Here is a 44,819-nt window from a genome sequence, read left to right as displayed (position 1 = left end):
GTACTCGGCTACGAACCGAGCGGTCGGAGGTTCGAATCCTCCCGGATGCACCATCTTCTCCGAGATAACAGCTACGCTGTTGCTTCAAGGTCTGTGAGTTTTTCGCAAGCACCAGGGAGAATAACGTTGCTTCAGCAACGGCCCGTTAGGGCAAGGCGCAGCCGAGTAATCCTCCCGGATGCACCATCTTCTCCGTAGTTCCCTCTCTTTTTTTTCATCGTAAAATCTTCTTCACGCTTTTCCCATTGGCAACCCATTCTTTCCTCTATAATTTATCCTTGTATACGCCTTTATCCTGGTGACATGACTGCAAGGAGAGAAATCCATGAAATGGTTCAAGGCAACGTCAGCGTTTTGCGCTGCGCTTTTGGTGGCTATCTCGTTGTCCGGCTGTGCTGGCTCGTCAACGAAAGAAAGCACCGGTGGCTATATTGACGATACGGTGATCACCACAAAGGTTAAAACGGCGCTGTTCAGCGATAAAAACATCAAATCGAGTGAGATCAACGTGCAGACCTTTAAAGGTCGCGTACAGCTAAGCGGCTTTGTGTCATCCTCTGCGGATGCCAAACGTGCGGTCGAAGTTACCCGACGGGTTCAGGGCGTACGGGTAGTTGAAAACGATATGCAAATTAAATAATCCGCAGCGAGCGGTAGCGATAAGGCGCCGGAGGGCGCCTTTGTCGTTCCTGCGGCTAACAGCGACAACCATCCCTATTTACGATAAAGTAACGTCACATTATCCGACGGGTGAGAAGACGATGTACGAACGCTATGCTGGATTGATTTTTGATATGGACGGCACCATTCTGGATACAGAGCCCACGCATCGTAAGGCCTGGCGTGAGGTTTTGGGTCGTTATGGAATGCGTTTTGACGAACAGGCGATGGTCGCGCTTAACGGTTCGCCGACATGGCGGATTGCGCAGGCGATTATTGACAGTCATCAGGCCGATCTGGATCCCCATCTTCTCGCTCGCGAAAAAACCGATGCGGTGAAATCCATGCTGCTCGATTCTGTGACGCCGCTGCCGCTTATTGAAGTCGTGAAAGCGTGGCACGGCCGTCGGCCTATGGCCGTTGGTACCGGCAGCGAAAGCGCGGTGGCCGAGGCGCTGCTCGCGCACCTCGGGCTGCGTCACTATTTCGATGCCGTTGTCGCCGCCGATCACGTTAAGCTGCATAAGCCCGCACCGGACACGTTCTTACTGTGCGCGGAGCAGATGGGCGTGGCGCCGGAACGCTGCATCGTGTTTGAAGACGCCGATTTTGGCCTTCAGGCTGCTGCCGCTGCGGGGATGGACGCCGTCGACGTACGCCTGCTGTGAATGAACTTCTGGCGCTGGGATCGCTGCTGGCAAGCAGCTTCCTCAGCGCGACGCTGCTGCCGGGGAACTCTGAAGCCGTGTTGGTCGGGCTGCTGCTTGCGGGCGCGAGTAAGCCATGGCTTCTGGTAGTAATAGCAACAATGGGTAATAGCCTTGGCGGGGCTACTAACGTTATTCTTGGTCGTTTTTTTCCATTACGCAAAACATCGCGTTGGCAGGAAAAAGCAGTGGGATGGCTGCGCCGCTACGGCGCGGCTACGTTGCTGCTGAGCTGGATGCCCGTTATCGGTGATTTGCTGTGCCTGCTCGCAGGCTGGATGCGCATATCCTGGGGACCGGTACTCTTTTTTTTATGCCTGGGTAAGGCGCTGCGCTATATCGCAGTGGCGGCGCTGACGCTGCAAGGCATGACGTGGTGGCACTAATTGGATGGCTTGTGGAGCAGTCCTCATCTCCACGATGACAATTATGCTTAATAACATGAATTCGACAGGCGGGAGGTCAATTTGATCCCGGACGTATCACAGGCGCTGACCTGGCTGGAAAAACACCCTCAGGCTCTTGAAGGGATCCAGCGCGGTCTTGAGCGCGAAACCCTACGCGTTAATGCAGACGGTTCTCTGGCAACAACCGGTCATCCGGAGGCGCTGGGCGCCACGCTGACCCACAAATGGATCACTACCGACTTCGCTGAAGCGCTGCTGGAGTTTATTACTCCGGTCGACGGCGATATCAATCACATGCTGACGTTCCTGCGCGACGTGCATCGTCATACTGCACGCCAGCTGGGCGACGAGCGCATGTGGCCGCTGAGCATGCCGTGCTACATCGCACCGGGTCAGGATATTGAGCTGGCACAGTACGGTACGTCTAACATCGGCCGTCTGAAAACGCTGTACCGTGAAGGGCTGAAAAACCGCTACGGCGCGCTGATGCAGACCATCTCCGGGGTACACTACAATTTCTCGCTACCGATGGCATTCTGGCAGGCGAAATGCGGCGTACACGATAAAGAGGCCATTTCCGCCGGCTATTTCCGTCTGATTCGTAACTACTACCGTTTTGGCTGGGTGATTCCGTACCTGTTCGGGGCGTCTCCGGCAATCTGTTCCTCTTTCCTGCAGGGCAAGCCGACGACGCTGCCGTTTGAGAAAACCGACTGCGGCATGTACTACCTGCCGTATGCAACCTCGCTGCGTCTGAGCGATCTTGGCTATACCAATAAATCGCAAAGCAATCTCGGAATTACGTTTAACGAATTGCACGAGTATGTGGCAGGATTGAAGCGCGCGATTAAAACACCGTCTGAAGAATATGCGCGTATTGGTCTGGAGAAAGACGGCAAGCATCTGCAAATCAACAGCAACATTTTGCAGATTGAAAACGAACTGTATGCACCGATTCGCCCAAAACGCGTGACCCGCGATGGCGAAACCCCATCCGATGCGCTGCTGCGCGGCGGTATCGAATATATCGAAGTACGCTCGCTGGACATCAACCCGTTCTCACCGATTGGCGTGGACGAGCAGCAGATTCGCTTCCTCGACCTGTTTATGGTCTGGTGCGTGCTGGCCGATGCGCCGGAGATGAGCAGCGATGAGCTGCTGTGCACTCGCACTAACTGGAATCGCGTGATTCTGGAAGGGCGTAAGCCGGGGCTGACGCTGGGGATTGGCTGTGAAACGGCGCAGTTCCCGCTGACCAAAGTCGGTAAAGATTTGTTCCACGATCTGAAACGCGTAGCCCAGACTATGGACGGTATGAATGGCGGGACGGCGTATCAGAAAGTATGCGATGAACTGGTGGCCTGCTTTGATAATCCGGATTTAACCTTCTCGGCGCGCATTCTGCGTTCTATGCTTGATCAGGGCATTGGGGGGACCGGTAAGGCTCTGGCGGAACAGTACCGCACGATGCTGCGTGAAGAGCCGCTGGAGATTCTCAGCGAAGAGGATTTTGCCAACGAGCGGGATGCTTCAAGAGCGCGTCAGCGTCAGATTGAAGCTGCGGATAACGAATCGTTTGAAGCGCTGCTGGCAAGACACGCCTGATACAAAAGAAAAAGGCCACATCACTGTGGCCAAAATATACATCTCTGAATCAGGGATGATGATAACAAATGCGCGTCTTTCATATACTAAGACTGGCATGGGAACAAAGAGTTCAGTTTATTTTAAAAAAAATCACATTAACCTGAAGCAGAACGCGGCGTATTACAGAAAATTGATTTTATTCAAATGGTTACGTTGGTAATCGGATAGAAAAAATTGCACGCCCGGGAGCATGAAGGTGATATCGGAGGTTACGAAATGCCGTTGTTAGATAGCTTCACAGTCGATCATACCCGTATGGAAGCCCCAGCCGTTCGCGTTGCGAAGAAAATGAACACGCCGCACGGCGATGCGATCACCGTTTTTGATCTGCGTTTTTGTGTGCCGAACAAAGAAGTGATGCCGGAAAGAGGGATCCATACCCTGGAGCACCTGTTTGCGGGCTTTATGCGCGATCATCTGAACGGTAACGGCGTTGAGATTATCGACATTTCTCCTATGGGCTGCCGTACCGGTTTCTACATGAGCCTGATCGGTACGCCGGACGAGCAGCGCGTTGCGGATGCCTGGAAAGCGGCGATGGCTGACGTGCTGAAGGTGAAGGATCAAAACCAGATCCCAGAGCTGAACGTGTATCAGTGCGGTACCTACGAAATGCACTCCCTGAGCGAAGCGCAGGACATTGCTCGTCATATTATCGAACGCGACGTTCGTATCAACAGCAATGATGAACTGGCGCTGCCGAAAGAAAAACTGCAGGAACTGCACATCTAGTTTCTGTTGGTATCGATAATATCGAGCCCCTGCGCGAGCGCAGGGGCTTTTTTATGCGCGAAAGCATATTCATAAATAAAATAATAAAAATAGAAGATATTTATTTTATGTATTTATCTGAGGCGGAAGGCGCGCGCAGAAAATAAAATCTCTCTTTAATAGTGGGATTAAGATAAATATCGATCACATAAAATGAAAAACATAATCAGTTAGCCGAAAAACATAATAGATCCTGTTCCTGAATGCGTAAAAAATAGCGCCTGTTGAAACCGGTTGCATTCGCTAAAAATACAGGAGTTTATATGTCTTCAGGGGATAGGATCTCTATTAAGGAAAAAATTGGCTATAGCCTGGGAGATGCCGCCAGTCATATCGTGTTTGACTCATCGGTTGCTATTCTGGCTTATTTCTACACCGATATTTATGGTCTGCCGCCGGCGGTGATGGGCACCATGTTCCTGCTGGTGCGCCTGCTGGATGCGATAACCGATCCCATCATGGGGGCGATTGCCGATGCCACCTCGACGCGCTGGGGGCGCTTCCGCCCGTGGCTGCTGGCTATCTGCATCCCGTTTGCGGTCAGCTGCGTACTGGTTTACTCCATCCCGTCATTCTCCGACACCGGGAAGGTGGTTTATGCAGTGGCGGCGTATATCTTTATGACGCTGATGTACACCGCCATTAATATCCCTTACTGCTCGTTGGGCGCAGCGATTACTGCCGATCCGCGTGAAAACCTGTCGCTGCAGTCGTGGCGCTTTGCGATAACGCCTATCGGCGGCGCGCTAGGGACTGCGCTGATTCTACCGCTGGCGGATTTCCTCTATCCGGGTGACCGCGCTACCGGTATTCAGGTGTCGATGGCGCTGTTCGGGGTGATAGGCTGCCTGATGTTCATCGTCTGTTTCTTTACAACCAAAGAGCGCGTGCAGCCGGTGAAAGAGGAGAACCTGAACATCGTGCGCGACGTGAAGATTCTGTTCAAAAACGATCAGTGGCTGATTCTGTCGGTCTACAACTTCATGATGCTGGTGGCCGTGGTGCTGCGCGGCGGCGCGGTGGTGTACTACATTAATACGGTGCTGAATAAAGGCTCGGATATCATCACGCTGTTTATGCTGGGCGGTATGTTCGCATCGATGGCTGGCTCCGTTCTTGCTAAACCCTTTGGCACCCGCTTCTGCAAGGTAAAACTATCTTTCTGGATCAACCTGCTGATTGCGGTATTCGGCGTACTATGCTTCTTTATGCCGCCGGAGTTATGGATTGTCGTGCTGTTAATTCATTTGATTATTATGCTGATTCAGGGCGGAAACGGCGCGCTGCAGTGGTCAATGATTACTGATGCAAATAATTATGGTGAATGGAAAACGCAGCGACGAATTACAGGTATGAATGTGGCAGCCAATATATTTGTGATTAAGCTGGGCGTCGCCGTTGGCGGAGCGGTATTAGGTTGGGTACTGGCTTATTTCCATTATGAATCTAACGTTGCCGTACAGTCGGCGTCGGCGGCGCAAGGTGTCATGCTGCTATTTACGCTGGTGCCGGCTCTCTTTTATGTCCTCACGGCATTTTCCATTAAATTCTATGGGCTCAATGAAAGCCGAATGAACCATATTGTGGACGACCTTAAACAAGGGGCATTCGCGAACTCATCGCATTAATCTTCCGTCGCCTGACGCGACAGGGCAAAAAAAAGCCAGCTCAACCGAGCTGGCTTTTTAACTAGTGAGCGCCTCCGCCCCCGCCCCCGGCGCCAAACGGCGGCCTGGCAAACCACACCAGGCCCAGGAGCACGAGGAAGATCCCCGCTGAAATCCAGAAGATTTCGTTGGCCGAAACAATCAGCCCCTGGTTGGTGATCTGCTGGGCTATCCAGCCGGAAGCCTGCTGCTGCGTCATCCCCATACCCTGTAGCTGATCGTACATCTGCTGGGCGTTAGGGTTAAACGGCGTTACCGACTCCGTTAGCTGCGCATGGTGCATGGCTTCGCGGTTGGTCCAAAGCGTTGTGGTAATTGACGTCCCGATGGAGCCCGCCAGCGTACGCGTGAAGTTCGACAGGCTCGAGGCGGCCGCCAGACGCTCGGGCGGTAGCCCGGAAAGCGTGATGGTGGTCAGCGGCATGAAGAAGCATGCCACGGCAAAGCCCTGAATAAACTGCGGCCACGCCGACGCACCGAAGTCCATTCCCGGTTCGAAGGTGTAGGCGCGCCAGTAGAAGCACACGGCGTACATAATAAAACTGAAGGTCACCAGACGGCGCATATCCAGCTTATGGGCAAAGCGGCCGATAATCGGCGACAGAATCACGGGGATCACCCCGACCGGCGCCGATGCCAGACCGGCCCAGGTCGCGGTATAGCCGTAGACCTCCTGCAATAGCTGCGGCAGTAAAACGATCGCGCCGAAGTAGAGCATATAGGCCAGGCTGATACACAAGCAGCCGATGGTGAAGTTTCGCGACTTAAACAACGACAAATCGACAATCGGGTTATCGTCGGTCAGCTCCCAGACAATCAGGAAGCTCAGCGATATCACCGCGACGATGGTCAGAACGATGATCTCGGTCGAGTTAAACCAGTCGAGTTCTTTACCCTGGTCAAGCATCACCTGCAGACTACCGATCCCGAGCACCAGCAGCGCCAGGCCCACGCCGTCGATACGGCGCTGTTCGGTTCGCGTTTCGCGCCCGCGTAGGGTCTGGAGGCTTAATAGCACGACCACCGCGCCGATGGGCACGTTGATAAAGAAGATCCAGCCCCAGTGATAGTTATCGCTGATGTAGCCGCCGAGAATTGGCCCGCAGATAGGCGCAACGATGACCGTCATCGACCACAGCGCCAGCGCAATAGAGCGCTTTGCTGGCGGATAGTTACTCAGCAGCAGACTCTGCGACAGTGGGATCAACGGCCCGGCAACAATCCCCTGAATAACGCGGAAGAAGATCAGCATGCTAAGGCTGTTGGACATCCCGCACGCCCATGACGCAATGACAAAGGCGACGGTTGACCACAGGAACAGCTTCACCTCACCGACGCGCTTTGCCAGCCAGCCGGTAATCGGAATGGAAATGGCGTTAGCGACCCCAAACGAGGTGATGACCCACGTCCCCTGGCTCAGCGATGAGCCAAGGTTCCCGGCAATGGTGGGGATGGCCACGTTAGCGATGGTGGAGTCCAGCACCTGCATGAAGGTAGCCAGCGACAGCGCAATGGTCATAATGACCAGTTGCGCGCCTTCCAGCGGTTTTTGCTGTTGCATTACGCGCACCCCAGCATTAGTTGGCGTTGGCCTGAACGATATCGTTAATCAGCTTGTTAACCGGATCGAGGCTGATTTCACGCGCGTTGCTCTCGTATGCCGGGCTGTTACGAATCTGGTTGGCCAGAATTTGTCCGTCGCGGTTGGACGTGTCTACTTTCACCAGCGTAGACAGGCCGATACGCAGCGGGTGTTTCGCCAGCTGGTCGGCATCCAGTTCGATACGTACCGGCAGACGCTGCACGACCTTGATCCAGTTACCGGTGGCGTTCTGCGCCGGCAGCAGGGAGAAGGCGCTACCGGTACCCATATCGAGGCCGACAACTTTCCCGGTGTACTTCACGTCATCGCCGTAGATGTCGCTGATCACGGTGACCGGCTGACCAATACGCATATGGGCCAGCTGGGTCTCTTTAAAGTTCGCGTCGACCCACAGGTTATTGGCCGGCACCACCGCCATCAGCGGCGTGGTTGGGCTAATCTGTGCGCCAGGCTGAACGGAGCGACGAGAGACGTAGCCGCTCATCGGGCTGACGATTTTGGTACGCTGCAGGGCAAGCCATGCATTACGGACTTCCGTCGCCGCCTGACGCACGGTCGGCTGCTCTTCCAGTTTCGTTCCCAGGATCATCGCCTGGTTAGCGTTGTACTGCTGGATAGCGACGTCGAGAGCCGCCTGCGCGCTGGTGACCGCATCTTTCGCGTGCTGCAGCTCTTCGCGGCCGATCAGATTGGCGTTACCCAGCGGGATACGACGGTTGAGGTCGGTTTGCGCCTGCGCCAGCGTCGTTTTACGGATATCGATATTGGCCTGCAGCTGTTTGTTGTTGATCATCAACTGGCGCATCTGACGCACGCTGGAAGCCAGCGCCGTCTGCGCTTTTTCAAACGCCTGCTGAGCATCGGTCTGATCGAGCGTGACCAGAACATCACCCTGCTGGATATAGTCGGTGTTGTCGGCCCAGACTTTCGTCACGCTGCCGGACACCTGCGACATGATTTGAACCTGGTTCCCTGCCACGTATGCGTCATCGGTTTCTTCGAAGTGACGCAGTACCAAAAACCAGTAGGCCCCGTAGGCCACGGCAATAATAACAAAGAGCAAGGTCAACAAGACGAGGGCGCGTTTGCGTTTGCCTTTCTTGTTGGCGGGTTGCTGCGGGGTTTGAGTCTCCGCATTTGCGCTCATGTGATTCTCCACATTCTTATTATTAATATCGGCGACGCCGACCTGTTTACCAGAAAGGCCAGCAGGGGTTATCTGCTGGCCTGTTTGTTTTCATTGTTATCGCGGTAGTATCAGCGCAGGGCGTCAAGTACTGAGCCGTCCTCTTCCATCTGATCCAGACGAGTAAGAAGTTTGCGGGTGATATGTTCGAGCTGATCTTTCTCGGCCGGGCTAAGCGACGACCAGAGCTGATGCAGGCAGTGATGCTGCGGTGGCAGAACTTCGTTCAGGAACTCACGACCTTTGTCGGTCAGCTGCAGATGTAGGCAGCGACGATCGTTGTCACTTTCACGACGTTCAATCCAGCCGCGCTTTTCCAGCTCATCGGCGATGCGGGTCGCGTTAGTACGCGATGACCCCAACGCACAGCTGAGCTCGGAAGGCTGAATACTGTGGTTTTCTTGAGACTCCAGCGTGATTAGCGCCATAAACAACGTCTCGTTAATCCCTTGAGCTTTCAGCATTTTATTGCGGTTATCCAGCAGCTTACCCTGCATGTGCATGCAAAGGCGTGTCAGAAGAATTTCCTGGAAAGGAAACTCTTCGCAGCGGCTGGCGCGAAATTTCAGCATTTGTTCAATGGGCGTAAACGAACTATCCATCTGGGCATTACCTCATTAGTTACAGTCGATATAGTAACGATGGTGACAAATAAAGTAAATGAATTAATGCCCGTAATTTATGTGATTTACCTATGACATAGAGATGCTGTATACGTAACGCTCATCGCATTTGTGTTATTCGGCTTCCTGACGGTGATAGCCCCACCACCAGACCAGCAGGTTAGCGAGAGAGATTGCTGCACCCGCCGCACATACGCCGGTCCAGCCTGCGTGCTGCCAGGCCGCAGCGGAAAGCAGCGACCCGGCCGCGCCGCCGATAAAGTAGCTGGTCATGTAGCCCGCGGTCAGACGGTTACGGGCATCGGGCTGCACGCGATAGATGACCGTCTGGTTAGTGATATGCACGCCTTGTACCATCAGGTCGAGCACCAGAATACCGACGATCAGCGCGATAGCGGAGGTGTGACCGTACCAGATAGCCACCCAGGAAAGCAGCAGTAGCAACAGGCCCCAGGTGGTGGTCAGGTGCGCTTTGCCCTTATCCGCCAGCCCGCCGACCGGACGTGCGCCCAGCGCGCCAGCCGCGCCCGCCAGCCCGAACAGCCCGATAGCCCCTTCCGAGTAGTTGAACGGCGCGCCGGAGAGCAGGAACGCCATCGAGGTCCAGAGAATGCTGAAGTTGGCAAAGGTCAGACAGCCGAGGATAGCACGGGTGCGCAGCAGCTTATCGCGGGCAAAAAGGCTGAAGATAGAGCCCAACAGCTGCGGGTAGTTGAGATGCGTCTCCTGCTTGAGTTTCGGCAGGCCGCGCCACAGGGCAAAGGCCAGCAGCACCATCAGCACGGCGGCAACCCAGTAGACGGTACGCCAGCCGCCCAGATTCGCCAGCAGGCCAGCAACGGTTCGCGCCAGCAAAATGCCGAGCAGCAGCCCGCTCATCACCGTGCCGACGACCTTACCGCGCTTTTCCGGCGAAGCAAGGGTTGCCGCCATAGGCACCAGCAGCTGGGCAACGACGGAGAATAGCCCGGTAAGTGCGGTGCCAAGGATCATCATGGCCGGAGTGCTGCTGCTTGCGGTAATGAGCATTCCACCCGCCGCAAGCAGCGTCATGGTCACGATAAGCGAACGACGTTCAAACATATCGCCCAGCGGCACCAGGAACAGCAGCCCGGCGGCATAGCCAAGCTGTGCGGCGGTAACGATGAACCCGGCCTGTCCCGCGCTAAGCGAAAAGTGGCGGGCAATGGTCTCCAGCAGCGGCTGCGCGTAGTAGTTGCTGGCAACGGCCAGGCCGGTGGCGACGGACATTAAGGCAATTAAGGCTGGGCTAAGCCCGTGGGCAGGTTTAGTCATAATGGCTGAAATGATTAAGAAAGAGAGAGTGATAATAACCAAAGGCGGGAAGGGCGGGGAAAATGTCGCGTAGCGGAATGTGCTTTTTGGCTACGGGGCCCTATCTTTCCGTAGGCCGGGTAAGCAAAGTGTCTGTAGGCCAGATAAGGCAAAGCCGCCATCCGGCAGTCGGAGGCGGCTCAGGTACATTCTCGGCATCGCCACACTCGGATGCTGCTTTATGCCGCCCCGAGTGGGCATGCCTGATGGCACGAGGCTGTTCAGGCCTACTTCTGCGCGGCCAGCGCCTCTTTTATCCAGCCGTCAAATACCTGCTGGTGAGCCTGAATCCAGCCATCAACCTGGCCCTGAACGTCGGCTTCTGAAGCCTTGCCGTCATGCATCATCGCGTTCTGTGCGTTAATGTCGGACAGCGGCAGCTTCATAATGGCAAACAGCTTCGCCGCCGCCGGGTTTTTCTCGGCCCAGGCCTTATTGGCGACGATATGCATAGTGCTTACCGGGAAGCCGTAGTTCGCGCCGTTAGCCAGCTTGGTGTCGATATTTTTCTGTACGCCCGGCAGGGAGGAGAACGGCACCTGCAGCCAGACCACGTCTTTCCCCGGTTTCAGCACGTCGCTCACCCAATACGGTGTCCAGGTATAGTAGATAATCGGCTTGCCTTCTTTAAAGCGGGTGATGGTATCGGCCATCATTGCCGCATAGTTGCCCTGATTATGCTCGACCGTTTTGGTCAGATCGTAGGCATCCAGCTGATGATTAATCACCGCCTCACAGCCCCAGCCTGGGTTACAGCCGGTCAGATCGGCCTTACCGTTGCCGTTGGTATCGAACAGTTTGGCGATTTTCGGATCTTTAAGCTGCTCAATATTGGTAATGTGGTACTGGTCGGCGGTTTTCTTATCGATCAGATACCCCTGCGCCGCGCTGCCAACCAGCGTCCCTTCGCGGTAAAATTTCTTGTCACCGCCAGCCGCTGCATACATATCGTCATGCAGCGGTATCCAGTTGACGGCGGTAAAGGTCGCGTCGCCGGCGGCGATAGAGGTGTAGCCGACGTTGTAATCGACTTCGTTGGGTTTACTGACGGTGTAACCGAGCTTTTCCAGCGCGCGGCTGACCAGCAGCGTCTGGAACGTTTCTTCGGACAGGGTGCTCTGTACCGGCTGTACGGTCATGCCTTTCCCCGGCAGGTCGGTGGCAAAGGCGCTGGTGGAAACCAGCGTGGCAAACGCTGTCGCAAAAACAAATGAGTGTCGCATCGTTGTTCCTTTAATAGTGATAGTCGTGGAGCGTTGGCCCGCAGCGCAGGCCAACACGATGGTTACTTAGTGAAAGGGCGGAGCAGCAGACCCAGCGGGCCGGTGCTGTACCAGCGGCGATTGCCACGGCTGCGGGAGTCGCGGCCAACGGCCTGGGTCAGGCGGTCGAGAATGATGGCGAGGATAACGATCCCCACGCCGCCAACCGTTGCCAGCCCCATATCCAGACGGCCAATACCGCGCAGGACCATCTGGCCGAGACCGCCGACGGCGATCATGGAGGCGATCACGACCATTGACAGGGCCAGCATCAGCGTCTGGTTGACGCCCGCCATAATGGTCGGCATTGCCAGCGGCAGCTGCACTTTAAACAGCATCTGACGTGGGCTAGCGCCGAAGGATCGCGATGCCTCGATAAGATCTGCAGGCACCTGGTTAATCCCAAGAATGGTCAGGCGCACAATGGGCGGCAGGGCGAAGATAATCGTCACGACGACGCCCGGGACGTTACCAATACCGAACATCATGACAATCGGCACCAGGTACACGAACGCGGGAGTCGTCTGCATGGCATCAAGCAGCGGACGAATAATCTTCGCCGCCCGCGGGCTTCGCGCCAGCCAGATACCGAGCGGCAGGCCGATTAACACACAGAACAGCAGCGCAGTGAGTACCAGTGCCAGCGTCACCATGGCCTGTGACCATGCGCCAATCGCACCGATGGCAATCAGCGAGATAAAGGTCGCTACGCCCATGCCGAGGCTGGAGATCTGCCAGGCGATGAGGGCGAAAATCACAATCGCCACCGGTGCGGGCATTCCCAGCAGCAGCTGCTGGAAGGCGCTCAGAATATAGTCGACGGGAACGCGAATCCCCTGGAACAGCGGGCGGAAGTGCGTGACCACCCAGTCAATGCCGTGAGTTACCCAGCTATCGAGTGGAATCAGCGTCTTATGGAACGGATCCATAATATTAAAATGCTCAGCCTGCGGAGCGGGCGCGCTGTGCAGCCAGTCTGCGCTACCGCCGGACGGCGTCGATGCCGGAGAGCCCCAGGCGTCGGCAGAATTTGCCGCGCTGTCTGCGGCCGGTGTGGTATCCCACGGGTTAGATTGATCAGCCATTGTTGTTTGCCCCCTCGCGATCTAATGCCTGTAGCAGCATGCGTTTTGAAATCACGCCGACGTACTGCTGTTCTTCTCCCACCACCGGAACGGCGCAGGGCGCGTGGCCCACATGAGAGAGCAATTCGCTGAGCGGCGTCTGCGCATCAACGGCCAGAGGCTCGTCAATCAGCGCCGCGTCGATTCCCAGGTTAGCTTTTAACGCCTCTTTCAGGGAGTCGATGGAGACAATACCGACAAACTTATTTCCGCGTTCAATGACGTAGCCAAATTCGCGGTCATCATCCTGCAATAATTTCAGCGCGGAGCGTGGGCCAAAGCCCGGCGTTTTACGGATTAAGCCATCGGGATTACGACGTGCAATATCTTTGGCGCTAAACACCTGGCTAATATCCACACCGCGGAAGAAGGTGCGGACATAATCATTGGCCGGATTATTCAGAATTTCATCCGGAGTACCCACCTGAACGACTTCGCCATTTTGCATAATGGCAATGCGATCGCCAATTCGCATTGCTTCATCGAGATCGTGGGAAATAAATACCACGGTACGCTGATGTTTCGCCTGTAATTTTACCAGCTCATCCTGCATCTCAGTACGAATTAAAGGATCGAGCGCCGAGAAGGCTTCATCCATTAATAGAATATCAGGGTTGATGGCCAGAGCACGCGCCAGACCGACGCGCTGTCGCATCCCGCCGGACAGTTCATCCGGATAAGCGTGCGCGTAGTTTTCGAGGCCCACCTGACGCAGGGCGTCCAGTGCTTTTTCCTGGCGCTCCTGTACCGGCACGCCCGCAAGGTCCATGCCGAATGCGGTGTTATCCAGCACGCTCATGTGCGGCATCAGCGCAAACGACTGGAATACCATGGCGATTTTTTTGCGGCGCACGTCGCGGAGCTCGGCGTCGGATATTTTGGCAATATCCACACCGTCAATCAGCACCTGACCGCGGGTGGGTTCAATCAGACGATTGAGAAGGCGTACCATGGTGGATTTGCCGGAGCCGGATAACCCCATGATGACAAATATCTCGCCTTCTTCAATGGCCAGACTGGCGTCTTTGACGCCAAGCGATAACCCTGTTTTTTCCAGAATTTGCTCTTTGCTGAAACCCTTCTCGATATATTTAAATGCTCGCTGTGGATGCTCGCCGAATATTTTATAAAGATTCTTAACTTCTAATTTAACTGCCATGCAATATGCGTTTTCCTGTTTTTAGTTTATGTCGATATGGTACCTGATGAGAATAATTACCTTTTTATACCCTAGCACATTCAGATGATGTGACAACCCTCAACCTGTTCTGATCAGAAATATCAGGCAGGGCGATCGTGCGCTCATTTCCCATGATATAAGGGCTGAGCCGCAAATTAGCGCCTGTTGATTTTTTTGTAAATTAAGCTGGAAAATTTGCAGGCGATCGGAAAAATGGCATGAATATTGTCGGAAAAATCACCGTGAATTAGCGTGAGTTATTTGTATGATCATGGCCGTTTGATAAGAAATATCCCGGCGAAAAATGTGGGCGTATATTGGCGAGGATTGAGACATTATTTACAACGTCAAATCGCCCGTGAATGATGAATAGTCACGGGCGATTCTGGCTTACATCCGCATACCGACAGCCAGACGGTTAAAGGCGTTCATCAGGCTGATAGCAAAGGTCATATCGCTAATTTGTTCCGCGCTAAAATGCGCCAGCAGCGGCTGGTAGACGTCATCTTCGGCGTGTGTTTCGGCGATGTGCGTCAGATCTTCCGCCCAGGCCAGCGCGGCGCGTTCTGCATCGCTGAAGCGATCGCTCACTCTCCAGCCAGCTAGCGCGTCCAGCCTGGTCTGTTCCACACCGGCTTTGCGCAGCGCGTTGCTGTGCATCTCCAGGCAAAACGCGCAGCCGTTAATTTGTGACACCCGCAGGTACAGCAGCTCAAGCAGCGGGCGTTCCAGCGTGCTCTTTTCCAGCGCGATGCTCGCCTGTACCAGCCCGGCATAGACCGCTGGGCTCAGTTCACTATAGGGTTGGCGTAGTGCAGTCATTGTCTTTCTCCTCGTTCAAGATGAGACAAAAATAGCACTATAATGGCCCTAAAAAGATAGCCATATTCTGGGTAAAAAATAAGACCATGAAAACGCGCCATGTACCGCGATACCAGCAAATTGCTCGTCAGCTGAAGGCGGCGATTGAACAAGGTGAACTGAGCGCGGGCAGGCGTCTGCCGTCCAGTCGCCTCTACGCTCAGGAGCTTGGTGTCTCCAGAGTGACGGTGGAGAACGCCTATGCGGAGCTGGTGGCGCAGGGGTGGCTTGAACGACGCGGGCAGGCAGGGACGTATGTCAGTCATCACTTAACGCTGGAAGCCACGCCAGCGGAGCCGCTTGGTTTTGGCGGCGAGCAGTTCCAGCCGCTGCCGTTCCAGCTTGGCTTGCCCGCGCTGGATCTCTTTCCGCGCGGGCTATGGGCTCGGGTAATGGGGCGCAGGCTGCGTACGCAAACCCGCTTTGACCTCGCGTTGGGCGATGTGTGTGGTGAACTGGCGCTGCGTCAGGCGATAGTCGAGTACCTGCGGCTGTCGCGGAGCATTGAGTGCGATGCCGGTCAGGTGTTTATCACTTCGGGCTATGCGGCGGCTATGAGCCTGGCGCTTAAAGCGCTGGATGGGCGCGGTGAGAGCATGTGGGTAGAAGATCCAGGCTTCCCGCTGATCCGCCCGACGCTGGCAGAGGAGGGCGTAAGCCTGCACCCGGTGCCGGTTGACGACGAGGGGATGAATATTGACTGGGCATTACAGCATGCCGGCGACGCGCGATTTGCGCTATTAACTCCGGCTCACCAGAGCCCGACCGGCGTGGCGCTGTCGCTGCCGCGTCGGCGACAGCTGCTCGACTGGGCGGCACACCAGCGGGCGTGGGTCATTGAAGACGATTATGACAGCGAGTTTCGCTATCACGGCAAGCCGCTGCCGCCGTTGAAGAGTCTGGATGCGCCACAGCGGGTGATTTATGTAGGGACGTTCAGCAAATCGTTGTTTCCAGCGCTGCGGACCGCCTGGCTGGTGGTTCCGCTGCCGCTGGTGGCGGCGTTTCGTCGTCAGGCTCAGCGTGCGGCCTGCCCGGTGCCGCTGCTCTGGCAGCACACGCTGGCAGACTTTCTACGCGAAGGTCACTTCTGGCGCCATCTGAAGAAAATGCGCATTCACTATGCCCAGCGTCGCCGCTGGCTGGAAACCGCGCTCGTGGCTCAGGGTTTTCAGGTTGTGGCGCAATCCGGCGGCATTCAACTGGTGGTCACGGTCGAGGGGGACGATCGCGCGATGGCGCGCAGGGCCCGTGAGGCTGGCCTGGCGGTACAGGCTATCAGCGACTGGCGGATAGCGACAGGTGGACGAGGCGGGCTGATAATGAGCTTTACGAATCTTATTTCGCAGGCGATGGCTGACGAGCAGGTGGCGGCGCTACGGCGGGCGCTAAAATAAAAACCCCGGAGCATCAGAGACACTCCGGGGGAGACGCGTTTTTATTATCAACATCATTGTGGTTATATTATCGGCGCGATCCCAATAATACGCCAATAAAAATACCTACCGCCGCGGCCGCGCTCACACTTTGCCACGGTTTATCGCGAATATAGCTGTCTGCCGTTTCGGCAACGTCGCATGCGCTTTGCTGTATGCGGCTACGGCCGTGAATACGTGCGCGGGTTTCGCTGAGTAACGCTTTAGCCTTACGACGAGCGGTATCTACCTCATCTTTATTTTCACTGGCCCAGCTCTTCAGAATATCTTCCAGACTGTCGGCTAATTGGCTGACATCGTTATGAATATCTTGTACTTCGTCGTCAGCTTCATTGCGATTAAACAACTTTGGCATCTCGGCCTCCTCGAATTTGTATTGAGCGTTAAGTGTAGGCCATACGCTATAAATTGCCGGGAATTAATGAGTTTCTGGAATTATCTGAAAGCGAGACGAATACTGATTCATGTAAGGTGGCGATGCAGTAAAAGATAACGAGGAAAAAATATGTATTTACGACCTGACGAGGTAGCGCGCGTGCTTGAAAAAGCGGGCTTTACCATGGATGCGGTAACCCCCAAAGCCTACGGCTATCGCCGCGGTGAGAATTACGTCTACGTTAACCGCGAAGCGCGGATGGGGCGCACTGCGTTGATTATTCATCCGGGGCTTAAAGACCGAAGCTATAAATTTGCCGAACCGGCGTCTGATATTAAAGCTTGCGATCACTATGAACAGTTCCCGCTGTATCTCGGCGGCGATGTGGAACAGCACTACGGCATTCCGCACGGTTTTAGTTCACGAATGGCGTTAGAACGCTTTTTAGATGGGTTATTTGGCGAGAACGTATGAATAAACGACTGGCATCGCCAGTCGTTTATTGCGCGTCTATCAGGCTTTTGCCTGGGTATATTGTTCCACACGGAACAGGCGACGGCAGAAATCGAGGAAGTAGCCGTAAGCCGCCCCCATCACCAGCGAGATCGCCGCGTTAGAGCTGACCGCCGCGGCAATCTGGTGCCAGTCAGCGCCAACGCTCAGCAGAATCATAACGTACACTGGCGACTGGAAGGTCACGTACGCCAGCGGGTCCGCCGCTCTTCTCACCCAACCTGCCGGGCTGATACGCGCCGCCTGGCGCATAATAAAGTCACGATACAGACCGTATGGCCAGGCAATAATAATGTTGACCGGAATAGCAACCAGACGTGATGAAAGTGACTGCTCGAAGGTCATTCCCGAGAGAAATATTTCAATCATCATGTTCACGACGGAACAGTAGACCACCATGGCGAAAGTGTCTGCTGCCGCATGACGCAGGCGTGACTGCGCAGAGAACATCGGTATGCTCCTCGAAAATGGACGTTATAACTGAGTGAAAACGTTTTTTTAGGCGTTTTGGATTGGTTTGTGCGACGCGTATAGGTTATCCATCTACAATAAAACAAACAACTAGTGAAATATTTTTATTTAATGCGTTTTTGTCAATAAAATACTCTGCCGTCGATTATTTTTTGAGCGCTACGCTATTTTTGTTTTTGAAGGTTATTTTAATGATTAAAATCATTGTGTTATGTGATGAGTTCGCCGGAGTGTGATGGGCGTAAATGCCGGCATGATTCACGCGTCGGCGTGCGATGCTGATTTTATTGTGATCGCTATCGCTATTGGTTTTTTTATCCAAATTTTGGGCTTTTTATTAGCATTAAATGTTGGATGTTAGATTTTTGAGATATGCGTGAAATTTGGGTAATCATGCAACTGAAGGGGGGAAGGAAGCGGCGAGCGATGCTCACCGCAGAAAGCACTCAGCAGACGCCAAAGTCTCCCTCTTCATGGTACGGGGCAACGTCGTCGTTTTTCAGGGTGTATTGTTTACCGTGCTCATCGCTTGCCTGTACGGCGACGATGCTATCTTCATGCGCTTCAATGACTTTGAGTTTTGGTCCGCCCATTTTGGACTGAACCAGATCGCCAGGTGCAAACATCCACGAACTCCTTTGTTATAGAGGGTGATATCTTGTCGCCGCGGCGGCAGCCGTCAACGACGGTTCCACGGCATCGCGACTAACAGCCGCGCCATGCCGCAAAAACCCGTCACCCCGGCAAAGGTTAAGCCCGCGCCAACGAATGCGCTGAGCAGGAAGAAGGCGCTGGAAACGCTATAGCCGAGGATAACGCCCAGTAAAATTAGCACGCCAGCCGCAATCTGTACCTGGCGCATTAGGGGTAGCGGCTGTGATTTATCTTCAACGGTGAGCAGACCGGCCTGACGCCAGCCATCAATCCCACCTTCAACAATGTTCACCTGTGCAGGCGCGGCCGCTGCGACAAGGCGGGCGAGATTGTTACGGGTACGGTTACCGGACTGGCAGTGAAAAATCACCACGTCCGCTGCGGACGCCTGCACGGTTGCACCTTGCTCAATGGCGCCGAGCGGAAGCAGGCGAGCGGCAGGTATATGTTCGCGGGCATATTCATCGGCGTCGCGAATATCAATCAGCAGGGCACCCTGTTCGGTCAGGGCGAAGGCTTCTTTCGGGGAAATCGTTTCTGTCGTCATGCAGGGGCTCCTCAGGGGCAGTAGAGCGTTTTTAAGGTGGCGACTATCTGCTGCACCGCCTCGTTTTTGATGAAATAGTGAAGACGCTGTGCCTCGCGCCGACAGTCAACCAGCCGCTCTTCCCGCATGCGCGCAAGGTGCTGTGAAGTCGCGGACGGGCTTAACCCGCAGGCTTTGGCTAAATCGCCTGCGCTGGTGCCCGGTGCGTCGCAGAGCATACAAAGGATCAGCAGCCGGCGAGGGTTGCTCATCGCTTTGAGTAGCGCGGCGGCCTCGCCGGCACGGGACTGAAGCAGTTCATTTGGGGTCATAGTTAGTTTAGATTTTACTTAATTTAGTAAATGCTAAACTAATCGGGAATACATTGCGAGAGATATTTGCGCAGTCGGCAAACTCATTAGTATGCTAATGGTTAAGTGGGTTGAAAATAAATAAACGGAATAATAATGGGAATATTCCTAGTTTTATTTGAGCACCGCATTTTTTGTCATAAAAGACAGGCGAGAATATGCATAACAACGTTAACTCGGTTAAATTATTTCATTAAGTGTTAAATTCAATAGCTCTGATTCGCTGGGAGTTTTGTGTGATGTAATTTCAAATACAACATGTGGTCACGCTTGTTGAAACTTTTGTATCTGAATTAAATACTGTCACGGGTATTTTACTTAATCACGGGTTGCATCATATCTAAATAAGAATATTATTAGCTACGTATTCCTAATACATTAATGATTAACCGATCTTGCTGAATAATAATTATTCGGCCTTTACTGGTTATTATTTGAGTCGAATGAATACGTTATACTCTACAGACGGAACAAAACCATATAAACAGGGAGGATATGACGGCGGGACGCTGGAGAATAATATTTATTCTCAGATATTCCTGCATAAATATTAAGTTAAGAAGAGACCAAGAATGAAATCACAACTCCGCATTATGGCATGTGTCGTAGCCGCACTCGTATCTGGCGCAGCTATCGCGTCCGTATCGACGAACCCAGGTTCCGATGCGGGTACACAGGGCACCGGCGGCCAGGTAAAATTCACCGGTTCAATCACCGATTCATCTTGTAACGTTGATAGCAGCACCGCTAACCAGACCGTCGACCTTGGTAAATGGGCAAAATCCTATTTCACCGGCGTAGGCACTGAAACCACCAAAACCGCGTTCCACATCAAGGTCAAAGACTGCCCGGATTCCGTAGAGCAGGTCTCCGTACTGTTTGACGGTAACAAAGATAAAATCAATTCTTCCCTGCTGGCCGTTGAATCTGGCGCAACCGGCGTGGGCATCAAACTGTATGAAGATGACCAGACTAAACAGGTTGTCCCAGGCGTCGTGTCGGCAAAACACGCGGTTGTTGAAGGCGATGATGCCGGCTCTGCCGATCTGACCTTCTACGCTGACTACGCCTCTACAGGCGCAACGGTAACGACCGGTACCGCGAATGGCGTGGCCGATTTTAATATGGTTTATAACTAATTAAGCCGTGAGCAGAAGGCAACTTCTGCTCAATTTTTGCTTTATCTAATAACGCTGGTCATTCCTATGAATCGATTTATCGCGAGCATAGCTCTTTCTGCATTTGTTTTATCGACGACGGCTCAGGCCGGTATTGTCATGGGAGGAACTCGCGTAATTTACCAAGAAGGAAAACGAGAAGCCTCTATTTCGGTAAGTAATGCCGATACGTCTACACCCTATTTAGTACAGTCGTGGGTGGAGAATTTTTCCGCCACAGATAAAAGTCAGCCGCCTTTTATTGTGACCCCGCCATTGTTTCGCCTTGACCCTGAACAAAAAAATATACTGCGTATTAACTACACTGGCGCAAATTTACCCAACGACCGTGAGTCCGTATTTTGGTTAAACGTTAAAAGTATCGCCCCCTCGAAACAGGGGGAGGACAATAAATTACAGGTCAATATTAAGTCAAAATTTAAGATCTTCTATCGGCCAAATCATCTTGCCGGTGATGTGACGGAAGCCTGGAAACAGCTAACGTTCCATTCCGTGGGTTCAGAACTGACCGCTCATAATCCTACCCCTTATTTTGTTTCATTTTTCTCCCTTTCGGTCGGCGGTCAGGAGCTGGAGTCTCCGGGCATGATTGCGCCGTTCAGCGACAAAACGTGGCCGATTAGCCGCTTAGGTACCGTGAAATGGCGGGCGATAAATGATTTTGGCGGTGTGACTGATTTTACTCAACGGTAATTATTACGGGCCCCAGCGTGAAGACGACAACCTCAGACTCCCGGAACGACGATACTACACTCGGTACCGCCGTGCTGCTGGCCTGCGTGCCGACGGCACTGTTCGTCTTGTGTTACAACCCTGCTGTCTGGGCTGACGATTACTTTGACCCGGCGGCCGTTGAATTGTCTGACCCGCAGCAAAAAACCGCCGATTTACATTACTTCGCCAGGTCGGGCGGCCAGCAGCCGGGGAGCTACCCCGTAACGGTGTGGGTGAACAACCAGCAGGTTGCACAGGAGACGGTGGAATTTATCGACGGCGGTGATGGTCTGCTGCCGGTGCTTACGCCAGAGAAGCTGGCGGATTATGGCGTCAACATCAGCGCCTTCCCCGCGTTCGAGCAGTTACATGATGGCGAAACGTTAACCCATATTGAACGCTTTATCCCCGATGCCAGCAGCCATTTTGATTTCGCCAGCCAGCGGCTGAATCTGAGCATTCCGCAGGCGGCGCTGAACCTTAAAAGCCGCGGGTACGTCGATCCGTCACGCTGGGACGACGGCATTCCGGCGGCGTTTGTTGACTATAACCTCAGCGGCGCCCAGTCCCATGAAGACGAACGCACAACGCAAACGGACTACCTCAATTTGCGCAGCGGCGTTAACCTCGGCGGCTGGCGGCTACGTAATATTGCCTCCATGCAGTATGACAAAACCCGCCGCTGGCGTTCACAGAGTACCTACCTGCAGCACGATGTGCGGGCGCTGAAGAGCCAGCTGCGCATTGGTGATACCTATACCAGCGGCGACGTGTTTGATAGCGTGCAGTTCCGCGGCGCGCAGCTGATGTCGGAAGAAGAGATGCTGCCGGACAGCCAGCGCGGATTCGCCCCGGTTATTCGCGGTATGGCCCACAGCAATGCCAAAGTAACCGTCTCCCAGCATGGTTATGTGATTTATGAAACCTTCGTCGCCCCCGGCGCGTTCGCGATTAACGATCTTTATCCGACCTCGCAGAGCGGCGATCTGGAGGTGACGGTTAAAGAAAGCGACGGCTCTGAGCGAAAGTTTACCCAGCCGTTTTCCGCCGTGCCGTTTATGCTGCGACAGGGACGGGTGAAGTACAGCGTCAGCGCCGGACGCTTTTATTCCACGCAGCCACAGACCCGTGAGCCGCAGTTTGTGCAGTCGACGCTGTTCTACGGGCTGCCTGCCGATATCACGTTCTACGGCGGCGCGCAGGTGGCGGACGATTATCAGGCCTGGTCCGCCGGGCTGGGACACGGTTTTGGCGAACTGGGATCGTTAGGCTTTGATTACACCCGCGCGACGACCCGCACGCCGTCAAATCGGCGCTACAGCGGCAACTCAGCGCGCCTGCAGTACCAGAAAGAGTTTGCCAGCAGCGGCACATCGCTCAGCCTGGCAAGCTATCGCTATTCCTCCAGCGGTTACTATGACTTCAGCGAGGCGAATGCGCTGGAAGGCCGCTACGGCGTCACGGATAATAAACGCACGCGCGAAGAGTTCTCGCTTTCACAAATGCTGGGCAGCCTTGGCAGCCTGTCCGCATCGGCCTGGACGCAGACTTATTGGCACGCTCGCGGCCATGATGAGACAGTGCACGTCGGTTTTTATAGCGCCTGGAAAGGCGTCTCCTGGGGCGTGGGCTACTACTACACCGCATCGTCAGAATATAAAAAAGCCGATCGCTCGTGGTCATTTAATCTGAACGTACCGCTGGGCAAAATGCTGCCGGGCAGCTCTGTCAGCTACAGCAGCACCACCGATAACGCAGGCCACGCCTCGCAGCAGGCTTCACTCTACGGCTCGGCGCTGGAGAAAAACAATCTCTTCTACAGCGTGCAGCAGGGGTACGGTAACAACGGCCAGGGCAGCAACAGCGGCGTGTCTCTGGACTATCGCGGCGGCTACGGTGAAGCGCAGGTGGGTTACCAGCATGACAAAATCAGCAATCAGATAACCTGGGGCGCTTCCGGTTCCATCGTAGCCCATCCTCACGGCGTCACTTTCGGCCAGTACACCGGCGACAGCTTTGCCGTGGTTCGCGCGCCAGGCGCCGACAACGTGGATATCGAGAATGGCACGGACGTGCACACCGACTGGCGCGGCTATGCGATTGTGCCCACGCTGACCGCCTACCGTAAAAACGACATCAGCCTGAATACCGAAACCATTCCAGATGATGCCGACGTGGAGCTGCTGGGACAAACGGTCATCCCTGGCGGCGGCGCTATCGTCGAGGCGGATTATGCCACGCACTTGGGGAATCGGGTGCTGTTCACCCTGCGCGGACGCGGCGGGCCGCTGCCGTTTGGCGCCAGCGCGAGGGTTAAAGGCGATGACGATGCGGCGACCGGTATCGTCGCCGAGCAGGGGCAGGTGTACCTGAGCGGCGTGCCGGATGAAGGCACCCTTGAGGTGCGCTGGGATGACCATAACGCTACGCAAACCTGCGTGGCCCACTTCCATCTTCCTGACAATCAGCAACGTCGGCCGGTCAAAACCGCCAGCGTCACCTGTTTATAAAAGGTCGCGAATATGAATCGAAGATATGCTCTTTTTGGCTGGCTGATATTGCTGGTCGCGGGGATCAGCAGCCCACGGGTGTGGGCGGAAAGCTGCAACACCACCGTTGGCGACATGACCATTAACACCCAGAACGTGCAGTACCTGCCGACGCTGCCGGTCAATTCGCAGATGTCGCATTCGCTGGCGGATAACGGCAGCGGTATTCACTTTACCTGTGACCTGCAGGCACCGGCTTCCGCCTGGAAAAGGCTGATTTACCAGCAGGTAGATACTTCCGGTGCCGCTATCGCGGTGAACGGGGTGCACATTTTTGCCAGTAAGCTCAGCGGGCTGGGCTATTCGCTGGGCTTTCAGTGCAACGGCGGGGCGGTGCACTACATCGATGGCACGTCTTCTCCGGCAGGGAAAGAGTCGGTCACCGTGTGCGACAGTGCCGATCTGCCTTCACTGCTTTCCGAGCGTGAGATTATTGTGAAGGCGTATGTCACCTTCTATAAAATTGGCGATGTGCAGTTGGTCAGCGGTAACCACGCTAACGTGGAGTCGCAGCCGCAGGTCGGGAAGCTGTATATGGAACAGCAGGATGCTTCAGGAAACGGCACGGCCACCTCGTCGCCGACGTTCCTGAGTTTGTCGGCCCTGAACGTGGATATTGGCTCCAGCGGCAGCTGCGAGGTCGCGACAACGACCATCAATGTTGGCCTGGGATCAGTCAATAAATCCGCGTTCAAAGGCGTCAATACCACCGGCGGCAGCGCGCAAAACTTTGCCATCCCGGTGTACTGCTCGCAGCCAACGGACGTACGCATCGGCTTTTTCGGCCTGGAGGCCGACGCCAGCCTGCCGGATACGCTGGCATTAACCCAGGGCGAGGGTACGGCTAAAGGCGTGGGTATTAAGCTGAGCTATGGCAGTAACGACGCGCCGGCACCGACCGCTGGCACCGCGGTGAAGCTTAACGAATCGGCGAATCTGCCGGTGCTGAAGAACGTGAAGGCCAGCAGCGTCTCCAGCGCCGAGCGTATCAACTTTACTGCGCAGTACGTACAGACGGGCAGTACCGTGAGTGCCGGCACGGCCAACAGCATGGCGACATTTACGCTGATTTATAACTGACGCTTGCCGTTGCTATGCCGCGCCATCCGGCGCGGCTAAACGTCGGATGGCGGCAGCGCCTGTAAAATGCGCAGCGCTTCTGCGTCGTTCAGCGGGTAGTCAAAGAAACGGCGGTAAAACGCCTGCGTCACGCTTGCCATGTTAACGTCCGGAAATAAGTCTGGATGCAGCATGGCTGCCGCCCATTGAATTTGTAGCGCGCTTTCGGTGCCATAGCGATCCCACGGGAAAACGCCCGCAGGGTTCTGTTGCACTCGATTGTTTTTCACCGCCTTCAGCCCGGCGAACAGCCCGGCGTAGGCAGAATTCGCCAGAGAACCGCAGTTCGCGCCCAGAATGATCACATCGGGTTGCCAGGCGAGTACCTGTTCCGGCGAGACTTCTCTCATATTTCCCTCTATACCCGCCGCCGCATTTTTGCCGCCGGCCAGCGTTATCCAGGTGTCGATCAGCGTTTTGCTTCCGTCCACTTTCAACGGCTTGAGCGATTGGATATGCAGTACCGTTGGACGCTGTGCGTCGGTAAGCCCCTGCGTTTTATGCTGCACGTTCTGGAGGACCGATTGTAGATACTGGTTGTAATCCGCCGCACGCTGACGTGCCGTTTGTGTTCCCAGCGCTTCAGCGGTGGTAGTGACGGATTTCATCAATGAGGGATAATCGGTAAATGCCATCTCGAGCGTCGGTAAGCCAGCCTGACGGTAGCTTTCTGCGCGATCGTTACCTCTGGCGGTAAAGACCAGATCCACCCGTTTTGCCAATAGGCTTTCCGGGTTAAAGGCCGTGCCGCGAACCTGGAGGGCGTGATGGAGCGTCGGGGTGATTTTAAACATCCACGGCTGGCTTTCGGGATGGTTAACGGTGGCGACAATCAGGCTGCCTGCACCCAGGGTCATCAGCACCGAATGGTGCGCAAACCAGCCGTCGGCAATTGCGCTAACCCGATCGGGTACTGTTACGGTATGACCAGCATCATCCACGACCTGACGTGAGGCCAGGGCGGGGAAGGCTAGCCACGCGCAGAGTAACCACGCATGGCGACGTTTCATATGAGTGCTCCTTAAAAATCAATCTGCATGGAGAGCTCAGCCTGACGCGGTGCGCCCAGCTGTGCGCTGGCGTAGCCCGCGCCGGTATAACCGGTCAGCGCGCCCGGGACCACGTTGGTCCAGTAGCGGCGATTGGTCAGGTTGGTGACGTCCAGACGGAAGGTGACCGGCGTATTGAACATGCGGGTCGCGTAGCTCCCGCCTACGTCGACGGTCGTATAGCTTCCGACCCAGCTATCGTTGGCATTATCGGTCGCGCGGCGACCGACGTAGCGTACATTGGTGTCAACATCGACGCCCGGCAACTGCTCGAGGCTATATACCGCCAGCATGCTAGCGGTGAATCGCGGCAGGCCGACGACCTGTTTGCCGTTAGCGCTTGCGCTTGCCGTGTCGTGCAGACGCGGATCGAGCCAGGTGGCACCGCCGAACAGGCGCAGGTTACGCGTGACGTGCCCGTCAGCCATCAGCTCCAGACCTCGGTTTTTCTGCGTGCCGTCTTCGGCAAAATCGCCGCTCTCATTGGTGTAGGCGAACGGACGTTTCGCCTGGAATAACGCGGCAGAGAGCATCAGATCGTCAATCGGAGCATATTTGGCCCCCACTTCAATTTGATGGCTACGGTACGGGTCGAGGATCTGTCCGGCATTGCTGGCGCCTGCCGGTGCGGTATCACCCTGCTGCATGCTATCAGCCCAGGTGGTGTACAGGGTGATATTGTCCAGTGGCTTATACATCAGGCTGGCTGAACCGCTGGCCCCGCGATCCTTTTTATCGCTGGTCTGCTGACGGGACTTATTGTAGTTACTGACCGTGAACAGATTTTCACTGCCGGAAAGCAGCAGGCTCCACTGCGGGCTAAAGTGCAGCGTGTCGCTCAGCAGAAAAGCGTGCTGAGTCGTGGTGGCGGATTGATAGCGACGGTTAAAGTCCGGGTACGGCGGTCGTGGATAGGTTGGGTGCTGATCCAGCGAGGAGTGACCGAGCGTGAAGGTCCCTCCGTTTACCGGATTATAGTTTTTCCACACGAAGCCGCGTACGCCGGTACTGATATCGTGCGTTAACCAGCCGGTGTCGACGCTGCCGGTCAGGTTAGCCATATAGCTATTGATCGTAAAGCGGCTGGCGGCCGAGTTGGCGGTGGTGGTGGTGTAACTGCCGCGATTGTCGGTCAGCGTGTTGGTCACGGTGGTTGATTCCCGATCCGCTATCTGGCGCAGCACGCCGACGTCCAGCAGCCAGTTTCCGTCGAAATCATGCTTCAGATGCAGGCTGGCGGTGCTGGTTTCATCGTCATTACCTGCGTAGCGCTGACCGTATTTCGCTTTGGTTGCGTCAAGCGGGGAAGGGAAGTGTACGCCTTTGGCCAATGCAAACGACCCGGCCATGCCTTTTTCATAATAGTGGTAGTAGCTGAAGTTGCTCTCCAGTACCGTTTTATCGGTCAGCTGGAAGTCCAGGCCCAGGCTCGCCAGCTGGCGGCGTTTATGGCTGCCGCTGGTATAGCCATGGCCCTCGTCATTGAGCAGGTTGAGGCGATATTTGACGCGGTCACCGTCGTCAATCGGTCCGCTGAAATCCAGCGCGGTTAACGCGCCGTTGCCGGTGCTAGCACCTACAGTGACGCGGTGCAGCGGAGTGTCGGTGGGGCGTTTGGAGACCAGATTAAACATCCCGGCAGGGTTGGCTGGGCCATAAAGCGATCCCGCAAGACCGCTCAGGACCTCCACGCTCTGGAACTGTTCAGCGGCGTATTCTGTGGTGGAGACAGCGTTCAGGCCATCAATCATATGGTTTTGCACCACGCTGCCCTGCATGCCACGGGTTTGCGGTCGGACGCCCTCTCCCTGAACGGAAGGCATATAGCGGTAAACATCCTTAACGCTTTTTAGCTGCTGTTGGTTTATCAACGACGACGACAGGGTTTGTACCGACCATGGAACATCAATCAGTGCGCGCTTACCCAGCCCGCCGATCGTGGCTTCTTTTTGTGAGGCCAGCGGCTCTTGCTGCGTGCCTTCTGCTGCCGCTGTGGAACTACCGGAGACCACCATGGTGTCTTCAGCGTAGCCAGGATGGGTGATGGCCAGGCATGACAGCGCCAGTAGGCCCATATTGAACGGTTTGCTTTTATAAGAGAACATTTTGAATTCAGTGTGTTAGCGGAAAGACTGGTGGTAAGCGAGTTACCATCGACGCATGAGGGGAACAGCTATTATTATTTGTGTGATGAATATGATGTGAGCTTTCGATATATAAGTCAATATATAACGAAGGGGTAGATCAGGCGAAAAAAAACGCCCAATGTTTCCATTGGGCGTCGGGTGTCGAGCGGGGGAAGAACGTTATTCGCTAACTTTTTTCTGCAGGTCAGCGGCACCTTCTTTGGTTTTATCCCAGCCTTCTTCAGCACCTTTTTTCGTGGCGTCCCAGCCTTTCTGGGAAGTCTCTTTGGTTTTGTTCCAGCCTTTCTGCGCACCTTCTTTGGTGGCATCCCACCCTTTTTCCGTGCCTTCTTTGGTTTTGTGCCAGGTCTTCTGAGCGCCTTCGCTGACCTGACTGCCGACGCTGTCGCTTTTGCCTTCAGCGGCGTGTTTGGATTTCAGTTTTAGCTCTTCGCCCTGATTTTGCGCCTGATGCAGTTTCTCTTTGGCAGTATTCGCGTGCGCCTGAGCCTCGGCGACCGTCTCATCGGTAGCGTGTGTGGTCGCAGCGAAAACCGGGGAAGCCAGCAGGAGTGCTGAAAGTGCAATCGTTGTTTTTTTCATCTTAAATCCTCATCAGTTTGTGAGCGTTAGAAAGCATGGCACAGACATTCTGATGCGGCTCTAGGAATAAACTGTAATTGAATCATTGTGTTCCCAAGGCGGTTTTCACCACCTGACAATTATCATCGTTCCAGCACGATGAGCGGCGCGTCATCGTGGGACTGCGTAACGCGCATTTCGGCCTGGTAAAGGCTGCGCAGCGCCGGTTCGGTCAACACCTCCTGCGGCGTACCGTTGCTGACGACTCGCCCCTTTTCCAGCAGTATGATGCGATCGGCGTAGCGTGCGGCGAGGTTGAGATCGTGCAGCACGCAGCAGACGTTAAACTGACGTTCCTGCACCAGTTGACGGAGCAGGCGAAACAGGTGCTGCTGGTGGTGAATGTCCAGCGCCGACGTGGGTTCATCAAGAAACAGCCATTTAGGCGAGGGCTCGGGCTCCCACAGCTGTACCAGTAATCGTGCCAGCTGCACCCGCTGCTGTTCGCCACCGGAAAGATGGCGATAGTCGCGAGCGGCCAGCTCGCTACAGCCGCAGAGTGCCAGAATGCGCTCGCTTTCGTCACCCGGATTGCGGGTTCGGTGAGGGTGGCGGCCCATACGCACCACTTCCATCACGCTGAACGGAAAGGCCATGTGACAGTTCTGGCGCATGACCGCTCGCGTTCTCGCCAGCTCTGCCGTTGGCCATTCGCTAAGTGGCTTACCTAACAGCGAACACTGGCCGCTATCCGGCTGCAGATAACCGGTTAGCTGGCGTAGCAGGGTGGATTTCCCCGCGCCGTTCGGCCCGAGAATAGCCACAATTTCGCCGCCGGGTAGCGTCAGAGAGACGTTATTCGTCAGGCGTCGCCCCTGAATGCTGTACGTCAGGTTACGGGCGTCAATCATAGCGCTCTCCGGGTACGTAAAATCAGCCATAAAAAGTAGGGGCCGCCGATCAGGCTGGTCAGCAGACCTACCGGCATTTCTGCGGGCTGGACCAGCGTACGCGCCAGGGTGTCGGCGACCAGCAGCAGGCTGGCACCTGCCAGCGTTGAGCAGGGGATGAGCCAGCGGTGGTCGGCGCCGATGGTCATGCGGATAAGATGCGGGATAACCAGACCAATAAAGCCAATCACCCCGCTGACCGATACCGCCGCGCCGACCAGCAGCGAGCTCAGCAATAACAGCTGCTGGCGCCTGCGTTTGACGTTGACGCCGAGGTAGTGCGCCTCTTCGTCCCCGAGCTGCAGCAGGTTAAGCGTGTTTGCCAGCCAGGCGGTGGCGAGCATGGCGGGAAGCGCAAAGGAGGCTGCTACGATCAGCGTGGGCCACTGCGCCTGCCCGAGGCTGCCCATCATCCACAGCGTGAGCTGGCGCAGCTGTTGCTCGTCGCCGATGTAGCTCAGGATACCTATCGCCGCGCCGCACAGGGCATTGATGGCGATGCCCGCCAGCAGCAGCTGCATCATGCCGCCGTGGGTGTGGCGCAGGCTGATGAGAAAGATCACCGCGCAAACCACCAGGCTGCCGGCGACGGCGAAGATCATCTGTTCATACAGCATCATCACCGCGGGGAGTGAAAGCGGAAAGATAATCGCCATGCCGACCATCAGCGCCGAACCGCTGCTGACGCCCAACAGGCCCGGATCGGCCATTGGATTGCGGAACAGTCCCTGCATGATGACCCCCGCCGTTGCCAGCGCGCCGCCAACCAGCACGGCCAGCAGCACGCGCGGCAGGCGAATATTGAGCCAGATATCGCGATATTGCTCGTCCAGCAGGGAGGTGAAGGTGATTTTTAGCGCACCCTGGCTGGCGCCAACCAGTACGAGCATCGCCAGTATCAGCAGCAGGCCGATAAAAACGCTGAAGGATGAGAGTGAATCCTTGAACACGCAAATCTCCATAACATCGATGCGGCGCTGCCGGGCAGCGCCGCGAAGGGATTAGGCCGGTTTAAGGCCCGGCTCGATCAGGCTGTAAACCTGATGATTGAGCGTTGGGGCGCTGGCCAGCGCCTGAATATGCGCCGCCACGTCGGCACGCTGCACAAAACCATGTACTTCCTGCTGCTGAATGCGCTGCGCTTTGCCGCTGCCCGCGCCGTTAAGCAGGCCGCCGGGGCGCAATATGGCATAGTCCAGCGTGCTGGTTTGAAGCCAGCTTTCCGCCAGCGTTTTTTCTCTGACCGCCTGACCAAATGCCGCCTTCGCACGTTCGGAAAGGAACGGCCAGCTGTCGCCGCAGCCCAGTGAGGTCACCAGAATCATCCGGCGGATACCCGCGCGCTCCGCGGCATCAATGACCGTCCGGTGCGCCAGGTAGTCGTGCGCGCCGCCCATGGTGGATATCACCGTGGCCGACGGGCCCGCGGCCAGGCAAGCCTGCGCAACGCACTTGGCGTCGCAGGCATCGCCGACGATTGTCGTTACGCCGCTAGCCTGTAGACGTGCAGCGGCCTCAGCGGTGCGCACAAGCGCCACGACCGGGCGTTTTTCGACCCGCGCGCGCTCAAGCGTCATGGCCCCCACGCCCTGTCCACCGGCACCAAAAATCAGCCACGGGCTCATCAGGCATCCCCTTTCAGCGCGGCGGCCAGGGTACGGAAGGCATCAACCTGCTCGCTCAGCAGCTGGCGGTGATCATCGCGGCCGAGGAAGATTTTGAACATCGCGCTACCCGCGGCGTTGAAGAACAAGATTGAGGCGGTATCCATCGCCATAAATTTACGTTCGACCAGCGCGATGTGGGTGCAGTTTTCCGCCTTGATGTGGCCGGTCATCCCCTTTTTACCGCGCAGGTTGAAGTAGCCGTGGCGGTGGAAACCGGACGGCAGCTCGCCGGTAAATTCCAGAATGACGTCAGCGGTATGCACCAGCGTGGTGACTTTGCCCCATTGGCAAACGCTGTCCCAGACGGTGTCAAACCGATCGCCGCTCACCAGCGTGTGGGACGGCAGATGGCGTACCACGTCCAGCAGCGTGGTGTTGTATTGCCCGGCGATGGCTTCCAGCGTGCCGTCGGGCTCGGTTTTTAAAAAGTCGTGCAGAGAAACGTTGCTCATCATTAGCTCCTGTTATGGGGTTTCTACCGCAATACGCGGTGCGTTAAGCTCCTGAATCAGTTCATCAAGAGACTGTAAAATGTTGCTGGCCCAAAAACGGCCTTCGTTGGTCAGACGCAGACAGGTGGAAGCGTCTTGGGTTAATCCCGCGCGGTGCCACTGTGCCAGCAGCGGAGCGAGACGGGCGGCGTGTGGCGTCAGATCGTCCAGCGGTACGCGAGCCGTTTCAACGCCAGCCTGTAGCGTATGTCGCCACTGGAAGCCACGGTCGGCGGTACGCATCATCATCATCAGCGGCTTTTTGCCGGCAGCGATGGCGTCATGCCAGTTGTTCAGATTGCGTTCGACCATCCACGAATAGCCATTGACTGAGCCGCCCGCGCCGGAACCCAGCGCCAGGCAGTCTGCGCCTTGCTTAATCAATAGGTTATAGAGATTGCGTTCGCGGGTGGTGCGCGCCCAGTGGCTGTTGCTAATACAGCGCCATCCGGCCTGCGCCATAAAGTCGCAGCCCTGGAGGTACAAATCGCGGCGTTCCGCTGGCTGCGGTACCTGAGTACGCCCATTTTCAACCGCTTTGCCGAGCGGCGTATTTGGCAACAGGTTCAATGCGTAGAGATCTACGCCGTCCAGGCCGATATCGCGGGCGATCGCCAGATCCTCGCCCCACAGCGTGGTATCCTGTCCCGGCAGGCCAAACAGCAGATCGCACACCACCGCGGCGCGATCGCGGCGCACCAGGCCTTCCATAAAGGCGATGGCGGTAGGGCCGTCGGAGGTGCGGGCCATTTTTTTACGGATTTTGCTGTTAAATGACTGAATACCAATCGAGAAACGGTTTGCCCCCGCGTCCAGGCAAGCGTCGATGCGCGCGTCATCAAAGTTCAGCACGCGGCCTTCAATGGTTATCTCACAGTCCGGTGCCAGCGGCAGACGTTCGCGCAGGGCGGTAATAATGCGTGCCAGATCGCGAGCGGAGAGCGCAGAAGGCGTGCCGCCGCCGAAGTAGACCGCATGAATCGGCGCGGACTGATGCAAAACGCTATCGGCCTCCATCGCAATTTCATGCAGCAGCGCGTCGGTATAACGCGCACAGCTATCTTCTTCATAACGGTTCTGATAGAAGCCGCAGAAGGTACAGTGGGTGGCACAAAACGGAATGTGCAGATACAGCAGGCGTTTGCGCGGCGGCGCGGCCTGGCTCAGTACCTGCTGCCAGGTGGGCTCCAGCTGTTCTTTGGCGATCGGAACGGCGCCTCGCCAGGGCATTGTCGCCCGGCGATCTTTGAAGGGCTGACCGCCCTTCTGCGCGAAGTGCGGGGTGAGATCCAGTTCGTTGTCGGTATTCAGCATAACGGGTATTTCAACATCCTTTAGTTTGGCCACAACTGGCGGTGCAGCGTTTCAACGGCGTCGGCGACGCGCGGGCCCATTCCCAGGATCAGTGCCTGATCGAGAGTGATGATCCGTTTATTTTTCCACGCGGCGGTGCGCGTGATGCCAGCGATGGTGCTCAGGCGGTTGATATCGCCTTCTACCATCTGTGAGGTAACGATAATGACCTGCGGATTGGCGGCGATCAGCGCTTCGGCGCTGTAGCTGCGATACTGCGGATGCTGAGCGACATTTTTCGCCCCCGCGAGCGTCATAATGGCGTCGGCAACGCTGCCTTGTCCGGCAACCTGCGGCGCGCTGCCGCCAGCGCTGAGAATAAACAGGGCGGTAACCGGCGCCGGCTGGCTGGCGGTGCTTTGGGCGACGTTGGCCAGACGCTGGCGAATGTTGTTAACCAGCGCGTTGCCTTTGTCGTCTTCGTTCAGCGTTTTCGCCAGTGCGTGAATATTGGCGTACATCTGCTCGACGGTTGCCGGAACGCGCGGCAGCGTAACGACGTCTACTTTCTGCGCCCGGAGCTGATCGAAGACGAGCTGCGGCCCCGCGTCTTGCCAGGTGATAAAGCGGCTGGGTCGCAGCGACAAAATGCCTTCGCTGCTGAGCTGTTTCCAGTAGCCAATATGCGGCAGGGCCGCGGTTTCTGGCGGGTAGCTGGTTGTTTCATCAACGCCGACTACGCGGTCACCCGCGCTCATGGCATAAATCAGTTCGCTCAGCGAACCGCCCGCAACCACAATGCGCTCGGCTGCCTGCGCGCTAAGCGCACAGGTTAAGGCCAGTAATCCTATGGCGAGTTTTTTCATCATCAGAAGTTCCAGGCAAAGCCGATGGCTGCGTTAAAGCCCGCCGCAGGAATGGATTCGTGCGCCGTGCGGTAGCGTTTATCGGTCAGGTTGTTGAGAGCAAGGTTGACCTGATACTGGTCGTTAGCACCGAATTCGGTATTGACGGCCAGGTTCAGCGTTGCCCAGCCGGGGCTGCGTGTTTCGGTACCGCTGCTGTCGTCCTTAGCGCTTGAGGCAGCGCGGATAAAGACGTCAGAGGTGACGTTCGCGGCGTTTAGCATCAGCGTGTGTTTGAGCCCAACGCGGCCGTTGATCGTGGGTTCACCGGTGTGAGTGGTTTTCAGCGTCGCGGTTTCGTACTGGCGGCGAATCAGGTTACCGCTGATGTAAGGGGAAACGGCCCAGCCGTTATATTCCGCGCTTAGCTCCATTCCCCAGGTTTTGGCTTTGTCCATGTTGTCGTAGTAATAGTAGCCGCCGCGTGAGGTGGCGCTATTGCCTTTGCAGACGGCTTCCCCTGCACAGGCTACGCTGGCGATATAGTCTTTGGCTTCGGAATAGTAGACGGCACCGTCGACCAGCCACATGTTACCGTTGTAGCGAGCGCCCAATTCAACATTATTGGAGTGTTCTGCTTTCAGGTCCGGATTCCCGTAGGTCACGCTGCCGCCGGCGGACGTTTGCATAAACAGCTGCGAAAGCGTAGGGAATACGTAGCCCTGGGCAAACGCTGCGCGTAGCTCAACGTTGTCGAAACCGGAGTAGCGCAGGCTGGTCGACGTGACCAGCTCGCTGTCATGCGCCGACTGCCCTGGGATCGAGGCATCGCTGGTGACGCCGGAAGCGGTTGATTGACCGTCACCGCGGGTCAGTTTTGATGACAGCCAGTACTGGCGAGCGCCCAGCGTCCACGTCCAGTTGTCGGCAAAGTGCCAGTCGTTCTGCGCGAACAGGGAGGTATTGCTTTGTTCTGACTCGTAATAAGAACGGGTTTGCGTTGCGGTATTGATCAAACCGGTCGCCGATTGATTGGTGGTATTCCCGGCTGACGTCTGAGATACCCGGTCGCGTTTATACTGTGCGCCCAGCACCAGGTTGTTATCCGCTGGCAGGGTAAAATTGCTTTGCAGCGTAAGGCCCTGGGTATACTGCTTATCGTGCGTGTGGGTCTGATTATGCACGGTCAGCGCCTGAATCATCGGGCTCGGAATGGCCTGCGTGGTTTTCACCTCATTCTCAAACTGGCGCTCGATCGTCTGCTGATAAGCGTCAATATGGATCTTTTTCAGGTAGTCGCCGTCTACGTTTATATCGTAGAACAGGCCCACTTTTTCGCGCTCCAGCTTCGGAATTTTTACGCTAAAGGCGTCATAAGCCCCTTCGGTATCTTCAAAATAGGTCTGGGTAGAGAGCCGGTAGCGATCCAGCGACAGGCCAAAGTGCTGGTTGTCGAGGTTATAGCCCAGCCAGATAGCCTGGCTGTTATTGCGGTTGTGGGTGTCCGGCAGGCGGCCGTCAGGGGTTTTTCGGTCGCCCTGGTCGGAATAGCTGCCGTTAATGCGGTAGTCGAATTGTCCGATGCTGCCCCAGGCCGCGGCCGACTCTTCCCAGCCTGCGGTTGAGGAGTTGTAGACCGCTTTTACGGTTCCCGCGATGGGCTTGTCGCCGCCTTTCCGGGTGATAAAGTTCACCACGCCGCCGATGGCCTGTGAGCCATAGAGCACGGAATAAGGGCCTTTCACGACTTCAATACGTTCCAGCGCCGATTCATCGATCAGCAGACCGACGCCATAGTTATCGCCAGCACGCTGGTAGGTTACTTCCTGCCCGTCAATGAGGATCAATACGCGAGAAGAGGCTTCGCCACGAATGCGAATCTGCTTACGGCCGGCCAGCGAGTTATCGGTGACTTCAACGCCGGGGATATCTTGCAGATCGTCAGCAATGGAGGTGCTGGTGGCATTTTTCAGCGTTTGCTGGTCAATCACCTGAATGGTTGCCGGGCTTTCCCAGAGGCTGCTCTGCGCACGATTCGCCGTCACCACAAGCGTTTCTTCTTTAGGCGCTGCGTTTTGTGCTGCGTTTGCCGTGGTCGTGCCCACGGTGGCGGAAATACATATCGCTAGGGCCGAGAGTGCGAATGACCCCCGTGAGACGGTGTGTAGCATCATTAAACCTGTAAATGTATATGAGTATGATAATGATAATTAGTATCAAATAGACTTACATATGAAGGTCTGTTGCGTCCAGCATTGAACATTCAAACGAAATGCATCTTTGATTTTGGTCAATTTATGCAGGTGGTAACAGACTGTTTTTCCAGTTAATTACCTGTCACTGTTAATAATTATGCGCCTAATTTTTTCGGCTTTTTGCTAGGAAAGCCGGCGGCCGAGTAACGCTGTAGCGACCCGTCAGGTAAACTGTTCCGGTTTGCATTTTCAGGGGAGTAGAGACGTCATGGTTCTGGGTGATTAGCGGGTGATGATAAATAAAATTTGCTGGGGGTTGTTGGTGCTGGCGTTGATAGCCAGCTTTGGGTTCGTTTATCCCGTTTTGGCGTGGCTGCTACTGATCAACATCCTGACCTTTCTGATTTACGGTGCGGATAAGCTTGCCGCCCGCAAAAGCTGGCAACGCGTACCGGAAAAAACGCTGCTGGCGTTTGGGCTGGCAGGCGGGTGGCCTGCCGCCTGGCTTGCGCAGCAGGCGTTCCGCCACAAAACGCAGAAACAGCCGTTCAGACGCTGGTTTTTTGGCAGCGTGGTTTTAAACCTCGCGGCGGTAGCGGCGGCGCTCTACCTCTGGCGGGGAGGGAGCTGGTAGCGAGACAGCGTGCCACATTGGCGGCCGTTGACTCAACGCACCAGGCCCATCCCGGCACGGAGCTGGTGCGTCAGGAATATCAGGATGGCTGCCCTGCCGGTGAACCTAAATACCGATGGTAAAAGGGAATAAGCTGCGCCAGCGCTTGCGACGTGGCTTCCGGGCGATCGTACAGATCGTAGTGAGAGGCACCGTGTACAACCTGAAGCGTTTTTTCCGTGGAGCGGGCGCGCTGATACAGCTCATAGCCGTCGCGGTATGAGCCAAAACCGCCGGGAACATCGCCAATAACAATATGCAGCGGCTGCGTCAGTAATTTTTCCGTAAAGGCAAATGCATCCCAATTTAACGCAGGGGCGATACTGGTAAAGCGCAGTTTGTTAGGTGAGCCGGTCTGACGTCCTCGTGGGGTGGTGTAATAATCCACCGCTTCAGCGATGTCGATATCGGTAATGCCTGATTCGGCCAGCTCAGCCATATCGGCAGGAATGTAGCCCACCACCAGAGGGTCGCTTCCACGGGCTTCCGCGGTGCGTTGTTTACCCAGCGCCTCAATCGTCTTGAGTGCGGCATCAGGGCTCGCGTCTCCCTCACGCAAGATGCGTCCATAGTTGGCAGCAACCACGGTTGCCACTGCACGGAAACGGTGGTCCGTGGTCGCGGCATTCACGGCATACCCGCCGCCGCCGCAGACGCCTAATACGCCAATGCGATCTTCATCGACATAGGGTAAGGTCACGAGATAGTCGATGGCGCAGCGAAAATCTTCCACCCGAGTGGCCGGGTTTTCGCTGAAACGCGGCTCGCCCCCGCTTTCGCCCTGCGTCGACGCATCAAAAGCCAGAGTGATAAATCCCGCCTCAGCCAGCTTTTGCCCATAGATTGCGCCCGATGTCTGTTCTTTGCAGCTACTGATGGGGTGAGCGCAGACAATGGCCGGGTATTTTTGATGCGGGGTAAATCCCTCCGGGAAGCGGAGAGTCGCTGCAACCTGCCAGCTGTTGTGCTTAAAGGAAACGGATTGTTGGTTCGTCATTGTATGAACTCCTGAAACGGGTTGCGGTGCCTAACGTACTGTTGCTTTCAAACAGCTACCTGCGTCATTCGCCAGTTTATCCGCGGTAATACACGACGCCTTGGCGAACAGATCATCGTCATTCATTCCGCTGTTTTCGAAAGCGTGGGCGACGTGTGCGGTGACGATGAAGTGATGATAGGGCTGGACACTGCTTTTGATTAGACGGAATAATGTGATGTCAGTTATTAGCGTGGCTTATTAATATGATCAAAGAGAACCTCAACGATCTCCTCATATTCCTGACGGTGGTTCGGGAAGGCAGTTTCACGCGCGCCGCAGCAAAAGCCGGGACGTCGCAGTCGGCGGTGAGCCAGACCATCAGTAATCTGGAAGCCCGTTTGCAGCTTAAATTGCTCAATCGCACCACCCGAAGCCTGACGCTAACCGAAGCGGGCGAACGTCTGGCGCAGCGGATTGGCCCAGCCATTGAAGAGATTGCCGAGGGGTTGGATCAGCTGGCTGAATGGCGGGATAAGCCTGCGGGCAGGGTGCGCATTTCCGCCGATGAATATGCTATCCAGCAGGTATTGTGGCCGAAACTGGCGCCGGTGCTGAGAAACTATCCCGATATTCACCTTGAGCTCATCACGGATTACGGCCTGGTGGATATTGCCAAAGAGCGTTTCGATGCTGGCGTACGCCGAGGAGGGCTGATCGCCCAGGATATGGTTGCGATACCGATTAGCGCCGAGCATCGTATGGCGGTCGTGGTGTCGCGCGATCATCTGCCCGCGCAAGGTTTACCAGAAAACCCGGAACAGCTACTGGCATTACCCTGTATTAATTTGCAGTTGCCTACGCATGGGCAGAATTTGTCATGGACGTTTTTGATTAATGGGCAGGAGCAAAAGTTACGCGTGCAGGGGCAGATTATTGTTAACGGCATTAATCAAGTTCATCAAGCCTGCCTTGACGGCTATGGATTTGCATATGTTCCGCAGGCATTAGTGCAACATGATATTACCTCTGGCAAACTGCTCTCGGTACTTGAACGTTTCACCATTACCTATCCGGAATATTATTTATATTATACAAGCCGCTTGAAATCGTCGGCGGCGTTCAATGTCATTGTTGAGGCGCTAAGATATAAACAGCTTTAATACCAGAGTTCCCAATGTTATTGCTGTGGTTTTAAATATTATTACGATGGTCCAATTATGAATAATGAAAAAGGAATCGGAAGGTGAATTTGAAAGGGGTTATCCATAATGTTAACTATTGTTGAATTTAAAGTAACACCTCGTAAAATCGAGGTGTTTTCATTTTCATAGACGAGTATTTAACTGTCATGATATAATGCGGCGGAAAAACATGCGGGTTATTAACCGGTATGTAATGTGAATAAATTTTCGAGGAGACTATTCCAGTGGGACGTAAATGGGCCAACATTGTTGCTAAAAAAACCGCCAAAGACGGTGCAACATCTAACGTATATGCAAAGTTCGGTGTGGAAATCTATGCTGCTGCGAAACAAGGTGAGCCGGACCCGGAATCAAACTCAGCTTTAAAATTCGTTATTGAACGTGCGAAGCAAGCGCAGGTTCCAAAGCACGTTATCGATAAAGCCATTGATAAAGCTAAAGGTGGCAGCGACGAAACGTTCGTACAAGGGCGTTATGAAGGCTTTGGGCCGAATGGTTCCATGGTTATCGCTGAAACGCTGACTTCCAATGTAAACCGTACCATTGCTAATGTTCGCAACATTTTCAATAAAAAAGGCGGAAATATTGGTGCGACGGGTTCTGTCAGCTATATGTTTGACAATACTGGCGTGATCGTATTTAAAGGAACCGATCCTGACCGTATTTTTGAAATTTTGCTGGAAGCTGAAGTTGATGTTCGCGATGTAACCGAAGAAGAAGGGAATATCGTTATTTATACCGAAGCAACAGATCTTCATAAAGGCATTGCCGCGCTTAAAGCAGCCGGGATTACTGAGTTCACATCAACAGAATTAGAACTGATCGCGCAATCAGAAATTGAACTTTCGCCAGAAGATTTAGAAGTCTTTGAAGGGCTGGTTAATGCCCTTGAAGATGACGATGATGTTCAGAAAGTTTATCATAACGTTGCAAATCTCTAATTATATATTAAAAGAATCTGCCGTTATGGCAGATTTTTTATCTTTTTAATTTTTATAAAAATTAATGTAGCCAGAAGCGATGGTGATATTAATGGCTGCTGCTCAAAAGTCATCTCCCGAATTTAAATTTCAGGCCTTTATTCTCTTCGCGGTCGGTAGCGTATTGTGCCGTCTGGGTACACGGCACAATGGTTGAGCAGGCGATTAAGCCTTTTCGGCGATCACGTCCTGGACCAGCCAGTCATGGAATATTTTTACTTCATGCCGCATGGCGTGATGTTGCGGGGTCACCAGATAATAGGACCATGTGAGCGGCCAGCGATGCCTGGGGTGCAGCAGGACCAGTTGTTCGGTTGCGATAAGCTGCTTCACCAGCGCGTATCGTACAATTGCCACCCCACGTCCGCTCAGGGCCGACAAAACGACGGCGGCTGTGGAATTGATGTGCAAGCCGTTTTCGTGGGCCGCGGGCGCGCCGACCGCGCTGAGGACATCATCCCATGAGGGAAAATGCGCGCCGGGGTGCGGCGTGTCATCATGGATCAGTTTCTGCGCGGCGAGCCATTCACCGCAGGTGGTTTTCTCCGCGGGTACCAGGCGCGGGCTGCAGACCAGCACCGCTTCTTCGTCCATTAGCCAGGTTTTATTCACGCCCGGCCAGTCTCCCTGACCGCAGCGAATGCCTATATCGGCTTCGCCGTGTGACACGTCCATGAGCTTTTCGGTGACGTTGAGCCGTAGGTCAATGCTTTCATGGGTTTCAGAAAAGTGATTCAGCCGTTCCATCAGCCAGTTCATCATCAGCACCTGTGAGGCGGTTACGACAACAACAGAACGAGCCCGCCGCCCACGTAGTTTATTTAATCCGGACTCCAGCTTATCGAGCCCTTGGGTAATGTCCTGTAAGGCGTCCTGCGCTTCATCCACCAGCGTCAGGCGCTCCTTACCTGAACGGGTACGGTGAAGTAGCGGATGCCCAACCCAGTCTTCCAGCGAGCGAACAAGCTGGCCTACGGCCGCAGATGTGACGCCCAGTTCCTGCGCTGCGCCGGTAAAGCTGCCGTGCCGAGCGGTGGCTTCAAAGGCGTGCAGCCATTTCAGTCGGTTAAGCGATCGCATGACCTCTGTCCTGATTGATTATTTTCTTCAGTATACGCCGCCGAGAAAGATTTTCTTTTCTGTGCCGTTATTTCTTCTCAGTCGTCAATCACCGCTCTGGGTGACATTCTGCTGCCACACGATGAAAAGCAGCGCTTTTCATCAATGACAACCAGATGATTTGAACGAGGTTAGCGATGAACGCATCTTTTGCCGGTAAAAAACTGTTAGTGGTCGGCGGGACGAGTGGTATGGGGTTCGAAACGGCGAGGCTGATCCTGAAAAACGGTGGCAGCGTGGTACTGGTCGGCCATCGTCAGGATAAAGCCGAGCAGGCTCGCCGGGCGCTGGCCGCTGATGGGCAGGTTTCCATCATCGTTGCAGACCTGATGAAAGAAGACGGAATGCAGCAAGTGATGAAGACCATTAACACTGAACATAAAGATATCAATTTGTTGGTCAACGCGGCTGGCGTGTTCTTTCCGAAAGCGTTCATCGAACATGACATGTCTGATTACGATAAGTATATGAGTATCAACCGCGCGACCTTCTTCATCACCCGCGATGTGGTGCGTAATATGGTTGACGGCGGTTTGAAAGGCTCCATCGTTTACATCGGCTCTATGTGGGCGCAGCAGGCTATCGGTGCTACCCCGTCTTCAGCCTACTCTATGGCGAAAGCGGGCCTGCATGCGTTGACTAAAAACCTGGCCATTGAGCTGGGAGGGAAAGGCATCCGCGTCAATGCCGTCTCTCCGGCGGTTGTTCACACGCCAATTTATGAAGGCTTTATTGCGAAAGCTGACGTGAAGAATGTGATGAATAGCTTCGACAGCTTCCACCCGATTGGCCGCGTGGGAACGCCGGAGGATATTGCTGAAACTATTGCCTTCCTGCTCTCTGATAAGACTGAGTGGGTCACCGGTGCTATCTGGGATATCGATGGCGGCGTGATGGCGGGTCGTAACGCCTGATGACCATGCTGCAGGCGGCGCTGGAGTCATTAAGCAAATGCAGGCTGTGCGCGATGGGCAGGTGACTGACGCGCACAGGAGCGCATTGCTGGTGAAAAGGCGGTGATGCGCGCTTGGTCTGGCTCCCTTTTATCATGGGTGCACGTTCGGTAGACCGCTGCATTGCGGGTACCGATTTTATGGGCTTCTGGCGGGTTATTCCTTGAAGCGACAGACACAAAAAAGCCCGCAGGGCTTGCGCCGTGCGGGCTCTTAGGACTTCATCGGATGACTCTGGTAATCACCGATGGAGAATTTTGGTGGTGGGACACTTGCCCGCCACCGACAGTAGCATGAATGTACGCAAAACAGGATGCTCCTACTCTTGCGTACCGATGCGAAAGGTTTGACCGGGGCACATCCTACCTCAAAACCCGCTTGGTTCGATCACTTTTCGACGATCGAGACTGGATAGCAATCTTTACCCTTGTCCAACCGGGGCCAAAGCATCCATGTACAGCCAAGGCCTCCCAGACCACCCGCAGGACTTGCTACCTTCCCGAAACAGAGCGTTCATGGACTCCCATTCACCACAAGGAGTTCACCATGACCACCACCCACTTCGATCAACTGCAACTCGCCGAGCGCTGGGGCTTGTCAACAGCGACCCTTGAACGCTGGCGCACGAACGGCACCGGTCCGAAGTATATCCGGCTACCTGGAAAGGTTATCTACCGTCTGTGCGATATCGAGGCCTACGAAAACAAATGCCTGGTGTCATCGACTGCCGAATTCAGAAAAGGACCGTGGAAATGACTTTACGGTCATTTATCAATCATCTTTACCAAACAGATCACGCGTGTATACCTTGTCGATCACATCTTCCAGGACATTTGCCATTCGGTTACTGACGATGACGTCGGCTTCTTTCTTGAATTCGTTGAGGTCTTTAACCACACGCGAGTGGAAGAATTCAGGTTCATTAAGAGCCGGTTCGTAGATGATGACATCAACGCCCCTGGCCTTGAGGCGCTTCATGATCCCTTGGATGCTGGATGACCGGAAGTTATCGGACCCAGCCTTCATGATGAGGCGATAGATCCCTACTACCTTTGGATTGCGTCGCAGAATGTCGCCAGCTATAAAGTCTTTACGTGTGGTGTTGGATTCAACGATGGCGTGAATCAGGTTCTGCGGCACGTCGCGATAGTTGGCCAGCAGCTGCTTGGTGTCTTTGGGCAGGCAGTAACCCCCATAGCCGAAGCTGGGGTTGTTGTAATGCGTGCCGATACGTGGATCGAGGCCAACACCGTCGATGATCTGCTTAGTATCGAGGCCATGGGTGGCGGAGTAGGTATCAAGCTCGTTAAAGTACGAGACCCGCATGGCCAGGTAGGTGTTAGCAAAGAGCTTGATAGCTTCGGCTTCCGTGGCATCAGTAAAGAGGACGGGAATGTCCTTCTTGATGGCGCCTTCATTGAGCAGACCGGCGAAGATCTCGGCGCGCTTGGAGCGCTCACCCACGACGATGCGCGACGGATGCAAGTTGTCATAGAGGGCCCGGCCTTCACGCAGGAACTCGGGCGAGAAGACAAGATTCTTCGTACCCATGGCTTCGCGAGTTTTGACGGTATAACCCACGGGGATGGTCGACTTGATGACCATGGTGGCATTCGGATTAATCGCCATAACGTCACGAATCACCGTCTCAATGGATTTGGTATTGAAGTAGTCGGTTTCCGGGTCATAATCAGTCGGGGTAGCGATAATGATGTATTCCGCCCCTTCGTAAGCGTCCTTCTTATCGAGCGTAGCCCGGAAGTTCAATGGCTTGTTCTTAAGGTAGTCCTCAAGTTCTTTGTCATCAATAGGGGACTCATTGCGATTGAGCATCGCGACCTTCTCAGGGACGATGTCGAGGGCTACGACTTCATGGTGCTGCGACAGCAGTACACCGTTTGAAAGACCTACGTAACCGGTTCCAGCGATTGCTATCTTCATTTTTATCTCTTAAACCAGGGCGGAAGACAAACATAATCGGTTTGCTTACTGTTATGCACTTTTAACCTATCAATAACGTAGCCGATACTGCGGAGTCGCGCCTCAATATCATCAAAATCTACAGAATAATTCTGTGACAAATTCATCTCCCACTCAAAAACAATGACAGGAAGACAATTGGATATCGTCGATAGTGCGCCCAAAATAACCTCACCATCAGCTCCTTGAACATCAATTTTTATAAATACAACATCGCTCAGGCGATAACTATCGAGTGTTCGTGCACTATGCTGAAATAAACCACTCCCTTTTTCACTAAACGAATAGGCCCCAAGATTATCAGAAGAAATACCGTCAAAAAAACCTGATGAGTCAAGTGGCAGTGGAATTTCTTGAGCACTTTCATCAGCCATAGAAAGACTAACATCTCTGGAATACAATCCATTATTGTGTATTGTTATATTTTCAATTCCATTGAGAATGAGAGTTGCGCGCAACACCCTAAAGTTAAAATCGTTTGGCTCAAAACAAATTACGTTAGAAAAGTAATGACTAAATGCGATAGCAGATGAACCAAAATGACCGCCAACATCTATCGCCACACCATTTCTCTGTTTGGCTACATCAGAAGCCAAGCGGACGATATGACTATCCCAATAGCGGCCAGTCATAATAGCCTCTGATATAATTTCACCCCTCTTGAGAATTAGAAAACCATACTCCGTATTGACAAGTGTAAAGTCTTTAGTTTTAGTACCATTCCTGATGTCACATATCTGTGCAAAGTGATCCTTTAGTTCAAACTCAATAGGATTAAATCGCTGGACAATAGCT

44 protein-coding genes are annotated in these 44,819 nt (G+C 54.7%); 17 read left to right on the top strand and 27 right to left on the bottom strand.

All coding sequences use genetic code 11. From position 1 onward, the window contains the following. The first annotated feature begins 325 nt into the window (after positions 1-325). The 6 genes from V6942_RS06925 (at position 326) to V6942_RS06900 (ending at position 5,820) form a co-directional block, all read left to right on the top strand. Positions 326-640 (top strand): BON domain-containing protein, encoded by a 315-nt coding sequence (locus tag V6942_RS06925; RefSeq protein WP_106928311.1) that lies wholly within the window; start codon positions 326-328, stop codon positions 638-640. Positions 641-761: 121 nt separating this feature from the next. Further along, positions 762-1,328, top strand: a complete 567-nt coding sequence (yqaB, locus tag V6942_RS06920; RefSeq protein WP_333501022.1) for a fructose-1-phosphate/6-phosphogluconate phosphatase — start codon at positions 762-764, stop codon at positions 1,326-1,328. Then, positions 1,325-1,753: a YqaA family protein gene (locus V6942_RS06915; protein WP_106928315.1), complete on the top strand. Its 429-nt coding sequence runs from the start codon at positions 1,325-1,327 to the stop codon at positions 1,751-1,753. The genes yqaB and V6942_RS06915 overlap by 4 nt, the downstream gene beginning before the upstream one ends. A gap of 81 nt (positions 1,754-1,834) precedes the next feature. Beyond that, positions 1,835-3,379, top strand: a complete 1,545-nt coding sequence (gshA, locus tag V6942_RS06910; protein ID WP_106928317.1) for a glutamate--cysteine ligase — start codon at positions 1,835-1,837, stop codon at positions 3,377-3,379. A gap of 258 nt (positions 3,380-3,637) precedes the next feature. Continuing rightward, positions 3,638-4,153, top strand: a complete 516-nt coding sequence (gene luxS, locus V6942_RS06905) for an S-ribosylhomocysteine lyase (RefSeq protein ID WP_106928319.1) — start codon at positions 3,638-3,640, stop codon at positions 4,151-4,153. Between the two features lie 302 nt (positions 4,154-4,455). Then, complete coding sequence (locus V6942_RS06900; RefSeq protein ID WP_182930145.1) at positions 4,456-5,820, top strand: glycoside-pentoside-hexuronide (GPH):cation symporter; 1,365 nt, start codon at positions 4,456-4,458, stop codon at positions 5,818-5,820. Positions 5,821-5,881: 61 nt separating this feature from the next. Here the strand turns inward: V6942_RS06900 and emrB are convergent, their stop codons facing one another. The 8 genes from emrB to V6942_RS06860 form a co-directional block, all read right to left on the bottom strand. Further along, complete coding sequence (gene emrB, locus V6942_RS06895) at positions 5,882-7,420, bottom strand: multidrug efflux MFS transporter permease subunit EmrB (protein ID WP_106928323.1); 1,539 nt, start codon at positions 7,418-7,420, stop codon at positions 5,882-5,884. A 16-nt stretch (positions 7,421-7,436) separates the two neighbouring features. Further along, entirely contained in the window at positions 7,437-8,609 is a 1,173-nt protein-coding gene (gene emrA, locus V6942_RS06890; RefSeq protein WP_106928325.1) for a multidrug efflux MFS transporter periplasmic adaptor subunit EmrA, read from the bottom strand. A gap of 110 nt (positions 8,610-8,719) precedes the next feature. Then, the gene (gene mprA, locus V6942_RS06885) at positions 8,720-9,250 is read right to left on the bottom strand and encodes a transcriptional repressor MprA (RefSeq protein ID WP_106928327.1); all 531 of its coding nucleotides are present in this window, start codon (positions 9,248-9,250) and stop codon (positions 8,720-8,722) included. A 135-nt stretch (positions 9,251-9,385) separates the two neighbouring features. Next, positions 9,386-10,567 carry an MFS transporter gene (locus V6942_RS06880; protein ID WP_333501021.1) on the bottom strand — a complete coding sequence of 394 codons (1,182 nt, stop codon included), beginning with the start codon at positions 10,565-10,567 and terminating at the stop codon, positions 9,386-9,388. 266 nt (positions 10,568-10,833) lie between these two features. Then, complete coding sequence (gene proX, locus V6942_RS06875) at positions 10,834-11,829, bottom strand: glycine betaine/L-proline ABC transporter substrate-binding protein ProX (protein WP_333501020.1); 996 nt, start codon at positions 11,827-11,829, stop codon at positions 10,834-10,836. A 62-nt stretch (positions 11,830-11,891) separates the two neighbouring features. Next, the gene (proW, locus tag V6942_RS06870) at positions 11,892-12,953 is read right to left on the bottom strand and encodes a glycine betaine/L-proline ABC transporter permease ProW (RefSeq protein ID WP_333501019.1); all 1,062 of its coding nucleotides are present in this window, start codon (positions 12,951-12,953) and stop codon (positions 11,892-11,894) included. Continuing rightward, a complete protein-coding gene (gene proV / locus V6942_RS06865; protein WP_182967208.1) occupies positions 12,946-14,151 on the bottom strand; it encodes a glycine betaine/L-proline ABC transporter ATP-binding protein ProV in 1,206 nt (401 codons plus the stop codon). The genes proW and proV overlap by 8 nt, the downstream gene beginning before the upstream one ends. Positions 14,152-14,562: 411 nt before the next feature. Beyond that, positions 14,563-14,994, bottom strand: coding sequence for a carboxymuconolactone decarboxylase family protein (locus V6942_RS06860; protein ID WP_333501018.1), 432 nt, complete (start codon positions 14,992-14,994; stop codon positions 14,563-14,565). Positions 14,995-15,080: 86 nt separating this feature from the next. Between V6942_RS06860 and V6942_RS06855 the strand changes: the two genes are divergently transcribed. Further along, a complete protein-coding gene (locus tag V6942_RS06855) occupies positions 15,081-16,430 on the top strand; it encodes a PLP-dependent aminotransferase family protein (RefSeq protein WP_182934440.1) in 1,350 nt (449 codons plus the stop codon). Between the two features lie 67 nt (positions 16,431-16,497). On the opposite strand, the gene V6942_RS06850 is transcribed toward V6942_RS06855, so the two are convergent. Further along, the gene (locus tag V6942_RS06850) at positions 16,498-16,824 is read right to left on the bottom strand and encodes a DUF883 family protein (RefSeq protein ID WP_106928342.1); all 327 of its coding nucleotides are present in this window, start codon (positions 16,822-16,824) and stop codon (positions 16,498-16,500) included. A 150-nt stretch (positions 16,825-16,974) separates the two neighbouring features. On the opposite strand from V6942_RS06850, the gene V6942_RS06845 reads away from it, so the two are divergent. Next, positions 16,975-17,319, top strand: coding sequence for a DUF2002 family protein (locus V6942_RS06845; RefSeq protein ID WP_106928344.1), 345 nt, complete (start codon positions 16,975-16,977; stop codon positions 17,317-17,319). 39 nt (positions 17,320-17,358) lie between these two features. On the opposite strand, the gene V6942_RS06840 is transcribed toward V6942_RS06845, so the two are convergent. From V6942_RS06840 to V6942_RS06825, 4 genes are all read right to left on the bottom strand, one after another. After that, positions 17,359-17,808 (bottom strand): L-alanine exporter AlaE, encoded by a 450-nt coding sequence (locus V6942_RS06840; RefSeq protein ID WP_106928346.1) that lies wholly within the window; start codon positions 17,806-17,808, stop codon positions 17,359-17,361. Positions 17,809-18,275: 467 nt separating this feature from the next. Further along, on the bottom strand, positions 18,276-18,455 hold the full coding sequence (locus V6942_RS06835) for a hypothetical protein (protein WP_106928348.1): 180 nt from the start codon (positions 18,453-18,455) through the stop codon (positions 18,276-18,278). Between the two features lie 53 nt (positions 18,456-18,508). Further along, on the bottom strand, positions 18,509-19,030 hold the full coding sequence (locus tag V6942_RS06830; protein ID WP_182930148.1) for a rhodanese family protein: 522 nt from the start codon (positions 19,028-19,030) through the stop codon (positions 18,509-18,511). 11 nt (positions 19,031-19,041) lie between these two features. Then, positions 19,042-19,341: an ArsR/SmtB family transcription factor gene (locus tag V6942_RS06825; protein ID WP_182930149.1), complete on the bottom strand. Its 300-nt coding sequence runs from the start codon at positions 19,339-19,341 to the stop codon at positions 19,042-19,044. A 611-nt stretch (positions 19,342-19,952) separates the two neighbouring features. Between V6942_RS06825 and V6942_RS06820 the strand changes: the two genes are divergently transcribed. The 4 genes from V6942_RS06820 to V6942_RS06805 all read left to right on the top strand — a co-directional run bounded on the left by V6942_RS06820 (position 19,953) and on the right by V6942_RS06805 (position 24,901). Further along, positions 19,953-20,519 carry a fimbrial protein gene (locus tag V6942_RS06820; RefSeq protein WP_333501017.1) on the top strand — a complete coding sequence of 189 codons (567 nt, stop codon included), beginning with the start codon at positions 19,953-19,955 and terminating at the stop codon, positions 20,517-20,519. Positions 20,520-20,585: 66 nt separating this feature from the next. Next, entirely contained in the window at positions 20,586-21,251 is a 666-nt protein-coding gene (locus tag V6942_RS06815) for a molecular chaperone (RefSeq protein WP_182930150.1), read from the top strand. Between the two features lie 17 nt (positions 21,252-21,268). After that, a complete protein-coding gene (locus tag V6942_RS06810) occupies positions 21,269-23,782 on the top strand; it encodes a fimbria/pilus outer membrane usher protein (RefSeq protein ID WP_333501016.1) in 2,514 nt (837 codons plus the stop codon). Positions 23,783-23,794: 12 nt separating this feature from the next. Further along, complete coding sequence (locus V6942_RS06805) at positions 23,795-24,901, top strand: fimbrial protein (protein ID WP_106928360.1); 1,107 nt, start codon at positions 23,795-23,797, stop codon at positions 24,899-24,901. 35 nt (positions 24,902-24,936) lie between these two features. Here the strand turns inward: V6942_RS06805 and V6942_RS06800 are convergent, their stop codons facing one another. The 10 genes from V6942_RS06800 to V6942_RS06755 all read right to left on the bottom strand — a co-directional run bounded on the left by V6942_RS06800 (position 24,937) and on the right by V6942_RS06755 (position 36,114). Next, positions 24,937-25,950 carry an ABC transporter substrate-binding protein gene (locus tag V6942_RS06800; RefSeq protein ID WP_182930153.1) on the bottom strand — a complete coding sequence of 338 codons (1,014 nt, stop codon included), beginning with the start codon at positions 25,948-25,950 and terminating at the stop codon, positions 24,937-24,939. An 11-nt stretch (positions 25,951-25,961) separates the two neighbouring features. Continuing rightward, positions 25,962-28,094: a TonB-dependent receptor gene (locus V6942_RS06795; RefSeq protein WP_182930154.1), complete on the bottom strand. Its 2,133-nt coding sequence runs from the start codon at positions 28,092-28,094 to the stop codon at positions 25,962-25,964. Positions 28,095-28,295: 201 nt separating this feature from the next. After that, positions 28,296-28,718, bottom strand: coding sequence for a hypothetical protein (locus tag V6942_RS06790; RefSeq protein WP_106928366.1), 423 nt, complete (start codon positions 28,716-28,718; stop codon positions 28,296-28,298). 122 nt (positions 28,719-28,840) lie between these two features. Beyond that, positions 28,841-29,608: a heme ABC transporter ATP-binding protein gene (locus V6942_RS06785; protein WP_106928367.1), complete on the bottom strand. Its 768-nt coding sequence runs from the start codon at positions 29,606-29,608 to the stop codon at positions 28,841-28,843. Continuing rightward, on the bottom strand, positions 29,605-30,597 hold the full coding sequence (locus V6942_RS06780; RefSeq protein ID WP_227673946.1) for a FecCD family ABC transporter permease: 993 nt from the start codon (positions 30,595-30,597) through the stop codon (positions 29,605-29,607). Before V6942_RS06780 ends, V6942_RS06785 begins: the two co-directional genes overlap by 4 nt. Positions 30,598-30,648: 51 nt before the next feature. Continuing rightward, positions 30,649-31,272, bottom strand: coding sequence for an SDR family oxidoreductase (locus V6942_RS06775; protein ID WP_182967221.1), 624 nt, complete (start codon positions 31,270-31,272; stop codon positions 30,649-30,651). Next, on the bottom strand, positions 31,272-31,766 hold the full coding sequence (gene hutX, locus V6942_RS06770) for a heme utilization cystosolic carrier protein HutX (protein WP_182930156.1): 495 nt from the start codon (positions 31,764-31,766) through the stop codon (positions 31,272-31,274). The genes V6942_RS06775 and hutX overlap by 1 nt, the downstream gene beginning before the upstream one ends. Positions 31,767-31,778: 12 nt before the next feature. Continuing rightward, complete coding sequence (hutW, locus tag V6942_RS06765; RefSeq protein ID WP_333501052.1) at positions 31,779-33,116, bottom strand: heme anaerobic degradation radical SAM methyltransferase ChuW/HutW; 1,338 nt, start codon at positions 33,114-33,116, stop codon at positions 31,779-31,781. Positions 33,117-33,139: 23 nt separating this feature from the next. Next, complete coding sequence (locus tag V6942_RS06760) at positions 33,140-33,964, bottom strand: heme/hemin ABC transporter substrate-binding protein (protein ID WP_333501051.1); 825 nt, start codon at positions 33,962-33,964, stop codon at positions 33,140-33,142. 2 nt (positions 33,965-33,966) lie between these two features. Beyond that, complete coding sequence (locus V6942_RS06755) at positions 33,967-36,114, bottom strand: TonB-dependent receptor (RefSeq protein ID WP_333501015.1); 2,148 nt, start codon at positions 36,112-36,114, stop codon at positions 33,967-33,969. Positions 36,115-36,427: 313 nt separating this feature from the next. Here V6942_RS06755 and V6942_RS06750 point away from each other — a divergent pair, with 313 nt between their 5' ends. Further along, on the top strand, positions 36,428-36,772 hold the full coding sequence (locus tag V6942_RS06750; protein ID WP_182967223.1) for a DUF1294 domain-containing protein: 345 nt from the start codon (positions 36,428-36,430) through the stop codon (positions 36,770-36,772). A 79-nt stretch (positions 36,773-36,851) separates the two neighbouring features. Here V6942_RS06750 and V6942_RS06745 read toward each other — a convergent pair whose 3' ends face one another. Continuing rightward, positions 36,852-37,808: an alpha/beta hydrolase gene (locus V6942_RS06745; protein WP_182967225.1), complete on the bottom strand. Its 957-nt coding sequence runs from the start codon at positions 37,806-37,808 to the stop codon at positions 36,852-36,854. Between the two features lie 245 nt (positions 37,809-38,053). Here V6942_RS06745 and V6942_RS06740 point away from each other — a divergent pair, with 245 nt between their 5' ends. After that, complete coding sequence (locus V6942_RS06740; RefSeq protein ID WP_223878946.1) at positions 38,054-38,950, top strand: LysR family transcriptional regulator; 897 nt, start codon at positions 38,054-38,056, stop codon at positions 38,948-38,950. Between the two features lie 266 nt (positions 38,951-39,216). Continuing rightward, a complete protein-coding gene (locus V6942_RS06735; protein WP_106928379.1) occupies positions 39,217-39,933 on the top strand; it encodes a YebC/PmpR family DNA-binding transcriptional regulator in 717 nt (238 codons plus the stop codon). A gap of 204 nt (positions 39,934-40,137) precedes the next feature. Here V6942_RS06735 and V6942_RS06730 read toward each other — a convergent pair whose 3' ends face one another. Then, positions 40,138-41,052: a LysR substrate-binding domain-containing protein gene (locus V6942_RS06730; protein WP_333501014.1), complete on the bottom strand. Its 915-nt coding sequence runs from the start codon at positions 41,050-41,052 to the stop codon at positions 40,138-40,140. A 176-nt stretch (positions 41,053-41,228) separates the two neighbouring features. Here V6942_RS06730 and V6942_RS06725 point away from each other — a divergent pair, with 176 nt between their 5' ends. Further along, the gene (locus V6942_RS06725; protein WP_333501013.1) at positions 41,229-42,005 is read left to right on the top strand and encodes an SDR family oxidoreductase; all 777 of its coding nucleotides are present in this window, start codon (positions 41,229-41,231) and stop codon (positions 42,003-42,005) included. 585 nt (positions 42,006-42,590) lie between these two features. Beyond that, entirely contained in the window at positions 42,591-42,800 is a 210-nt protein-coding gene (locus V6942_RS06720; protein WP_153429521.1) for a helix-turn-helix transcriptional regulator, read from the top strand. Between the two features lie 15 nt (positions 42,801-42,815). Here V6942_RS06720 and V6942_RS06715 read toward each other — a convergent pair whose 3' ends face one another. Continuing rightward, positions 42,816-43,985, bottom strand: a complete 1,170-nt coding sequence (locus V6942_RS06715; protein WP_333501012.1) for a nucleotide sugar dehydrogenase — start codon at positions 43,983-43,985, stop codon at positions 42,816-42,818. Positions 43,986-43,987: 2 nt separating this feature from the next. Further along, positions 43,988-44,819, bottom strand: an 832-nt coding sequence (locus tag V6942_RS06710) for an FkbM family methyltransferase (RefSeq protein WP_333501011.1), incomplete at its 5' end; no start/stop codon positions are given.

Origin of the sequence: Kluyvera genomosp. 2, assembly GCF_036759865.1 — a bacterium.
Lineage (GTDB): Bacteria > Pseudomonadota > Gammaproteobacteria > Enterobacterales > Enterobacteriaceae > Kluyvera > Kluyvera ascorbata_B.
This window is presented reverse-complemented; position numbering and strand designations above follow the sequence as displayed.

Excerpts from the sequence above, each read along its gene's own strand:
- mprA (WP_106928327.1), bottom strand. The coding sequence starts at position 9,250 with ATGGATAGTTCGTTTACGCCCATTGAACAAATGCTGAAATTTCGCGCC.
- V6942_RS06900 (WP_182930145.1), top strand. The coding sequence starts at position 4,456 with ATGTCTTCAGGGGATAGGATCTCTATTAAGGAAAAAATTGGCTATAGC.
- emrB (WP_106928323.1), bottom strand. The coding sequence starts at position 7,420 with ATGCAACAGCAAAAACCGCTGGAAGGCGCGCAACTGGTCATTATGACC.
- V6942_RS06725 (WP_333501013.1), top strand. The coding sequence starts at position 41,229 with ATGAACGCATCTTTTGCCGGTAAAAAACTGTTAGTGGTCGGCGGGACG.
- V6942_RS06775 (WP_182967221.1), bottom strand. The coding sequence starts at position 31,272 with ATGAGCCCGTGGCTGATTTTTGGTGCCGGTGGACAGGGCGTGGGGGCC.
- V6942_RS06880 (WP_333501021.1), bottom strand. The coding sequence starts at position 10,567 with ATGACTAAACCTGCCCACGGGCTTAGCCCAGCCTTAATTGCCTTAATG.
- V6942_RS06835 (WP_106928348.1), bottom strand. The coding sequence starts at position 18,455 with ATGTTTGCACCTGGCGATCTGGTTCAGTCCAAAATGGGCGGACCAAAA.
- V6942_RS06820 (WP_333501017.1), top strand. The coding sequence starts at position 19,953 with ATGAAATCACAACTCCGCATTATGGCATGTGTCGTAGCCGCACTCGTA.
- V6942_RS06740 (WP_223878946.1), top strand. The coding sequence starts at position 38,054 with ATGATCAAAGAGAACCTCAACGATCTCCTCATATTCCTGACGGTGGTT.
- V6942_RS06715 (WP_333501012.1), bottom strand. The coding sequence starts at position 43,985 with ATGAAGATAGCAATCGCTGGAACCGGTTACGTAGGTCTTTCAAACGGT.
- V6942_RS06825 (WP_182930149.1), bottom strand. The coding sequence starts at position 19,341 with ATGACCCCAAATGAACTGCTTCAGTCCCGTGCCGGCGAGGCCGCCGCG.
- V6942_RS06855 (WP_182934440.1), top strand. The coding sequence starts at position 15,081 with ATGAAAACGCGCCATGTACCGCGATACCAGCAAATTGCTCGTCAGCTG.
- V6942_RS06795 (WP_182930154.1), bottom strand. The coding sequence starts at position 28,094 with ATGTTCTCTTATAAAAGCAAACCGTTCAATATGGGCCTACTGGCGCTG.
- V6942_RS06745 (WP_182967225.1), bottom strand. The coding sequence starts at position 37,808 with ATGACGAACCAACAATCCGTTTCCTTTAAGCACAACAGCTGGCAGGTT.
- V6942_RS06925 (WP_106928311.1), top strand. The coding sequence starts at position 326 with ATGAAATGGTTCAAGGCAACGTCAGCGTTTTGCGCTGCGCTTTTGGTG.
- V6942_RS06860 (WP_333501018.1), bottom strand. The coding sequence starts at position 14,994 with ATGACTGCACTACGCCAACCCTATAGTGAACTGAGCCCAGCGGTCTAT.
- emrA (WP_106928325.1), bottom strand. The coding sequence starts at position 8,609 with ATGAGCGCAAATGCGGAGACTCAAACCCCGCAGCAACCCGCCAACAAG.
- V6942_RS06730 (WP_333501014.1), bottom strand. The coding sequence starts at position 41,052 with ATGCGATCGCTTAACCGACTGAAATGGCTGCACGCCTTTGAAGCCACC.
- V6942_RS06805 (WP_106928360.1), top strand. The coding sequence starts at position 23,795 with ATGAATCGAAGATATGCTCTTTTTGGCTGGCTGATATTGCTGGTCGCG.
- V6942_RS06785 (WP_106928367.1), bottom strand. The coding sequence starts at position 29,608 with ATGATTGACGCCCGTAACCTGACGTACAGCATTCAGGGGCGACGCCTG.
- V6942_RS06760 (WP_333501051.1), bottom strand. The coding sequence starts at position 33,964 with ATGAAAAAACTCGCCATAGGATTACTGGCCTTAACCTGTGCGCTTAGC.
- V6942_RS06815 (WP_182930150.1), top strand. The coding sequence starts at position 20,586 with ATGAATCGATTTATCGCGAGCATAGCTCTTTCTGCATTTGTTTTATCG.
- V6942_RS06720 (WP_153429521.1), top strand. The coding sequence starts at position 42,591 with ATGACCACCACCCACTTCGATCAACTGCAACTCGCCGAGCGCTGGGGC.
- V6942_RS06830 (WP_182930148.1), bottom strand. The coding sequence starts at position 19,030 with ATGACGACAGAAACGATTTCCCCGAAAGAAGCCTTCGCCCTGACCGAA.
- proV (WP_182967208.1), bottom strand. The coding sequence starts at position 14,151 with ATGGCAGTTAAATTAGAAGTTAAGAATCTTTATAAAATATTCGGCGAG.
- V6942_RS06790 (WP_106928366.1), bottom strand. The coding sequence starts at position 28,718 with ATGAAAAAAACAACGATTGCACTTTCAGCACTCCTGCTGGCTTCCCCG.
- V6942_RS06850 (WP_106928342.1), bottom strand. The coding sequence starts at position 16,824 with ATGCCAAAGTTGTTTAATCGCAATGAAGCTGACGACGAAGTACAAGAT.
- V6942_RS06845 (WP_106928344.1), top strand. The coding sequence starts at position 16,975 with ATGTATTTACGACCTGACGAGGTAGCGCGCGTGCTTGAAAAAGCGGGC.
- hutX (WP_182930156.1), bottom strand. The coding sequence starts at position 31,766 with ATGAGCAACGTTTCTCTGCACGACTTTTTAAAAACCGAGCCCGACGGC.
- V6942_RS06755 (WP_333501015.1), bottom strand. The coding sequence starts at position 36,114 with ATGCTACACACCGTCTCACGGGGGTCATTCGCACTCTCGGCCCTAGCG.
- proW (WP_333501019.1), bottom strand. The coding sequence starts at position 12,953 with ATGGCTGATCAATCTAACCCGTGGGATACCACACCGGCCGCAGACAGC.
- V6942_RS06800 (WP_182930153.1), bottom strand. The coding sequence starts at position 25,950 with ATGAAACGTCGCCATGCGTGGTTACTCTGCGCGTGGCTAGCCTTCCCC.
- luxS (WP_106928319.1), top strand. The coding sequence starts at position 3,638 with ATGCCGTTGTTAGATAGCTTCACAGTCGATCATACCCGTATGGAAGCC.
- yqaB (WP_333501022.1), top strand. The coding sequence starts at position 762 with ATGTACGAACGCTATGCTGGATTGATTTTTGATATGGACGGCACCATT.
- V6942_RS06840 (WP_106928346.1), bottom strand. The coding sequence starts at position 17,808 with ATGTTCTCTGCGCAGTCACGCCTGCGTCATGCGGCAGCAGACACTTTC.
- proX (WP_333501020.1), bottom strand. The coding sequence starts at position 11,829 with ATGCGACACTCATTTGTTTTTGCGACAGCGTTTGCCACGCTGGTTTCC.